Genomic DNA, 55,408 nt, shown 5'->3' with positions numbered 1-55,408 from the left:
GTCGCCCGGCGGCGACTCACTTTTCTTTGCTTCGCCAAAGAAAAGTAAGCAAAAGAAAGGCGACCCGCAGTCTGGGTCCCTACGCTTCGCTTCGGGCAACCTGCGGTGCTCGAGCCAAGCGGGGTCTGGCTAAACTCGCCTTCGGCTCAAACAACGCCAGCCCTGATCCGCTTGTCTCTGCGCTCCTCGGCCCAGCCAGGACGGGGCAATCGGGAGCGGGGACAGAAGACAGAAATACCAGCAAGGCAAATACAAACAAGGACACGCCTTGGCGTGTCCTTGTTTCTTCAAGTTTTCGGTTTTCTGTCTTCGGCTGTTGGGTATTCCTTCCCCACCCCTTGTGGATGCGCCGAGGAGCGGAGGTCCAGACGGATCAGGGATCGCGTTGTCTGAGCGAAGCGAGTTTAGCGAGACCCCGTCTGGACCGAGCACCGCAGGTTGCCCGTAGCGAAGCGGAGGGACGCAGCAACCAGGGTCGCCTTTTATTTTTCTTAATTTTATTTTTGCGAAGCAAAAGAAAAGTGAGTAGCCGCCGGGCTACCCCCGGCCAGCAGCCCTCAGCAGAGAAAACAGAACTCCCATGCTGACCCGCCTCAATTCCCTCCCTCGCGACGCCCGCGACACCCTATTCCTCCTGGCCGTCATAGCCTGGATCCTCCTACCGCAGGTCAACGAACTACCCCTCTGGTGCAGCGCCCTGGCAACCGCCGTGCTGCTCTGGCGCGGCCGGCTGGCCGTGCTGGCGCGGCCGCTGCCGGGCAAGTACTGGCTGCTGCTGCTGCTGACTCTCACCATCAGCGCGACATGGATCTCGCATCGCTCGCTGCTGGGCCGCGACGCGGGCGTGACCATGCTGGTGGTGCTGCTGACGCTCAAGACGCTGGAACTGCGCGCGCGGCGCGATGCCTTTGTGGTGTTTTTTCTCGGCTTCTTTTGCATGCTGAGCAATTTTTTCTACTCGCAGTCCCTGCTGACGGCCTTCAGCATGCTGGTGGGCCTGCTGGGCCTGCTGACCATGCTGGTCAACGCACACATGCCGGTCGGCAGGCCGCCGCTGGCTCAGGCCGCCAAAACCGCCGGCTGGATGGCCCTGCTGGGCACGCCCATCATGCTGGTGCTGTTCATGCTGTTCCCGCGGCTGGCGCCTTTGTGGGGCGTGCCCGGCGACGCCATGACGGGGCGCAGCGGCCTGAGCTCCAGCATGCAGGTGGGCACCATCGCAAAACTGGCGCTCGATGAAAGCGTGGCCCTGCGCATCAAGTTCGAGGGCGCGCCGCCGCGCAAGCAGGACATGTACTTTCGCGGCCCGGTGCTGTCCAGTTTCGACGGTATCGAGTGGCGGCCCGCGCGCCTGAACACGGCGGCGCGCTACGGCGTGACGGCCGACCTGGCGGTCTCGGGCGAACCGCTCAACTACGAAGTCACGCTGGAGCCCACCAACCGCCCCTGGCTATTCGTGATGGAAGCGGCGGTGCAAAACCCCGCGCTGCCGGCCGGCTACCAAAGCGCGATGCAGCCCGACCTCCAGTGGCTGGCCAACCGGCCTTTCACCGACCTCGTGCGTTACAAAGCCCAGAGCTACCCCGCCTTCCAGCACGGCCCGCTGCAATCCGTGCCGGGCCTGCAGGAGTTCAGGGACCTGCCATCCGGATTCAATCCCCGCACCCTGGCGCTGGCCAGCGAAATACGCGGCGACCCGCGCCTGCGAGGCGCGGACACCGCCCGGCTGGTGGAGGTGGTGCTGGAACGCCTGCGCACCGGCGGCTACACCTACACGCTGGAGCCTGGTGTTTACGGCCAGCACACGGCCGACGAATTCTGGTTCGACCGCAAGCAGGGCTTTTGCGAGCACATCGCCTCGGCCTTTGTCATCTTGATGCGCGCCATGGACGTCCCCGCACGCATCGTCACCGGTTACCAGGGCGGGGAGCTCAACAGCGTCGACGGTTTCTGGGTGGTGCGCCAGAGCAGCGCCCACGCCTGGGCCGAGGTCTGGCAGTCCGGCCGCGGCTGGATACGCGTGGACCCGACCTCGGTGGTCGCGCCCGCGCGCATCGGTGAGTTCGAACGGCTCGTGGTGCCGCAAGGCGCGGTCGCGCGGGCCCTGGGTTCCTTCAGCCCGACATTCATGACCCAGTTACGCCTGTTCTGGGAAGCGGCCAACAACAACTGGAACCAGTGGGTGCTCAACTACACCCAGGGCCGGCAGCTCGACCTGCTGAAAAACCTCGGCTTTGAGTCGCCCAGCTGGGAAGACCTGAGCTATGTCCTGATTGCCATCATCGTGGCAGCCGCGCTGCTGGGCGCCGGTTGGACCTTGTGGGACCGCGCCCAGCACGACCCCTGGGTGCGCCTGCTGGCCCGCGCGCGCAAGCGGCTGGACAAGGCCGGCATTCCCAGCACCCCTGCCACTTCACCGCGCCAGCTCGCACAGGAGGTGCTGGCCCGCTACGGCCAGCAGCCTGACAGCACCGCCCAGGCCTTGGCCGACTGGCTGCTGCGCCTGGAGCAGCAGCGCTACGCCGCCGCGCCGGCCGCTGCGGGCAAAACGGCGCAGCAGCTGCATGCGCTGAGGGAAGAGTTCAGCCGGCTGAGCTGGCCTGCTTAAAATCGGGCTTGCTCCACCCTCTATCTGATCGCCCCGCGCCATGCCCCTTCACCGCTCCGGACCTGCCCTTTTGCTGACGGCTGCCCTGGCCTGCTCCGCCTGGGCCGGAGACGCCCAGCCCGCCCGGAAAAAAGTCTCGGCCAACGCCGCGCAAACCCAAGGCCCCTTGTATTCGACGCGGCCCGAGGCCATGCAGTTCGCCGACGATATGGCCGCGCGCCGCGACCTGGACCCCGACTGGGTGCGCGATGCCATCGGCCAGTCGCGCTACAACGCCACCGTCGCGCGCCTGATGCAGCCGCCCACCAAGGCTTTTGTCAAGAACTGGCGCGTTTACCGCAGCCGTTTCATAGACCCGGTGCGCATTGAAGCCGGCCGTCGCTTCTGGCTGGAAAACCAGCAGACCCTGGAGCGCGCTGAAAAGGAATATGGCGTGCCCGCCGAGATCATCGTCGGCATCATCGGCGTGGAAACCATCTACGGCCGCGACACCGGCAGCTTTCGCGTGATGGACGCACTCACCACGCTGGCTTTCGATTTCCCGGCCAATCATCCGCGCGCCAGGGAGCGCAGCGAGTTCTTCAAGGGCGAGATCGAACAGTTCCTGACACTGCAGAGCCGGCGCGAAGCCAGCCCCTTTGACGCGCGCGGCAGCTTTGCCGGTGCCATGGGCATGCCGCAGTTCATGCCTTCGAGCTGGGTCAAGTACGCCGTCGATTTCGACGGCGACGGCAACATCGACCTCTGGAACAGCCCCGCCGACGTGATCGGCTCCGTCGCGAGCTACTTCAAGGCCTTCAACTGGCAACCCGGCATGCCCACGCACTACCCGGTCAGCTTCGACAAAAGCCGCCTCGACATGGACGCACTGATGGCGCCCGACATCCTGCCGACCTTCAGCGTCGCCAGCTTCACCGCCAAAGGCGCGGTGCTCGAAGGCCCTGCCCTGCAACACCCCGGCCCGCTCGCGCTGATCGAACTGCTCAACGGCCAGGACGCCCCGCAGTACGTCGCCGGCACCGAAAACTTCTACGCCATCACACGCTACAACTGGAGCAGCTATTACGCGATGGCGGTGATTGAGCTGGGGCGGGAAGTGGCGGCGCGGGTCAAATCAAGCACACCGTAATAGCCATTTAAATTCTGTCGCGGGATTGGCGGCTGTTTCCCTTTGAAGCCTGAAAGGCAAACATGAAGCAACTGACAACATGGGCGCTTGGACTGCTGATGACTGCGGCAGCGATGGCGCAGACGGCGCCCGCGCCGCAGACCCAGCCAACCGTACGCTGGTTTCCCATCTATGCCCGCTTCGCACCCGATGACAGCTGGGTGATCGTCAATCTTTGCAGCTACCACAACCCGCTGTATTGCCGCCTGCTGCGTTGGGAGCCGAATGGGCAAGCGCAGCCCCTGGAAGACGGCACGCCGACCACCGGGCATTGGAGCCTCATTGCCGGGCAGGACCCGGACAAGAGCTACATCTGGCCCAGCGTGTCCTGGAATGGCAAAAAGCTGGCTTATGTGCTTGCCAACTGCCCCGTCAAATCGCAGCCCGCCCCGCCAAGGGCTTCGGGCACCGTACCATCGGTTCCGCATCCATTGGAAAAGCTGGACTGCGCCTTCTACAACGGCCAGCCCGCCATGAGCGAATCCACGACCGACTTGAGTCAGGGACAACAGATTGCAGCCGTCTACAGCGCAACCAGGCCCGCCTGGCGACCCGACGATCAGGCTATCTTGTATTGGCGAACTGTCGCCAAAGTCACCTTGGCTAGCGGAAGAACCGGTGGTGTGCGTGATGTCTATGAATATGAGTTCAAGGCGCAATCAGAAACACCGAAGTTTGATCTGTTTGCCACACATATATCGTGGGGCCGTGAGACTACAGGGCCTTTTTATGCACCCGATGGGAAGACGTTTGCATTCTGTGGATACGGATTTAACTTTCCACCCGCGCTTGGACTGCAACACTTGTTCCAGTGTGTCCAGGTCAACCCTCAGAATGTTGTTGATTTCAAAGGCCTCAACCCTCTTTCCCACAACACTACGTTCCAATGGTTGATGGAAGATTGGCAGGGTACGCACTGGGTCACCAATGGAGATCAGGTACGTCTGGTCGATAAAAAAACGCTTCTTGTCACCGACGAACTTTTAAATACACGACTTCCAAACGGTCACATCGGCAATCTGACCCCCAATGACGTGAGCGTATCAAAAGAAAAAAATGCCGTTTTCGTCAATCGAACGCTTTTTAACTTGCAGCCAATTCGAAGAAGCGCTTATTGGATTGCAGATGAACGCGAGGCACCGCCGGCACCGCATCTGTCTTACTACGACGCGCAGACACGGGAAATCCGACCCGTCTTTTGGCCCAACGTCGATCAATTGAACTAAGGAATTTTTACCTCACCCTGGTTCGGCCTGGATGGACGGGTTAAGGCAAGTTCACCTTCGTTAAACGGGCCGCGCTACTCGGGCCTGATGTTTGCGCTCTTGACCAGTTTTCCCCAGCGATCCGCCTCCGACTTGATCAGGGCCGCGAACTGCTCGGGTGTACCGCCACCGAGCTCGTTGCCCTGGCCCAGCATTTGCTCCTTGATGGTCGGGTCGGCGAGCGCCTTGTTGACGGTTTCATTGAGCAACTTGATGAGGGCCGGGGGCGTACCGGCCGGTGCCACCAGCCCTTGCCAGTTCTGCACCTCGAAGCCCGGCACGCCGGCCTCGGCCATGGTGGGCACATCGGGAAACAGCGGCGAACGCGTCTTGCTGGTGATGGCCAGCGCGCGCAGCTTGCCGGCGCGGATCGAAGGTGCAGCCGAATACATCTGCTCGAACATCATGTCCACCTGGCCGCCCATCAGGTCGGTCGTGGCGGGCGCTCCACCCTTGTATGGGATGTGGGTGATGGACAGGCCGGCCAGCGACTTGAACATCTCGCCCGACAGGTGGTGCGAGCCGCCCAGGCCGCCGGAGGCAAACGACAGCTTGCCGGGGTTGGCCTTGGCGGCGGCGATGATGTCTTTCACGCTCTTGAACTGGGAACTCGCGGGCACCATCAGCACCAGCGGCCCCTTTTCGATCAGGCAGACCGGCACCAGCTCCTTGGCCGGGTCAAAGTTCATTTTCTTGAACATGGTGGGATTGACCGCCAGCGGAGCGAAATTTCCCATGCCGATGACGTAGCCGTCCGGCTTGGCATGGGCAACGGCCTCGGTACCGATGTTGCCACCTGCGCCTGGCTTGTTGTCCACGAGCACCGGCTGGTTCAGCGCCGTGGAGAGGAAACGGCCTATCTGGCGCGAGCGCTGGTCGGCATTGCCGCCTGCCGAGTATGGACAGATCAGCGTGATGGGCTTGCTGGGGTATTTGTCCTGGGCCCAGGCCAGCGAGGGCAGAGCGATGGCGACCGAAGTGGCTTGCAGGAGGTGGCGGCGTTTCATGGGGGATCCTTGTTATCAGTGGTGTTCCCCAACCTTAGTGCGCGTAGCTGTCAATCAGCTGCCAATGGGGACTGGTGGTTTCCCGTATAGGTGGTCATTTGGACCTTGGTACGCAAAACTCTGGTCAAGTGCCGCCTACCGGCAGGCGCAGCCAATAACACTCGCCGACGCCTGCAACCTCACGAACGACGAAGCCCCTTCTTTCGAGGACACGGCGCAGCTTGAGATTCGGCGTGGCGCAATGCACCGCGTGGACTCTCCACTCCACGAATGAGAGGCCTTCGCGCTTTGCAAAACGGCTCGCCAAGGCCGCCAGACTGGGTAAAGCGCCTTCGCCTCCACCATCAATGTGCGCCAGCTCCATCAAGAGCGCATTGCCGTCAATCTTGAATTTTCCAAGCATGTTGGCGCTGCCGGCCTTGAACACCAGCGGCTCGTCGCGCAGCACGATGGCCTGGAGTTCATCGGTCGGCAGGGCCAGCACCTCATCGACCGTGTACTCTTCGAGCAGAATTTGTGGCATGGCGTATTTCTATGGCTATGACGTCCGCGAAGGCCAGCGATAAGCCAGCACCGCCGCCAGCGGGTAGAAATGCTCACGCACCTCATCCAGCTGGTTGCCGCCCCACAAATACACATACTCCGCATCCACGCGAAGAAAGAAACCGACATGGCCTTTCCAGCCGCCGGGGTCTTCGCGCGACAGCACGGCGATGCAGCCGGGCACGGGTGCGGTGAGCGGTTCGCCCCACTCCAGCCATGAGCGCGCCAGCGCCGACCCGGTACCGGGAATACCGGCCTGGGCCAGCGACCAGTTGACGAACGACGAGCACCAGGAAGCCTTGTCGTCATAACCGGGGATATTGGTCAGCGCGTGGTATTCGGTGACCCGGGGATTGCTCTGGCCCAAGGGAAACGTGCGAACGCCGGCTTCAGCGAGGGCAATGGGCATCCAGGATGCTTGCTGCACGGGCGTGAAATACACCTGTCCGTGATCGAGGGAATCAGGCATTCCTATTGCTTCCCGGGTTCCTGAAAAAGCGTCCAGCTTCCATCTTTGAATAAATACAGCGCTGAAGAAACCCGCTGGCGTTCGCTGCTGGTATGCAGGTACGCGATTTTCGAGCGCAATATGTCGACCGAGCGCCAATCCGAAAGTGGTGCAAACACCAGGCCTCCCCGCTTGGGAACGCCGGCCACAATGCCTTCCGGATTTTTCTGGTTGAGTTCCGTCCAGAACGCCTTGTCGAGAAAGTAGCTGCTGTTGAGGTCGGACGAGCCGCTTTCAACCTGCATGACGTTACCGGCCAGGGGTATCGCTTTAGGAGCGCCATACACGCGGCGTATGTTGGCGATGGCAACGCGAAGCGCCTCTTCAGGTTTGCCCAGATTGAGCGCCTGCAGGTCTTTCGGCGTTGCATTGATCATTGTCGTGGGGCCGTCGAACACAAAACGGATGTGCATGTCACCCAGGTAGGCGTAGTGGGCCATTTCAAACTCCACCTCTTCTCCGCTCTTCAGCCGGGCCTTGCCCTTCCCTATGTATTCCAGCGTTTCCGATTTGCGCGCAGGCGCGCCCATGCTCTCACGAAGCACCAGCATCAGGTTTCCCGCGGACCGATCCACATCCGGAGCGGACTGGGCCGAGACCGCGATGGGGACGAAAGCCAGCAGGCAGATCAGGAAACGGCGGTTTGGCATTTTGACAATGGATGAATTCTAGATACCAACGGCTCGGGGTTTCCCTAAGGGCTCAGGCAGCATCCGCAAGCCGTGACGGGGAAAGTTCGAGGGCCAGGTATTTGGTGCCGGGAACGGGATTGAAGGTAACGGGCGCCGAAGCTTGAAAACCCAGGGATTCGTAGATGCGCTGTGCCGCAGCGAACTCAGGCAAGACATCGAGGCAGATGCGGGAGTAGCCCGCAGCCCGCGCTTCATCAAGGATGCGCTCGATGAGCCGCCGGCCAAGGTTTTCGCCTCTCGCCTCCGGCCGCACGTAGACACGCTTCATTTCACAGGTGCTTGCGTCAACGCGGCGAAGCGCGGCACACCCGACGACAGCCGGTCCTTTCCACGCGAGAAGCAGGCGGCCGTCGGGTGCCGCGTACTTTCCGGGCAAGGCAGCGAATTCCGCCTCGTAATTCTGGAAGGCAAGGCTCACGCTGGGGCTGGCGACGTACTCCCGAAGGATGGCAACGACATGCTGAAGGTCATCGGGGAAGATTGCGGGCTTGATATCGGTCATGGCGAAAGCGTACTGCATGTTTGAAAGACAAGCGCAACGGATGGGAAATGACGAAGCGCATCTTGCATGGCCGGCTCCAGGGGCACGGGCCAGGCTTGACCCGGACGTCAGCCGAATGGCGACGGACGCATCAGCGCTCCAAAGAGGAGCGTGATTGCGTCACGCCACATCACAGAAGCTCGGTGAGAGGCTGGGCGGCCCAAGACGGTATATCTTGGTAGAAGGCATGGAAACCTTCCGAAAAACTGCCGAAGTGAAGCCCATGGCTCTGCGCCAGAAGCGCCAGGCTGCGCGATGAGAAAAGGCTGATATGCCCATTGCGTGGCGAGGCGTACCACCAGGTGAGCGGCTGGCCGGCCTGGATATGCCCGTCAGACGTCAAGGTCGAGAACAGGAGCACACTCTCCGGTGACATCAGCTTCTTGAGGTTGGCCATCAACGCCCAGACGTCCGGAACATGCTCAAACACCTCAAAGGCGGTAATAAGGTCGAACTTGCCCAGCGTCTCAACCCTGAGGTCTCTGTCCACAAAGGGGTCATATGAAGTGGATGGCCAATCGATTTCGCGCAACAGCCTGGACAGCGTGCCATTGCCGCCGCCATAGTCGAGATGCCTGAGGGCGGGATGCAGATTGCCGAATCCGGCACGGAGCATGGTTGCGTTGGCTTTTGGTCGGCCTTCTATGTAACCGGGGTCGACAGCAACGTAATCATCGTTGTAGATTTTTTCCTCGAACTCCTGCAGGCTCCACGCGCAGATCTCCGGCGCGAAACAAAAAGCACAGCTCTGGCAAATTGCGTAGGTCACAGGCACGCCGGAAAGCCCCAGGGGATGGGAATTGCATGACTTGTTGAAATCAACGGGATCAAGCAGTGTGCAATTGGCACTGCAGACCGGGCAAACTGTTTTGTCTGTGTTCATGGATTTACACGTATCAAGGGAAAGGAAGACGACCTTCGCCTCTAACCGATTGGTGGCGTCGGGAAGCTATCAGTTTCCCACAACCGGTTGAATCGTGATCTCCACCGTCATGGACTCTTCGCCGCCGCCCTGGCGCACACCCTTGATGGGCGGGCAGGCGTTGTAGTCGGTTCCCATGGCCAGGCGCACGTGGCGCTGGTCGATCATGCAGCTGTGGGTCACGTCTATGCTGACCCAGCGGCGGGTGGCGACGTCCAGGCAGACGTCGCACCAGGCATGGCTGGCCAGGTCGGGTTCGTTGGCGGCGTAGAAGTAGCCGCTGACATAACGCGCCGGGTAGCCCAGGCTGCGGCAGATGGCGACCATCACGTGGGCCTGGTCCTGGCAGACGCCGGCCCCGGACTTGAAGGCTTCGAGCGCGGTGGTGGTCACGCTGGTGCTGTTCTTGCGGTAGCTCACCGCGTCGGCCACGCCTTGGCTCAGGGCCAGCAAGGCCGGCAGGCTGGCTGTTCCGTCCAGGCTTTGCGGGATAAAACGCCGGCCAAATTCAGCCAGTTCAAAGTGCGGTTCGGCCAGATGGGTGGCGCGCAAAAAGAAATACGGGTGCGGCAGAGTTTCCGGGTCGTTGAACTCGGCCACACCCAGGGTTTCGACGTCACCGGCCGCATTGACCAGACTCCAGCGCACGTTGTCGGCGTCCTTGCCGACAAAGGTGTAGGAGCTGATGGTGTTGCCGAAGGCGTCGCGCTGGGTGAACAGCTTTTCGGGCGCGCCCAGGCTCCAGTAGTCCACCGTTTGCGCCGGGCCGGACTGCGGCGTGAGCCACAGGGTTTGCAGCGCGTAGCGCAGCGGCTCGGTGTACCGGTAGTCGGTGATGTGCCTAACGTGAAGTTTCAATGCGTCGCCGGCACAAGAAATTCGCGGCTGATGTGCGCGCCTATCTCGTTGACGCGGTCCAAAAATTGGGTCAGAAAGGCGTGCAGGCCGGTGGCGAGGATTTCGTCGATGCGGGCGTACTGCAGGTCGGCGCGCAGCTTGCCGGCGCGGCGCTGGGTTTCGCTGGCGGTGTCGCTGGTCACCATGGCGAGGTTGCTCATGAGTTCGTTGAGGCAGGCCAGCAGCGAGCGCGGCATGTCGGGCCGCAAAATCAGCAGTTCGGCCACGCGCTCGGGCTTGATGACGTCGCGGTAGACCTTGCGGTAGACCTCGAAGCCGGAGACGCTGCGCAAAATCGCGCTCCAGTGGTAGAAGTCGTACTCCTGGTCTTTCTCGCCGTCGGTGCCGAGGAAGTCGTTCTGAACAGCGTGGAATTTCACGTCGACCAGGCGGGCGGTGTTGTCGGCGCGCTCCAGGAAGGTGCCCAGGCGCAGGAAGTGGAAGGCCTCGTCCTGCAGCATGGTGCCGGCCGTCACGCCGCGCGACAGGTGCGAGCGGAACTTGACCCATTCAAAGAACTGGCCGGGGTCGCGCTCGAAGTCGCCGTTGCGCAGCATGCGTATGACTTCAAGGTAAGTCTGGTTCTGGGTTTCCCAGACTTCGGTGGTCAAGGTACCGCGCACGGCGCGGGCGTTTTCGCGGGCGTTCTGCAGGCAGGAAACGATGCTTGAGGAATTTTGCTCGTCGCGCACCATGAAGTCCATGACTTCGCGCGGGTTGATGCTGTCGCCGTATTTGGCGGCATAAGAGGGCTTGAGCTCGCTGATGCTCAGCAGGCTCTGCCAGCCGCCCTGCACGACGGCGGCCGATTGCGGCAGCAGCGAGGTCTGGTAGTTGACGTCGAGCATCCGGGCGGTGTTCTCTGCGCGTTCGGTATATCGCGACATCCAGAAAAGGTGATCGGCAGTACGAGACAACATGATTACGCTCCTCCCACTTTGGACGATGACTGCGACTGCGATTGAGACTGGAACGCCACCGGCGATGACGGCCCCTCCAGAATCCAGGTGTCCTTGGTGCCGCCGCCCTGCGACGAATTGACCACCAGCGAGCCGTCTTTCAGCGCCACGCGCGTGAGGCCGCCGGGCACCATCTGCACTTCCTTGCCGCTCAGCACAAAAGGCCGCAGGTCGATGTGGCGCGGCGCGATGCCGCTTTCGACATAAGTCGGGCAGGTCGAAAGGCTTAGCGTGGGCTGGGCGATGTAGCCGGATGGGTTGGCCAGCAAGGCGGCGCGAAATTCCTCGATCTCGGCCTTGGTGGCGGCCGGGCCGACCAGCATGCCGTAGCCGCCGGCGCCGTGCACTTCCTTGACGACGAGGTCCTTGAGGTTGGCCAGCGTGTACTGCAAATCCTCGTTGTTGCGGCACATATAGGTGGGCACGTTCTTGAGGATGGGTTTTTCGCCGAGGTAGAACTCAATCATCTTGGGCACATAGGGGTAGATGGACTTGTCGTCGGCCACACCCGTGCCGATGGCGTTGCACAGCGAGACATTGCCGCTGCGGTAGACGTTGAGCAAGCCCGCGCAGCCCAGCGTGGAGTTGGGGCGGAAGGCCAGCGGGTCGAGGAAGTCGTCGTCGACGCGGCGGTAGATCACGTCGACGCGTTTGGGGCCGCGCGTGGTGCGCATGTAGACGAAGTTGTCCTTGACGAAGAGGTCCTGGCCCTCGACCAGTTCCACGCCCATCTGCTGCGCAAGGAAGGCGTGCTCGAAATAAGCCGAGTTGTACATGCCGGGCGTGAGCACCACCACCGTGGGTTCGGCCGTGGCCGGCGGCGCCATGCCGCGCAGGGTCTCGAGCAGCAGGTCGGGGTAATGGGCAACGGGCGCGACACGGTTCTGGCTGAAAAGCTCGGGGAACAGCCGCATCATCATCTTGCGGTCTTCCAGCATGTAGCTCACGCCGCTGGGCACGCGCAGGTTGTCCTCGAGCACGTAGTACTCACCCTCGCCCTGGGCATTGGGCGCGCGCACGATGTCGATGCCGCTGATGTGCGAATAGATGTTGCCGGGAACGTCGACACCCATCATCTCGGGGCGGAACTGCGCGTTCTGGAAGATCTGCTCGGACGGGATGACGCCGGCTTTGATGATTTCCTGGCCGTGGTAGACGTCATGGATGAAGCGGTTAAGCGCCGTGACGCGCTGGACCAGGCCTTTTTCCATGCTGGCCCACTCATGTGCGGGAATGATGCGCGGAATCAGGTCGAAGGGGATCAGGCGTTCGGTGCCCGCGCCGTCTTCATCTTTGGCGCCGTAGACGGCAAAGGTGATGCCGACGCGGCGGAAAATCATCTCGGCTTCGGCGCGGCGCGCCTGCATCACGTCGGCCGGCTGCTTGGCCAGCCAGCGCTGGTAGCCCTGGTAGTGTTCACGGACGCTGGATTCCGTGGCATTCATTTCATCAAACATCGGTCGGCTCATTGGCTTGATCTCCAGCAAGTTTTTGCTCAGGGCATTGTTTTGACGTAGCTTAGCAAGTTATGCGCCAAGGCGGCGCAGCTCCCAAGCATTTTTAACGTCCAGGCACATGATGCCAGTAGCGTTTGCCCTCCTCCCGCTGGCAACGCAAGGCATCCGGACGCTGGCTGTCCCACAGCGCCGCGCCGCAGGGTGCGGACTTCACAAGGTGTATGCCGCGTGCCTCGTAACGCGCCGCCACGGCCTCGGCCGGGTGGCCGAAGCGGTTGCGGTAGCCGGCCTGCGCCATGGCCCATTGCGGCCGCACGGCATCGAGGAAGGCCACAGTCGACGAGGTCTTGCTCCCGTGGTGAGGCACCAGCAGGAAGTCAGCCTTGAGGCTGGCCGGGACACTGGCGACGAGCGCGGCTTCCTGGGGCACCTCGATATCGCCCACCAGCAGGGCTGTCCGGCTGCCGTTGGAGATGCGCAGAACACAGCTCATGGCGTTGGGCTTGGCGGCCGCGCCGTAGGCCTCGGCGGCCGGGTGCAATACCTCGAACCGCACGCCATCCCATTCCCAGCGCTGGCCGGCCACACAGCGTTCAGCCTTGCGCAGGGCCTGCAACGGGTGGGTGTCTTCAATCGAACTGAGGAACCGGGCTCCCGGCTGCATCGCCAGCACGGCAGCCGCCCCGCCTATGTGGTCGATGTCGCGATGGCTGATCATGAGCACGTCCAGCCGTTCGCCGAGCGCGCGCAGCAGCGGCACCAGCACGCGGTGGCCGGCATCGCTTTCGCGCGAAAAGCGCGGGCCGGCGTCATAGAGCAGGCTGTGCCTGGCGGTACGCACCAGCACCGCATTGCCCTGCCCTATGTCGGCCGCCAGCAGTTCAAACTGCCCGGGCGCGACCCGCAGCGGCTGCCACAGCAGCACGGGCAGCAGCAGCGGAATGCCGAGCACACGCCAATGCCAGGGCAGGCGTGTGGCCAGCAAACCGCCGCCCGCCACACCCGCAGCGGCGCACCACAGCGGCGCCGCGGCCACACTGATCGAGGCCATGGGCCAGGCCGCCAGCCACTGCAGGAACAGCGCCAGCACGCTGACGCAGCCCGCCGTGGCAGCCCAGGCCGGCGCCCACAGCACGCCCAGCAGGGCCAGCGGCGTGATCAGCAAGGTCACGGCCGGAATGGCCACGGCATTGGCCAGCAGGCCGACCAGCGAGACCTGGTTGAACAGCAGCAGCGACAAAGGCGTGAGCGCGAGCGTCACCACCCATTGTTCGCGCACGGCGCGGGCCAGGCCGGCCAGCCAGCGCGGGCCGAACCGCCGCCATCCCGTCTGCGGCGTGCCCGAAGGGTCCGTCCTTTCGCCCCGCGCATGGCCTGCGCCCGCGTCCGTCGCAAACAGCACGCCGACAGCCACAAAAGAGAGCCAGAAGCCGGCCTGCATCAAGGCCCAGGGGTCCAGGGCGACCACCACGGCCATAGCCAGCAGCCAGGTCTGTGTCCACGGCCATTGCCGGCCGCCCTGGCGCAGCAGGATCACGGTGGCCAGCATCCAGATGGTTCGCTGCGCGGGCACGCCCCAGCCTGAAAACAACGCATAAAGAACCGCCAGCATGAGCCCGCCCAGTGCGCCGGCGCCGGCGGCCGGCAGTGCCAGGCACAGCCGGGACGTGAGGCGGGCGGAGCGCCGCCACAGGCCGCCGATCAGCAGCGAGGCGGCCCAGGCGAACATCGTGACGTGCAGGCCGGAAATGCTCATCAAATGCGCCACGCCCGTGGCACGAAAAACGTCCCAGTCGGCCCGCTCAATGGCGTTCTGGTCGCCGACCACCAGCGCGGCGATGATGCCGGCCCACTGGCGGTTCTCCACACGCGCGAAAATTTTCTCGCGCACCACCTGCCGGGCTTGCTCCACAGGGTACCGCCAGCTGCTGGAAAGTTTTTCGGGTGGCGCGTCATGCACGCCGGCACGCACATAGCCGGTGGCCTGTATGCCCTGCTCCCACAGCCACAGCTCGTAGTCGAAGCCGTGCGGGTTGCTGTTGCCGTGCGGCGCCTTGAGCCGCACCGTCATGCGCCAGCGTTCGCCGGCGCGCAGGGCCTGCGGCTGGCGCTGCAGGGTCAGCGCCGCTTCGAAGGGGTCCGCATCCTGGGCCAGGGGGCGAGGCTCGCGCCCGGCAAAGCCCGAATACCAGCCCAACAGGATTTGTGGCGGCAGGGTGAGCTTGCGGCCGTCCAGGCGGGCGGACTCAATACCAAGGCGAAATCGGAGGCCGTCCTCGCCGGGCTGCGGCATGGCCAACACGCTGCCCGTGACCTCAATGTCGCGGCCTTCCAGGGCCGGATCCAGCGCCGTGGACTGGAAAACGCAGGCCCGCCAGCCGGCCGAGCCCCATCCCAGCAACGCCGCCAGGGCAAACGCGGACATCACCCTGCCCCAGGGTGGCTTTATCGCGCGCCTGCCAAAACGCCACAAAAGCCCGGCCGCCGCGACAGCCAGCACGGAACACAGGACATAGCCTGGCTGCGGCCATAACGCGGATTGCTGCAATTGCAGGGCTACGCCCGAGATGAAACCGGCCAAAACAGGCCCCGGACTCACAGCGTATGGCCGTGGCACCGTGAATACAGCTGGCTCCAAAGCTGCCTCCCCTTCTTTTTTTGCTTTTTTAGGAAGCTGTTTAACGGGAGGCCCAGGCAAAGCGCCGACAGCAAGCCATGCAAACTCCGCATATGGCGCAGCTCTTGCTTTCAGAAATGCCGTCAAATCCGGGTAAGCTGTCTACGCGTCCTAATGTCCAGGCTGCATGATGTGGCGGCCTGTGATGGGTTTATTTTTCCGGCGGTGTGCCACGCCCTGTTATTTTTTTAAGCGAGGTTGCCTTGTCCATCCACGTTGCCCTGAGCCACATCACCCACTACAAATACGACCGGCTGGTGAAACTCGGCCCCCAGGTGGTCCGCCTGCGGCCCGCGCCGCACAGCCGCACGCAAGTGCTGTCTTATTCCCTCAAGGTCGAGCCCGCCGGGCATTTCATCAACTGGCAGCAGGACCCGTTTGCCAACTACCAAGCCCGCCTGGTGTTTCCCGAGCCGACACGCGAGTTCAAGGTCACGGTGGACCTGGTTGTCGAGATGGCGGTGTTCAACCCCTTTGATTTCTTCCTGGAACCGGCCGCCGAGGAGTTCCCCTTCACCTACAACGCGCTGCAGGCCCGCGAACTCGCCCCTTACCTGGCGACCCAGCCGGCGACACCGCTGCTCAAGCGCTACCTCGAAAAAATCGACCGCACACCCAAACGCACCATCGACTTCCTGGTGGGCCTGAACCAGGGCCTGCAGTCGGACATCAAGTACTCGATCCGCATGGAGCCGGGCGTGCAGACGCCCGAAGAGACCCTGCGCCTGGCCTGCGGCTCCTGCCGAGACACCGGCTGGCTGCTGGTGCAGCTGCTGCGCCACATGGGCCTGGCCGCGCGTTTTGTCTCGGGCTACCTGATCCAGCTCAAGGCCGACGTCAAATCCATCGACGGCCCCAGCGGCGCCGAAGCCGACTTCACCGACCTGCACGCCTGGTGCGAAGTCTTTCTGCCCGGCGCCGGCTGGGTGGGCCTGGACCCGACCTCGGGCCTGATGGCCGGCGAAGGCCACATCCCGCTGGCCTGCACACCCGAGCCGTCGAGCGCCGCGCCCGTCGAAGGCGGTGTCGACAAATCCGAAGTCGAGTTCGAGCACCACATGGCGGTGCAGCGCATCTACGAATCGCCGCGCGTGACCAAACCCTATACCGAGGAGCAGTGGCAGGAGGTGCTGGCGCTCGGCGAGAAGGTCGACCAGGACCTGGCGGCCGGGGACGTGCGCCTGACCATGGGCGGCGAGCCGACCTTTGTGGCCACCACCGACCGCGACGCGGCCGAGTGGAACATCGACGCGCTGGGCCCGACCAAGCGCGGCTATGCGACCGAACTCGTGCAGAAGCTGCGCGCCGAATACGGCGAAGGCGGCTTCCTGCATTTCGGCCAGGGCAAGTGGTACCCGGGCGAGCAGCTGCCCCGCTGGGCGCTGAGCATCTTCTGGCGCAAGGACGGCCAGCCGATCTGGCAGAACCCCGAACTGTTCGCCGACGAGCGCCAGCCTTGCAACTACACCAGCGCCGACGCGCAGCGTTTTGTGCAGACGCTGGCGGGCAAGCTGGGGCTGGCCACCACTTACATCACGCCGGGCTATGAGGACACCTGGTATTACCTCTGGCGCGAGCGCCGGCTGCCGGTCAATGTCGACCCCTTTGATTCGAAGCTGGACGACGCCATGGAGCGCGAGCGCCTGCGCCGCGTCTTCATGCAAGGCCTGGATTCCGTCGTAGGTTATGTGCTGCCGCTGCAGACCAAGGAGCAGCTCAAGCAGAGAAACGCCGGCGCTTCGCCTTCGCTGGCCGGCCCGAAATGGACCACCGGCCCCTGGTTCTTCCGCGAAGAACGCATGTATTTGATGCCGGGCGACTCGCCCATGGGTTACCGCCTGCCGCTGGATTCCGTGCCCTGGGTGTCCAAGACCGACTATCCCTACATGATCGAGGCCGACCCGTTCGCGCCGCGGCAAGACCTGCCGGCCGCTTCGGCCCTGGCCGCGCGCTACAACGGCAGCTTCAGCGCGGCCCGCGGCGCGACGCCGGTGGCGCCCTCCGCGGGCGGCAGTGCCAGTTCACTCGCGCAGTACATGGCGCGCTACATGGCCGGCAATACAGCACTGACGCAGGCCAGCCGCATCCTGCAGTTCCGCCCGCTGGGCAACAACGGCACGAACGGCGCCCAAGGCGCGGACGGCAAACCGGCCGGCACCTCGCCCGAGGCGGCCGCGCCCCAGGACGACCGCGCGCCCAAGCCTTTTGAATCAGCCGCCTGGCTGACACGCACCGCGCTGTGCGTCGAAGTACGCGACCCGCAGCGCGCCAACGGCCCCAAGGACAAACCCAAGGCCGACCCCGACAGCAAGGCCAACAAATCAGGCCGCGGCGAAACCGGCGCGATCTACGTCTTCATGCCGCCCATGGAGCGGCTCGAAGACTACCTGGACCTGCTGGCCGCCGTGGAAGCCACGGCGCAGTCGCTGGGCGTGAGCATCGTGCTCGAAGGCTACCCGCCGCCGCGCGACCCGCGCCTGAAAATGCTGCAGGTCACGCCGGATCCGGGCGTCATCGAGGTCAACATCCACCCGGCCTACAACTGGGGCGAGCTGGTGGAGCACACCGAGTTCCTCTACAAGATCGCGCACGAGACGCGCCTGTCGGCCGAAAAGTTCATGACCGACGGCCGGCACACCGGCACCGGCGGCGGCAACCATTTCGTGCTGGGCGGCGCCACGCCGGCCGACAGCCCCTTCCTGCGCAAACCCGAGGTGCTGGGCAGCCTGATCGCCTACTGGCACAACCATCCTTCGCTGAGCTATTTGTTCTCGGGCATGTTCATAGGCCCGACCAGCCAGGCCCCGCGTGTGGACGAAGCCCGCAACGACCAGCTCTACGAACTCGAGATCGCCTTGCGCGAGATCGAAAACAACCGCAAGAAATACGGCGCCGACATGCCGCCCTGGCTGGTGGACCGCACCTTGCGCAACATCCTGGTCGACGTCACCGGCAACACGCACCGCAGCGAGTTCTGCATCGACAAGATGTATTCGCCCGATTCCGCCACCGGACGCCTGGGCCTGCTGGAGCTGCGCGCCTTTGAGATGCCGCCGCATGCGCGCATGAGCATCGCCCAGCAGCTGCTGCTGCGCGCGCTGGTGGCGCGCTTCTGGAACAAGCCCTACCACGGCCGCGTCACGCGCTGGGGCACAGAGCTGCACGACCGCTTCCTGCTGCCCGGCTTTATCCGCATGGACTTTGAAGACGTGCTGACCGAGTTGCGCGAAGCCGGCTACCCCTTCGACATGGCCTGGTTCGAGCCGCATTTCGAGTTCCGCTTCCCGCTGATAGGCCAGGTCAAGTCCAACAGCATCGAGCTGACGCTGCGCAGCGCGCTCGAGCCCTGGCATGTGATGGGCGAGGAAGGCTCGGCCGGCGGCACCGTGCGCTACGTCGATTCGTCGCTGGAACGCGTCGAGGTGCACGTCACCGGCCTCAACGACAACCGCTACGTGGTCACCGTCAACGGCCGCGCGCTGCCGCTGCAAAGCACGGGCCGCGTCGGCGAATACGTGGCCGGCGTGCGCTACAAGGCCTGGAACCCGCCGTCGGCCCTGCACCCGTCCATCGGCGTGCATGCGCCGCTGACCTTCGACATCGTCGACACCTGGATGGAACGCTCGCTGGGCGGCTGCCAATACCACGTGGCCCACCCGGGCGGGCGCAGCTATGACACCTTGCCGGTCAATTCGTACGAGGCCGAAAGCCGCCGCCTCACGCGCTTTTTCCGCATGGGCCACACGCCGGGCAAGATGCGCGTGGCGCCGGCGCAGCCGAGCCGGGAGTTCCCGTTTACGCTGGACCTGCGTTGAGGGCGGCCGGGGGCCCTTCCCCGGCGCCTATCAGCCTGTCTTATGGCTGCAACAATTGCATGCGCAAGCGGCATAAATAGCCAATTTGGCCGGGAATCAGCCCTTCATTGAGGCTTTACGCCTCAGGGCCGCAGGCATACTTGCAGCACGTGGAAAATAACACCCAGTCACTTTTTGCCGCCCAGGCGCTCGAATCCCCCTGCGCCCTGGCCGCCGCGCTGGCGCCGCATGCGGCAGCCGGCCATTTCGACGAGTTGCGAGGCCGTGTCTCCGAAGGCCCCGCGCCCGTGGAAGCGGCCGCGCCGGCCCAGCCCGCCTTGCGCGCGGCCGGCAGCGCCCCCGAAGCCGCTCCCACCCAGCCTGAGGCTCCCGCTGCAGCCACTGACGACAGCCTGTCGCCCGACTGGGCGCGTTTTTTCAACTTCCTGGGCACCGACGGTTTTTACGACCTGAACCACCGCACCGCCAACCTGCGCCGCCAGATCCGCGACAACGGCGTGACCTACAACGTCTATGCCGACGCCAACGGCCCGCAGCGGCCCTGGGCGCTGGACCTCTTCCCCATGATGGTCTCGGCCGGCGACTGGGCGCAGATCGAGGCCGGCATCCAGCAGCGCGCCCGCCTGCTGGACCGTGTCATGGCCGACATCTACGGCCCGCAGGAACTGCTCTCCAAAGGCCTTTTGCCCAGTGCACTGGTGCATGCCCACCCGGGCTACCTGCGCGGCATGCAGGGCGTGCAGCCGGCTGGCGGCACCTACCTTCACATTGCCGCCTTCGACATCGCCCACGGCCCCGACGGCCACTGGTCGGTGGTCTCGCAGCGCACGCAAGCGCCTTCCGGCCTGGGCTACCTGCTGGAAAACCGCCTCACCATCTCGCTGCTGTTCCCCGAGGCCTTCCGCGAAATGCAGGTCGAGCGTCTGGGCGCTTCGTACAAGGCGCTGGTCGACGGTCTCAAGGCCATGAGCCCGGCCGACGGTAGCGAGGAAAGCCGCGTGGTGCTGCTGACCCCGGGGCCTTACAACGAAACCTATTTCGAGCACGCCTACCTCGCGCGCTTCCTGGGCCTGACGCTGGTCGAGGGCAGCGACCTGCTGGTGCGCGACGACAGGCTTTACCTGAAGACCCTGCGCGGCCTGGAGCCGGTGCACGGGCTGCTCAAGCGCCTGGACGACGAATTCCTCGACCCGCTGGAGCTGCGGTCCGATTCCACGCTGGGCGTGCCCGGCCTGCTGCAGGTGATACGCGCGGGCAACGTGCTGGTGGTCAACACGCCGGGCTCGGCTTTCCTTGAATCCAGCGCGCTGCTGGGCTTTCTGCCGGCGCTGTCGGAACACCTGCTCGGTGAAACCCTGGCCTTGCCCTCGCTGGCCACCTGGTGGTGCGGCGAGCAGGCCGTCATGCAGGACGTGCTGGGTCAGCTTAAGAACTGCGTGATCAAGCCGACCTACCCCGGCTCGGGCATGGAGTCGGTGATAGGCCATACGCTGTCGCGCCGCGCGCTCGACGAATGGGCCGGCCGCATCGTGCGCCGCGGCGAAGACTACACGGTGCAGGCCTACCTGCCGCTGCCGCAGACCCCCACCTGGCAGGGTGAGCGGATTTCCCCGCGCTCGGCCATGCTGCGCGTGTTCGCCGTGGCCGACGGCAAGGGCTCCTGGCAGGTGCTGCCGGGCGGCCTGGCGCGGCTGGCCGGCAAGAACGAGAACATGTCTTCCATGCAGCACGGCGGCAGCAGCGCCGACGTGTGGGTGCTGGGCGATACTTCCGCGGCCAGGGCCGGGCATGCCGCCCCGCGCGCCGAGCAGCCCGCGCCGGCCTGGGCCGCGGCGCCGCTGCGCCACCGCCCACCGGTTACCAGCCGTGCGGCCGAAAATCTTTTCTGGCTGGGCCGCTACACCGAGCGCGCCGAAAACTCCACGCGCCTGGCGCAGATCACGCTGCAATGCCTGGGCGGCGAAGACCAGACCTCGCAGCCGCTGCTGGCCTGGCTGACCAGCATGGCCGTCGGCAATGCGCTGGTGCTCGACAGCGTGCCGCCGGCCACGCAGGCGCGCCGGGTCTTTGAACGCGCCTTGATCGCCAACCTGGCCGACACCGAACAGGCCGCCAGCGTGGGCTACAACCTGCGCGCGCTCAAGAGCGCGGCTTCGGCCGTGCGCGAACGCCTGTCGCAGGAACAGTGGCACATGATCGTGCGCACCGAGGCTGATTTTTTCCAGCGTTGCTCGATTTTCAGCAGCGTGGGCCAGTCGCAGACACAAAGCCAGGGCGGGCAAAGCCAGCAGCAGACCAGCCAGTACCTGCTCGAATACTCCTCCGTCGAGGCGCTGCGCGCGCTCGAATCGGCCAGCGGTTTCCTCTCGGCCATGACGGGCGCGCAGACCGACCGCATGACGCGCGACGACGGCTGGCGCCTGCTCAGCATGGGCCGGCTCATCGAGCGGCTCAACACCCTGGCCGGTGCGCTGGTGCGCGGTTTTGAAACCGGCTCGGTGTTCGAGGAAGGCGGCTTCAACGCCATGGTGGCGCTGTTCGACAGCACCATCACCTTCCACGCGCAATACCAGCAGCGCCGCGACATCCCGGCCCTGCTCGACCTGCTGGTACTTGACCGCGACAACCCGCGCTCACTGGGCTGGGTGGTGCAGACCCTGCGCGGCCGCCTGGCCAAGCTGGCCGGCAGCGCGCCGGGCGACATGCCAGAGCTTGCGATGGAACTGCCCGATCCCGGCAGCTGGGCCCTGGCCGACCTGTGCGCGGACATGCAGACCGAAGGCGACGGCGAGGGCCAGTGCCATGACGGCCGCCTGGTCGAGCTGCTGCGGCAATGCTGCGATGCCGCGCTGGACCTGTCGGACACCCTGAGCCGCCGCTACTTCAGCCACGCGGCCTCCGGCAGCCAGAGCCTGGGCGCCTGAGCGCCGGGACAAGCGAGTCATTCCATGCTGCTGCACGTCGTCCACGAAACCCGTTACCGCTATGCGCCGGCGGTGGAAAACGCCCACCACGTGGTGCACCTCAAGCCCGCCAGCCGCAACGGCCAGAGCCTGCTGAGCTATGCCTTGCACGTCGATCCGGCGCCCGTGCAGTTACGCGAGACCGTGGACGTCTACGGCAACACGCGCAGCTATTTTTCGCTGCAGGCGGCGCATGAAAGCCTGACCGTGGTGGCCGACAGCGTGGTCTCCACCTCGGCCCTCAACCCGCTGCAGTCCGAGGCCTCGCTGGCCGGTGGCCAGGCGGCGTCGCCGCCCTGGGAGCAGGCGCGCGAGCAGTTCCGCTACCGCGCCGGCGCGGCCTACGACAGCGCCTCCGAATTCCTGTTCGCTTCGCCCTATGTGCCGCGCGACGAGGCCTTCGTCGAGTTCGCGCGCCCCAGCTTCCTGCCGGGCCGGCCGCTGCCCGAAGCGGCGCGCGACCTGATGGAGCGCATCCACCACACCATGGCCTATGAGAGCGAAAGCACCGAGGTCAACACGCCGGCGCTCGAGGCGCTCAAACAAGGCAAAGGCGTGTGCCAGGATTTCGCCCACATCATGGTGGCCTGCTGCCGCGCCATGGGCCTGCCGGCGCGCTATGTGAGCGGCTATCTGCTGACCAGCCCACCGCCCGGCCAGCCGCGCCTGGTTGGCAGCGACGCCTCCCACGCCTGGGCCTCGGTCTACTGCCCGGGCCTGGGCACCTGGCTGGATTTCGACCCCACCAACAACCGCGCGCCGGGCGAAGACTACGTCACGCTGGCCACAGGCCGCGATTTCCTCGACGTCTCGCCCATGCGCGGCGTGATACGCGGCGGGGCGCAGCACATCCTCGACGTCGCCGTGACGGTGGAGCCGCTGCCAGAGACCGAAGTCCAGTCCCTTACGACGGGGAACTGAGCGCGGCGTCACCCAGCAGAGAGCCCTCGGGCAGGCTGCCCACCAGCCGGCGCCGGCACAGGCCGACAAACTCCTGCGCCGCGCCCGACTGGGCCTGCAGCGGCTTGAAGGCCAGCAAGGCGCGAAACGATACATCGGCCGCGAGCGGCACGCTGCGCAGGCCCAGCGCCAGGTATTCACGCGCCACCAGCGGATTCGTCACGGCCAGCCCGGCGCCGGCGAGCACCAGCGCGCATTGCGTCGCGCTGTACGGCGTTTCAATCACAAAGCGCGCCTGCACGCCGGCCTGCGCGAGTGCCGCTTCCAGGCGCCGCTGCGCCGGGTCGGACGCCGACAGGCCCACCAGTGGCACCTCCTGCAGGTCCTGCGGATGCAGCAGCTGCTTGCGCGCCAGCGGATGGGCGGCCGGCATGATGCAGACGGCGGGCGCCTGGTAGAACAGCGAAGACACCAGGCCGCTGGTGTCGGCCTCGTCGCCGAGGAAGGCCAGGTCCACCGCCCCCTGGAACAAGGCTTCGCGCAGCACCTTGGAACTGTCGACCAGCAGCAGGCAGCGCGTGCGCGGGTAGCTGCGCTGGAATTCTGCCAAAGCCCAGGGCATGACGCTGGCGGCCATGGCGTGCAGCGAACCTATGCGCAGCACGGTGTCTTCGTGCGACTGCAGCGCCACGATTTTTCGCTGCACGGCTTCCAGGCCTTCGTAGACCCGCTCCACCTCTTCCATCAGCGCGTGGGCTTCGGGCGTGGGCGTGAGCTTGCCCTTGGGCCGGTCAAACAGCTTGAGGCCGGCGCGCGCCTCCAGCTGTTGCAGCAGCTGCGTGACGGCCGGCTGGCTCACGTGCAAAGCCGCGGCCGCGCGGTTGGCCGTGCCCAGGCGCATGACCATGCGGAACACTTCAATCTGGCGTGCGCTTGCTTCGGCCATGGCGACTCCCTATAAGTTTTACTTATTCTAAATCGCCATGAAGTGCTGCACGGAAGCGCCAAGCCTTCATACCATTGGCCGCATGAACTCCTTCGTTTCCGTATCCTCCACGGCATCTCCCGTAGTGACCCGAAATCCGCACCTCTCCGGGCTGCGCTGCATCCATTGCGCTCGCGACTACCCCTTGCAGGATCTGCCGGCCGGCTGCCCACACTGCGCAGCGGCAGGCACGCCGGCGAGCCTGGAGGCGGTCTATGCCGAACTGCCCAAAACCCTTAAAACTGCCAGCGCAGGTTATAAGTGGGGCGCTTGGCTGCCCTACACCCAGGGCGTTTCCCTGGGCGAAGGCGGCACGCCCTGCCTGGAGCTGCCGCGCCTGGCGCGCACTTTCGGCCTGCGGCAGCTGTCGGCCAAGCACGAGGGCATGAACCCCACGGGCTCGCACAAGGACCGCATGTCGGCCCAGGCCGTGAGCCGCGCGCTGGACGTGGGCGCGCAGACCGTGGTGCTGGCCTCCAGCGGCAACGCGGCGGTGTCGGCCGCGGCGTATTGCGCGGCCGCCGGCCTGGCCTGCGAAGTCGCCACCTACCACGACATGCCCGAGCCCTATGCGCGCGCGCTGCACCGCCTGGGCGCCAACCGCCTGAGCTTCGAGCGCGGCTTCGGCCGCTGGGAACATCTGCGCCGCCGCGTCGAGCAGGACGGCGCCTTCGCGCTGACGAACTACAGCGTGCCCGCCGTCGGCAGCCCAGCCTTCGGCGTCGAGGGCTACCGCGCTGTGGCGCTCGAATGTGCGGCCGATGGCTGTGTCCCCGACCACGTGCTGGTGCCCACGGCGCGCGGCGATTTGCTCTGGGGCCTTTACAGCGGGTTTCGCGACCTGCTGCAGGCCGGGCTGGTCGCGCGCATGCCGCGCCTCTGGGCGGTCGAGCCTTTCCCGCGCCTGGCCCGCGTGCTGGGCGGCGAATCGCCGCAGTCCGAATTCACCGGCCAGACCGCGCAGTTTTCCATCGCGGGCAGCACCGTCACCTTGCAGCAGGCGCTGGCCGTGCGGCATTCGAACGGCGGTGCGGTGGTGGTCGACGACGCCGGGGCCGTGGAAGGCAGCAGGCAGCTGGGCGCGCAAGGCCTGTGGGTGGAACTGTGCGCGGGTGCCTGCCTGGGCGCGCTGGCGCAGTTGCGCGCGCGCGGCGAAATCGCGCCTTCCGAGCACGCCCTGCTGCTGCTGACCGCCAAGGGTGACCGCGACACCTTGGACACCTTGCCTTGACCTCTCCGATTCCCCCAACTCCCCTGAACCGACACCCCAGACCGCAAAGGATTTCCCCATGAAGACCCGACTGCTCACCACCCTGCTTCTGGCTGGCGCCGCCTTGATCAGCGCAAGCGCCCACGCCGCCTACCCCGACAAGCCCCTGCGCCTCATCGTGCCCTGGGCGCCCGGCGGCAGCACGGACGCGATCGCGCGCGCCATCGCGCAGCGCATGGGCGAGACCATGGGCCAGACCGTGGTGGTGGACAACCGCTCCGGCGCCTCGGGCCGCATAGGCACCGAGGCCGCGGCCAAGGCTGCGCCCGACGGCTATACCTTCGCCATCGTCGAGTTGCCGCATGCGATCGCGCCGGCCGTGTTCAACAAGATGCCTTATGACCTGCTGCGCGACTTCACGCCGGTTTCCATGGTCGGCACCTCACCGCTGATGCTGTTCGCCGGCCCGCAATACAAGAACGGCGACATCAAGGGTTTCCTCAAAAACCACCGCAACAGCAAGGTGCCGCTGGCCCTGGCCCACAGCGGCAACGGCTCCATCAGCCATCTGTCGAGCGAGCTGTTCGCCACCGCCACCGGCGTCAGGGTCAATGCGATTCCCTACCGCGGCTCGGCGCCGGCGCTCACCGACGTCGCGGCCGGCCAGGTGGATGCGCATTTCGCCACGCTGGCCAGCGCCAGCTCGCTGTTGGGCGCGAACAGGATTTCGGCCCTGGTGGTGACCGGCAACACGCGCTTGGCCTCGCTGCCCGACGTTCCCACCGCGCGTGAGGCCGGCATGGAAGGCATGCAGTTCAACCAGTGGTGGGCCTTGGTGGCGCCAGCCACCACGCCCATCGAGATCGTCGAGCGACTGCGCAACGAAGCCGTCGCGGCGCTGGCCCACCCGTCGACGCGCGAGCGACTCACCACGCTGGGCATAGACCTCAAGGGTTCGAGCCGCGACGAGTTGCGCGCCTTCATGCGCAGCGAAGTGGACCGCTGGGGCGCCGTGGTGCGCAAGGCCGGCATCAAGCCCGAATAAGCCCCCGCCCTGCATCACTTCCTTTCATGCCGCTACAGGCCGGCCCGTTGGCGGGCCCGCCCTACAATTCCCTGCACCACCCCGCCTGCGGGAACCGCCTTCAACCAAAGGGAAACACCATGAGCGCCTACGACAAGCTGAAAGCACTGAACATCACCCTGCCCCCCGTGGCGATCCCCGTCGCGGCCTACCTGCCTTTTGTGCAGACCGGCAAGCTGGTGTTCCTGAGCGGCCACATCGCCAAAAAAGACGGCAAACCCTTGGTCGGCCAGCTCGGCAAAAACATGACGACCGAAGAAGGCAAGGCGGCCGCGCGTTCGGTCGCCATCGACCTGATGGGCACGCTGGAAGCCGCCGTCGGCCTGGGCAAGGTCAAGCGCATCGTCAAGCTCATGAGCCTCGTCAATTCGACCGGCGACTACACCGAGCAGCACCTGGTGACCAACGGCGCGAGTGAACTGTTCGCCGAAGTTTTCGGCGATGCCGGCAAGCATGCGCGCAGCGCGTTTGGCGTGGCACAGGTGCCCATGGGTGCTTGTGTGGAGATCGACCTGGTCGCTGAAGTGGAATGAGTCCCGGAACGCCACCTCTCTACCAGTTCCGCTACTTTTTCAGCTCCGGTTCGGGCATTTGCCTGTGGGGTTTGAACCCTGAAGCGATCGAGCGGTATGGCTACGCAGTCGATCTGAAAGATTTGAAGCTCGAAGAGAACCTGCTGCGACGAGGATGGCATTTGTTGGCGTGGTTTGATACAGCTCTTGACTGGAGTTATCCGGGGAACCCTTCTCCCTGGACGAAAGAAGAGTCGCAGCGATTCGACGACTATGCGCAACGCTTCCTGTCTGATGTTCGGCAGGCACTCGGTACAGGCTTCGAAATTCGCGATGAGTCGAAAACGGCTGCGCAGACACGCTGACCTCCTGACCGTAGAACTGGAATGGCCAAAGACCTTTTGGCTGACGACCTGACACAAGCTTGCCTAGAATGACCAGGTTCCGGCCATTTCGCCGGGGCAGCGTTCTCAGGGCGGGGTGAAATTCCCCACCGGCGGTGTTTGCAGGCAACTGCATCAGCCCGCGAGCGCCCGCGCCTCCTCACCGGGGGGCGCGGGGTCAGCAGATTCGGTTCAACTCCGAAGCCGACGGTCACAGTCCGGATGAAAGAGAGCGCGATGCAAACGGCTGTGCCGTGGGCGGCGTTTGCCGGTGTGGAGTTCTTCCGCCCCGGCGGCCGTATGCCTGCGCGCCGGCCGCAGGCTCGTGCGCCCTGATTCTGGTAATACCTACAGAGGCCATCCATGAGTCAGACAAACAGTTCAGTTGCTTCCCCTTCCGCCATCTATTCCGGTGGCGCTCCCAAGGCGCGTTTCGCCTTTATCCAGTCGTCCTGGCACGAAGACATCGTGGACCAGGGGCGCGGCGCCTTCCTGGCTGAAATGGCCAGGCAGGGCGTGGGCCCTGAATCCATAGACACGTTTGAAGTGCCGGGCGCCTTCGAGATCCCGCTACACGCCAAAAAACTCGCGCAGTCGGGCCGCTATGCGGGCGTGGTCTGCTGCGGGCTGGTGGTGGACGGCGGCATCTACCGCCACGAGTTCGTCGCCGATGCAGTGATCAGCGCACTGATGGGCATACAGCTGGAGACCGGCGTGCCGGTGTTTTCCGCGGTGCTGACGCCGCAGCATTTCCACGAACACGAGGAACATCGCCAATTCTTCACCGCGCACTTCCTGACCAAAGGCAAGGAAGTGGCGCAAGCCTGCCTGGAGACGGTGGCGGGCCTGAAGAAACTCGAGTCGCTGCTCGCGGCCTGAGCCCGGCGCCCGCCCCTTTCAAGGGAAGCGGGCGTCGCCCTTATTCGACGCGGGTGATACCGGTGGGCTTGAAGCCCAGGTCGGCGGCCTTGCCCTTGCGCGCGCGTGCCGCGCGGGCGTTGTTCAGCGTGCGGATCTCCAGCGTTTCCTCGCGCGCCTTTCCGCCGCGGCCTATGCCTTCGATCTTGACGCTGCGGGTGTAGGCCGCCGCGCCGGCCAGGGTGTCCTTGGCTTCGAGGTCTATCAGCATCAAGCCGCGTCCGCCGGCGGCCTGCATTTTCAGCTCGCCGATTTCAAAGGTCAGGATGCGGCCGCCGGTGGACGCGCAGGCCACGTGCGTGGCGGGCACCATCGGCGTCGTGCCGCTGTTGAAGGCGGCGTGTGAGGGCCTGCAGATGGTTTCGCCTTCGGCGCAGCTGATGAAGGCCTTGCCGGCCTTGAGGCGGGACGTCATGTTCTCGACCGTGGCGAGGAAGCCGTAGCCGCCGCTGGCGCTGAGCAGCAGCGCGGCATTGGACGGCCCGGCGAAGTAATGCACCAGCTGCGTACCGGATTCGAGGTCGATCATCGTGGTGAGCGGCTGGCCGTCGCCGCGCGCACCGGGCAGCACGGACACCGGCACCGAATAAATGCGGCCGCGCGAACCGAAGGCCAGCAGCGTGTCGATCGTGCGGCATTCAAAGGTGCCGTAGAGCCCGTCGCCGGACTTGAAGGCAAAGCCCGCCGGGTCATGGCCGTGGCCGCTGCGCGCGCGCACCCAGCCCCTGTCGCTGATGACCACGGTCACCGGCTCGTCCAGCACCTTGACTTCGAGCACGGCTTTTTTCTCGGCCTGGATCAGGGTGCGGCGCGCATCGGTGAACTGCTTGGCGTCGGCCTCGATTTCCTTGATCAGCAGGCGCTTGAGCGCCGCCGGGCTGCCGAGGATTTCCTCGAGTCGGCCCTGCTCTTCGCGCAGGTTCTTGAGGTCCTGCTCGATCTTGATGGCTTCGAGCCGCGCGAGCTGGCGCAGGCGGATTTCAAGAATGTCTTCGGCCTGGATTTCACTGAGCTTGAAGCGAGCAATCAGCGCAAGCTTGGGCTCGTCCGACTGGCGGATGATGGCGATCACCTCGTCGATGTTGAGCAGCACCAGCTGCCGTCCTTCGAGGATGTGGATGCGGGCCAGCACCTTGTCGAGCCGGTGCTGCGAACGCCTTTGCACGGTGGTCTGGCGGAATTCAATCCATTCCGTCAGCATCTGGCGCAGGTTTTTCTGCGTCGGCTTGCCGTCCAGCCCGACCATGGTCAGGTTGATGGGCGCCGAGCTTTCCAGGCTGGTGTTGGCCAACAGGGTGTTGATGAGTTCGGACTGGCTGATCTTGCTGGTCTTGGGCTCGAACACCAGGCGCACGGCGGCGTCCTTGCTGGACTCGTCGCGCACCACGTCGAGCACAGCCAGGATGGTCTGCTTGAGCTGCACCTGGTCCTGGCTCAGGGCTTTTTTGCCGGCCTTGATTTTCGGGTTGGTGATCTCTTCGATTTCTTCAAGCACACGCTGGGTGCTGACACCGGGCGGCAGTTCCTGCACCACCAGCTGCCACTGGCCGCGCGCCAGTTCTTCGATCTTCCAGCGCGCGCGCACCTTGAGCGAACCGCGGCCGGTGCTGTAGGCTGCCGCGATTTCGGCGTGGCTGGAGATGATCTGCCCGCCGCCCGGATAGTCGGGCCCGGCGATCAGCGTGAAGAGTTCTTCATCGCTGAGCTTGGGCGTCTTGATGAGGGCCACGCAGGCGTCGGCCACCTCGCGCAGGTTGTGGCTGGGGATTTCAGTCGCCAAGCCGACGGCAATGCCGCTGGCGCCGTTGAGCAGGGTGAAGGGCAGGCGCGCGGGCAGCTGGCGGGGTTCTTCAAAGGAGCCGTCGTAGTTGGGCACAAAGTCGACCGTGCCTTCGTCCAGCTCGTCGAGCAGCAGGGTCGTGATGCGCGCCAGCCGCGCCTCGGTGTAGCGCATGGCCGCCGCGCCGTCGCCGTCGCGCGAACCGAAATTGCCCTGGCCGTCGACCAGCGGGTAGCGCTGGCTGAAGTCCTGGGCCATGCGCACCATGGCGTCGTAAGCCGCCTGGTCGCCGTGCGGATGGTATTTGCCGAGCACGTCGCCGACCACGCGGGCGCTCTTGACCGGCTTGGCCCCGCTGGCGCCGTTGGCGCCGCCAAAACCCAGACCCATGCGCGACATGCTGAAGAGGATGCGGCGCTGCACCGGCTTCTGGCCGTCGCAGACGTCGGGCAAGGCCCGGCCCTTGACGACGCTGAGCGCGTATTCAAGGTAGGCCCGCTGCGCGTACGCGGCCAGCGAATCCTGGTCGGCGGGCTCGGGAATGGGGGCGACTGCGTCCGGTGTGAAAAGATCATCCATCGTGATTTGGCTTGGGCTAGGTCAGGTTATGCCGGGCCGGTGCGCACAGGCGCGGCCGGTACAGGATTATGGAAAGAAAAATGGAGGGAGCCGCTTTCAGGCTGCCGGGTTTGCCGGCGAAACTCCGGGTGCATGGGCGTCAGTTCCGCTCGGGTGGGACCTCTGGCGTGGCGGTGGACGCGACCGTGGTCGGCACCATGTTGCTGCGGCCCGTGGCACCGCCCATCATCTCCATGCGCACCCGGCCGCCGCTCGCGCTCATCATGCTGGGCGGCTTGAGGTGGTTATAGAGCTGCATCACGGTCTTGACGTAGTTTTTGGTCTCGGGATAGTTGGGGATTTTGTTGCCCGCGCGCTGTACGGCGCCTTCGCCGGCGTTGTAGGCGGCAATCGCCAGTTCGAGCTGACCCGGGAACATGGCAATCAGGTCGCTAAGGTAGCTGGAGCCGGCCCGGATGTTGGTCTTGGGGTCGGTGAGCTTTTTGTGGACCGTGGAATCCTTGCTGGCCCGCACGCCGTAACGCTCGGCCGTGGGCGGAATCAGCTGCATCAGCCCGACCGCGCCCTTGGGCGAGACGGCCTGGGTGTTGAAGCCCGATTCGGTGGCTATCAGCGCCTGCAGCAGCTCGTAGTCGATGCCGTGCGTGACGGAAGCTTCGCGCAGCAGGTGTTTGACGGCCTTGTAGTTGGGCGACACGTCGAAGTAGGCCAGCAGCTTGGGGGGCGCGGCGGCCACGCCGGTGGCGCGATTGGCGCCGCTGCCGACAGCCTTGCCGCTTCGGCCCACGTTGTCGCCGGCGCTGAAGCTTTCGCTGCCGCGGAAAAAGAGTTCATAGCGGTCGTCCAGCCGCACCGCCGAAAAATGCGCGATGCCGTCTTTGTCCACGTAGCCCCAGATGTCGGCGTGGGCAGGCGAGGTGAACAGCGCTGCCAGGCCCATGACCATCAGGGGCAGGCCCAGCGCGCGCAGGGGCCGCCGCAGAAAGGATAAAAAGGTCTCAGGCAGTTTCATCAAATATCAATTTCCACGGCATCGCCGTGCAACTCCATCAGTTCGCGGCGGGCCGCAGCTTCGCCCTTGCCCATCAGCTTGGTGATCAGGCTCTCGGTTTGCCCGAAATCCTGGTTGCCCAGTTGCACGGGCAACAAACGGCGGGTATCCGGATTGAGTGTGGTTTCCCACAGTTGTTCCGCACTCATTTCACCCAGGCCCTTGAAGCGGCTGATGCTCCAGGCGCCTTCGCGCACCCCGTCCTTGCGCAACTTATCCAATATGGCGGTCAACTCGCCTTCGTCAAGGGCATAGACCTTGGACGCCGGCTTTTTGCCCCGCGCGGGCGCATCGACCCGGAAAAGCGGCGGCCGCGCGACATACACATTACCGGATGCTATCAATTTGGGGAAATGGCGGAAAAACAGCGTGAGCAGCAGCACCTGGATGTGGGAGCCGTCCACGTCGGCATCGCTCAGGATACAGACCTTGCCGTAGCGCAGGCCGCTCAGGTCGGGGGTGTCGTTCGGGCCGTGCGGATCGACACCTATGGCGACCGCGATGTCGTGGATTTCGGTGTTGGCAAACAGGCGGTCGCGCTCGACCTCCCAGGTATTGAGCACCTTGCCGCGCAGCGGCAGGATGGCCTGGCTTTCCTTGTCGCGGCCCATTTTGGCGCTGCCGCCGGCCGAGTCGCCCTCGACCAGGAAGACTTCGTTGTGGGCCAGGTCGCGGCTTTCGCAGTCGGTCAGCTTGCCGGGCAGCACGGCCACGCCTGAGCCCTTGCGTTTTTCGACCTTCTGGCCGGCCTTCTGGCGGGTTTGCGCGGCCTTGATGGCGAGTTCGGCCAGCTTGCGGCCGTAGTCGACGTGCTGGTTGAGCCACAACTCCAACGTCGGGCGCACAAAGCTGGACACCAGCCGCACGGCGTCGCGGGAGTTGAGGCGCTCCTTGATCTGGCCCTGGAACTGCGGGTCCAGCACCTTGGCGCTCAGCACATAGCTGGCGCGGGCGAAAACGTCCTCGGGCAGCAGCTTGACACCCTTGGGCAGCAGCGAATGCAGGTCGATAAAGCTCTTGACGGCGTTGAAGAGGCCGTCGCGCAGGCCGCTTTCGTGGGTGCCGCCGGCGCTGGTGGGGATCAGGTTGACATAGCTCTCGCGCACCGGCTGGCCGTCTTCGGTGAAGGCCACGCACCACTGGGCGCCCTCGCCTTCGGCAAAGCTGTCGTGCTGGGAATCGGCAAAACCTTCACCTTCGAACATCGGGATGACGGGGTCACCGTTCAGCGTCTGCATCAGGTAGTCGCGCAGGCCGCCTTTATAAGACCAGGTCTGGGTGTCCTTGGTCTTCTCGTTGGTCAGCGTGACGGTGACGCCGGGCATGAGCACGGCCTTGCTGCGCAGCAGGTGCGTGAGTTCGGCCATGGGCAGCGCGGCCGACTCGAAGTATTTGGCGTCGGGCCAGGCGCGCACGGTAGTGCCGGTCTTGCGGTCGCCTTCGCCGTTTTTGCGCAGGTGCAGCTTTTCGATGACGTCGCCGCCCGAAAACACCAGGCGGGCCACCATGCCTTCGCGGTAGGACGTGACTTCCAGCCGTTTGGACAGCGCGTTCGTCACGCTGACGCCCACACCGTGCAGGCCGCCCGAGAAACTGTAGGCGCCACCCTTGCCCTTGTCGAACTTGCCGCCGGCGTGCAGCCGGGTGTAAACGATCTCGATGACCGGCACCTGTTCTTCCGGGTGCAGGCCGAAGGGGATGCCGCGGCCGTCGTCGTCGACGCTGACAGAGCCGTCGGTATGCAGCGTGACCTTGATCTTCTTGCCGTGGCCGGCCAGGGCCTCGTCGGCGGAGTTGTCCAGCACTTCCTGGATGACGTGCAAGGGGTTGTCGGTGCGGGTGTACATGCCCGGGCGCTGCTTGACGGGCTCCAGGCCCTTGAGCACGCGGATCGAGCCTTCGGAATATTCGGTGGGTAGTTTGTCGGCCATGGCAGATGAAAGAATTGCCGCAATTGTAGTCCGGGCCGGGAAAGTCACTGTACAAACATACAGTCCACCCGATTCGGGGCGCGGGAACGAAGCGCGGGCGCGGCAGCGTTTCGCCATTTTCGTTACAGTCGGCGGATAGCTTTCCTGCCGCCCCAGGCCTTTCCTTTTTCGCCGCTCACGGCGACCGTTCATGACCACCGATACCAAAAAACTTTCCATGCTGCAGGTCCTGATCTGCGGCGCCACCATCGTCACGCTGTCCATGGGCATTCGCCACGGCTTCGGGCTGTGGCTGCAGCCCATCACCCAGGCCCAGGGCTGGACGCGCGAAACCTTTGCCTTCGCGCTGGCGGTGCAAAACCTGTCCTGGGGCGTGTTCGGCATCTTCGCCGGCATGGCGGCCGACCGCTTCGGCGCTTCCCGCGTGATCGTGGGCGGCGCCCTGCTGTACGGGCTGGGCCTGGTGGGCATGGCGCTGTCGCCCACGGGCTTTCTGTTCACCATGACGGCCGGGGTGCTGATAGGCGCCGCGCAGGCCGGCACCACCTATGCCGTCATTTACGGCGTGATAGGCCGCAACATTTCGGCGGAAAAACGTTCCTGGGCCATGGGCGTGGCCGCGGCGGCGGGCTCTTTCGGCCAGTTCCTGATGGTGCCGGTCGAAGGCCTGCTGATCAGCGGCCTGGGCTGGAAAGAGGCCCTGCTGGTCCTCAGCGGCGCCGTGCTGCTGATCGCGCCGCTGGCGCTGGGCCTGCGTGAAGGCGGGTTTGCCGGTGGCCAGCCCGCCAAACGTGAGCAGACCATCGCCCAGGCGCTGCGCGAAGCCTTCAAGTACCCGAGCTTCCAGCTGCTGATGGCGGGCTACTTCGTCTGCGGCTTCCAGGTGGTGTTCATCGGCGTGCACATGCCCAGCTACCTCAAGGACAAGGGCCTGTCGCCCCAGGTGGCCAGCTATGCGCTGGCGCTGATCGGGCTGTTCAATGTCTTCGGCACCTATATCGCCGGCTCGCTGGGCCAGAAAATCGCCAAGCGGAAAATCCTGGCGACGATTTACCTCTCGCGCGCGGTGGTGATCGCCGTGTTCATCGCGGCGCCCCTGAGCCCGCTGAGCGTCTACATCTTCGCCAGCCTGATGGGCTTGCTGTGGCTGTCGACCATCCCGCCGACCAACGCCGTGGTGGCGCAGATTTTCGGCATCCAGCACCTGTCGATGCTGGGCGGCTTCATCTTCTTCAGCCACCAGATCGGTTCCTTCCTGGGCGTCTGGCTGGGCGGCTATTTATATGACCGCACCGGCAGCTACGACATCGTCTGGTACATCGCCATCGCGCTCGGTGTGTTTGCCGCCCTGGTGAACCTGCCGGTGCGCGAGGCGCCGATCACGCGCGCCGGCGTGCCGCAAGGGGCCTGAGATGGCCAAAAAAGCCGGCTTGTGGGCGCTCGCGGTCATCGCGTCGCTGGGGGTATTTGCCCTCTACACACGGCCGGAATTTCTTCTCACACTCGCAAATCAGATCTGGGCCTGCTTTTAGGAGCCGCTCAAAAACCCTCCAGGCGTTGTTGCAGCCGCCTTGCCGTGCTGGAGCACTGTCTGCGGCGTCGCGCCTAGCCAGGACCGCTTCGCTGGGTTTTGTGAGCAGCTCCGGGCAAGAAGGATTCGGAATTTAAGGGCGATGGGGCGCAATCCAGGAAGACGGGGACAACACCATGAAAACCATCATCATCACCGGCGCATCGGACGGCATTGGCGCCGAAATGGCGCGGCAACTGGCCAAAACGCATGGCACCGGGGTCGCGCTGGTGCTGGCGGCGCGCAATGATGCGCTGCTTGATGAGATCGCGCAGCAATGCGCCGCGCACGGCGCGCAGACCCTGGTCGTCAAGACCGACGTATCCATCGAAGCCCAATGCCGCCATCTGGTGGACGCCACCGTGGGTCGCTTCGGGCACATCGACGCCCTGGTCAACAACGCCGGCATGTCGGCGCAGGCGCTGTTCGAGGACGTCAAGGCCCAGGACCTGGGCTGGTATGAGCAGCTGATGCGCATCAACCTCTGGGGCAGCGTCTGGTGCACCCACGCCGCCCTGCCCCACCTGAAGCTGCGCCACGGCAGCATCGTGGCCGTTTCCAGCCTGGCCGGGCTGATCGGAGTGCCGGGCCGCACGGCCTACAGCGCCACCAAATTCGCCATGGTGGGATTTTTTGAGGCGCTGCGCGCCGAAATGAAGGGCGCCGGGGTCAGCGTGACCACCGCCTACCCGGGCGTGGTCGCCACCCATATCCGCCACCGCGGCTTCAATGCGGCGGGCGTGGCCGCTGGCTCCAGCGGGCTCAAGGAAGACGACGCGATGAGCGTGGAAGAATGCGCCCGGCTGATCCTGCAAGGCATGGAGCGCCGCGACCGCGAGGTCGTCATGACGGCCAAGGGCAAGCTGGGCCGCTGGCTCAAGCTGATCGCGCCGGGCCGGGTTGAGTCCATGGCGCTGGCCGCGCTCAAAGACGACGTCAAGCCCCTCTAATATGAGCAGTACTCCGCACGGAACGGAATTGCCCTCCGCCTGGGTGCAGCGCTGGTCGCACCTGGTCCCCCAGCGCGGCGTGGTGCTGGACGTCGCCTGCGGCTATGGCCGCCACGCCCGCTGGTTTCACCGGCGAAACCACCCTGTGGTCCTGGTGGACCGCTCCCAGGAAGCGATGGACGCCATCGCCGCCGCCATCCCCGCATCCGCCCGCGAGGCGGTGGTGGCCGACATTGAAGCCGGCCCCTGGCCTTTCGCGGGCCGGCAATTCGACGCGGTCGTCGTGACCAACTACCTGTGGCGCCCCCTGCTGCCCACGCTGCTGGCCGCCCTGGCGCCCGGCGGGGTGCTGATTTACGAAACTTTTACGCAAGGCAATGAGACGGTGGGCAAGCCCTCCCGGCCGGATTTTTTGCTGCGCACCGGCGAATTGCTGGAAACCTGCCGGGCGCTGCGGGTGGTGGCCTTCGAGGAGGGTTTCCATGAGAGCCCGCCGCGGTTTGTCCAGCGCATTGCCGCGGTCCGCGAAGCGCCCGCAACTGCGGGTTTGCCCGCCCCGCCGCGCTATGGACTGCCCTAGGCTCTGGGTAGAATGCAGGATTGGCCGTTTTGGGCCGGCCTGGCGGTATTCCGGCCAGTCCCCTTCCCAAGCTCCCGGCCGCGAACGTTTACAAACAAAGCATGAAACCCATTACTGGCAGCATCGTTGCACTGGCAACACCCTTGCATGATGACGGCAGCGTAGATTACCCAACCTTGCGCAAACTGGTGGACTGGCACATCGCCGAAGGCACGGACTGCATAGGCGTGGTCGGCACCACCGGCGAATCCCCGACCGTCAACGTCGAAGAGCACTGCGAAATCATCCGCGTCTCGGTGGAACAAGCCAAAAAGCGCGTGCCCATCATGGCCGGTTGCGGCGCCAACTCCACCGCCGAGGCGATCGAACTCGCCCGCTTCGCCAAGCAGGTGGGCGCCGACTGCCAGTTGCAGGTCGTCCCCTATTACAACAAACCCACGCAGGAAGGCCAGTACCGGCACTTCAAGGCGATCGCCGAAGCCGTCGGCGACCTGCCCACCGTGCTGTACAACGTGCCCGGCCGCAGCGTGGCCGATATGGCGCATGCCACCGTGTTGCGCCTGGCCCAGGTGCCCGGCATCGTCGGCATCAAGGAAGCCACCGGCAATATCGAGCGCGCGCAATGGCTGATCAAGGAAGTGCCCAAGGGCTTTGCGGTGTATTCGGGCGACGACCCGACCGCCGTGGCACTCATGCTCTGCGGCGGCCAGGGCAACGTCAGCGTGACGGCCAACGTGGCGCCCCGGCTCATGCATGAGCTGTGCGTGGCTGCCGTGGCGGGCGACACCCGCCGCGCAATGGAACTGCAGCTCAAGCTGCTGCCGCTGCACAGAAACCTGTTTATCGAAGCCAACCCGATTCCCGTCAAATGGGCCATGGCCCGGATGGGTCTTTGCGGCGGCACCTTGCGGCTGCCGATGACGCCGCTGGAGACATCGAACGAAGCGGCCGTGGAAAGCGCCCTGCGCGCCTGCGGCCTGGTTTGATTTGCCTGATCTGATTTTTAAGGGAACCCAAGTGAAGATATCGCCAACACGTCCTGCATTTTCAAAAGCCCGGAGCGCCGCAGCTGTATCCGCGCTGCTGGCTCTCGGCCTGCTCGCCGGCTGCTCCTCCCTCAGGGATGTGATGGACGGCGAACGCGTCGATTACAAATCCAGCGGCGCCAAGGGCCCTTCTCTGGACATCCCCCCCGACCTGACCCAGCTCAGCCGCGACACCCGCTATGTGGTACCCGGCACGGCGGTCTCCGCCAACAGCTACCAGGTGGGCCAGCCCACGCAGGCTGTGCAGACGGCCACCGCCACTGTCGGCGACGTGCGCATCGAGCGCGCGGGCAGCCAACGCTGGCTGGTCGTGAACCGGCCCGCCGACAAACTGTGGGGGCCTGTGCGCGATTTCTGGCTTGAAAGCGGTTTCCTGCTCGCGCAGGACCAGGAAAACCTCGGCATCATGGAAACCGACTTCGCGGAAAACCGCGCCAAGCTGCCGCAGGACTTCATCCGCAGCGCGCTTGGCAAGGTCTTCGACGGCCTGTATTCCACCGGCGAACGCGACAAGTTCCGCACGCGCCTGGAGCGCCGCCCCGACGGCGGCACCGAGATTTATGTGAGCCATCGCGGCATGATTGAAGTGATCACCGGTGGAAAGACCGGCAACGCCGCCTCGGGTGACAGCACGGTCTGGCAGCCCCGTCCCGCCGACCCGGAACTCGAAGCTGAATTCCTGCGCCGCATGATGGTCAAGCTGGGCGTGACGCAAGAGCAGTCCAAGGCCCTGGTGGCCGCGGGCGCCGCCAAGCAGACTTCGCGCATCGCCACGGTGAACAACGTGCCCGTCGTGCAAATCGACGAAGGCTTTGAGCGCGCCTGGCGCCGGGTCGGCCTGGCGCTGGACCGCACGGGCTTCACGGTCGAAGATCGCGACCGCAGCCAGGGCACCTACTTCGTGCGCTACGTCGAGCCCGTCGCCAACAAGACCGAACCCGGCTTCTTCAGCAAGCTGTTCAGCGGCTCGCCGGCCGCCACGCCGCCCCTGAAATACCGCATCGCCGTCAAGAGCCAGGGCGAAAGCACCACGGTGTCCGTCCTCAATGCTCAGGGCGCCGCAGAATCATCGGCCAACGCCCAGCGCATCGTGCAGGTGATTGCCGACGACCTGAAGTAATCCGGGCCTGCCGCCCGACCGCCCAAGCCGCGAATTGCCACGCCCATGTTGAGGTTCAAAAGCCTGGGCAGCGGCAGTTCGGGCAATGCCGCCATCGTCGAAGCAATGGGAATCGCGCCTTCGCGGGTTCTCGTCGACTGCGGGCTGGGCCTCAAGCATTTGCTCTACCGGCTTGGCGAGGCCGAACTGCAGCCTGAGGACATACATGCCGTGTTCGTCACGCATGAACACGGCGACCACATCGGCTGCGCCCGCTCGCTCGCCCTGCGCTACCGCATCCCGGTCTGGATGAGCCACGGCACATATACCGCCATCGGGGCGCCGGATTTTGACGGCCTGCTGCACATCGCGCGCGACGGCAAAACCATCGAAGTGGGAGGCCTGCAACTGACGCCGTTCACGGTGCCCCACGATGCCAGGGAGCCCTTGCAGCTCACCTGCACCGACGGCTCGGCCAAGCTGGGCATCCTGACCGACCTGGGCCACGCCACGGCGCATGTCATGTCGCACCTCATGGCATGCGACGCCCTGATGCTGGAGTGCAACCATGACACCGAAATGCTGGCGCAATCGTCGTATCCGCCTTTTTTAAAGCGGCGCGTGGGCGGCCAGTACGGCCACCTCTCCAATGCCGCGGCGGTGGAGATTGCCCGCGGCCTCATTCATGGGCGATTCAGGCACCTGGTGGCCGCACACCTGAGCGCGCAGAACAACCGGCCGGCGCTGGTGCAGGCGCTAATGGCCGAAGCGCTGTCTTGCGGCGCGGATGACATCGTGGTCGCAAAACCCGACACCGGGACACCCTGGCTTTCGCTTTGAGTTTGTCGCGAGACGCCCGAAGGAAAAAGCAGCGGCCATAAAAAAAGCCGCCTTGCGGCGGCTTTCTTCAACTCGCTGAAAAAATTACTTTGCAGCGCTGGCAGGTGCGGTAGCAGCGGCGGCGGCAGAAGTAGCGGCAGCGGCAGCAGCGTCAGCAGCGGGTGCGGATGCAGCGGCAGCTGGAGCAGATGCGTCAGCAGCAGGTGCTGGAGCAGCAGCTGGTGCGGGTGCGGCTGGAGCAGCAGCTTCTTCTTTCTTGCCGCAAGCAGCCAGAGCAACAGCGGCGACGATAGCTGCCAAAACGAGTGACTTGTTCATTTTTACGATCCTTGGTGATATTTAAGAAAACAATTTCCGGAAATTGCCAAAAGAAAACCCAAACCGGAATTCAAGTAATTTTTGACCGGGGAAAGGACTCGAGCTCTTTCTACCCAGCTTTAAATTATATGCTGGATATTACAAGTCCGAAAACCCTTAGTCGACGAAGCACGACCGTATGGCGCCTGCGGCCTGCTGATTTTTGCGCCTAAAGCCCCAGGGTCGTGGCCGGAAAAGCCGGTGAGCTTTTCAGCAGGCGCTCGTGGATGCGCTCCCTGAGTGCCACCCGGCGGGCCGGCTCAGACCCGGCCATACCGGTGCAGCGCTGCAGGTCCAGGCGCTCAAAAACCCAGCCCGGGCCCAGCAGTGCGCTGGGCATGTCGTCGGCCGGGGCGGACGTAATGGCGCGGCAATCCACGATGTGCGCCCAGGTCCGCCGCCAGGTGACGAAGCGCGCGTGGCGGCGAAGCACTTCGTCGTAACTCCCGGCCAGCATCGTGAAGGTGCGGCCGGTTTTGGACCAGTCGTTCAGGGCCTGCGCCACCGCGCGCTCGCCCAGGGGCCAGTCCTCGAAATCCGGGTCACATACGATGATTTCACGCCAGCCCTGCTGCGCCGCCACGGCAAAAGCCTGGCGAATCATGTCCGTGAAATCCGTGCGCCCGCTGAAGCGGCCTTCCGGCAAGGCCGGCGGCGGGGTGAATGAGGTTTCGGTGTCCATGGAGCATCTCCTTCCTTGGGGGCAAACAGATGGTGATGGGTCGGCTCAGAAATCCGCGGATGGCTCCTGCCGTAGCCAGCCGGCATCGTGCCAGTCGCCTAGCAGCGCCAGCGCGGAGGCACCGGCCTTGCGCAGATCTTGCGGCGCCAGGCCGCGGCCGTCGGCCAGCCGCCGCATCAGGTTTGCGTCGGCGCCTTTGGCGCGGTAGCTCTCCCCGTTGATGAACACGTGGTCGGTGTCATACATCATCCGGGTGCGCGCATCCAGCCTGACCGCCGTGCGGCCGGCCTTCGCGGCGTCGGCATCCCATTCATCCGCGGCCTCGTCAAACCACACGGAGGGTTTGGGCTCGGTCATGTATTCGCCCAGGACACAGGCCAGCGCCAGAGGATCTTTCAGCGCGTCCTGCACGGCCTGGCTCGCGAAGGCGGCCAGGTCCGCGGGCAAGGCCGCCGGGGTGGCCGTGGCTTCCTGGCCGGGATCGCGGTACATGTCGGGCACCTTGGGGGCGCGTCCTGCCGGGACATCCGTGTCGTCGTCATCCTCGTTGAATTCAGCCAGACGCTGCAGCAGCTCCGCCGCCAGTTCGCCACGCCCCGGCGACCTGAAGCCTATCGAATAGGTCATGCAGTCGGCCGCCTTGCCGTCGCCAGAGTCCGCCGCCTCTGCGATACCGTCATGCGCATAACGCGGGGGCAGGTAGAGCATGTCACCGGCTTCCAGCACGAACTCCTGTTCGGGCTCGAAGTTCCGCAGGATCTTCAGCGGCACGCCCTCCTGCAGGCTCAGGTCTTTTTGCCGTCCTATCTTCCAGCGCCGCCGCCCGCTGGCCTGCAACAAGAAGACGTCATAACTGTCAAAGTGCGGTCCGACGCCGCCGCCCGGCGTGGCGAAGGAGACCATCAGGTCATCAAGCCGTGCATCGGGAACAAAGCGGAATTTTTGAAGCAATTCGTGCGCCCCGGCGTCATGCAGGTCCACCCCTTGCACCAACAGGGTCCAGGCCTTCTGGCTCAGCGGCGGCAGGCTGCGCGGCGCAAGAGGTCCCTGCTTCATCCGCCAGCCCTTGGCCTGCTGGACGATCAGCCGCGACTCCACCTGCTCGCTCGCGGCCAGCTTGAACAAGGCCGTGCGGCTCAGCAGAGGCTGGAATCCGGGCAGGGCCTGGCGCACGAGAAGCGGCTTTTTTTGCCAGTGCCGGCGCATGAATTGCGCCGGGCTCAGGCCGGCAAGGAGCGCTAGAGATTGGTTTACATCCATGGGACAATTGTCGGATGAAAATCACCCCGCAATGCGTCGTAGCCCTGACATGGACGCTGAAAGACACCCTGGGCGATGTGCTGGACGAACTGGATGAGCCCATTGAGTTCCTGCTGGGCGGCGATGACCTCCTCGCCAAGATCGAGGAAGCACTTCAAGGCCACGAAGCAGGCGACAAACTGGAACTGCACCTGGAACCCGAAAACGCCTTTGGCGACTATGACGAAGAACTGGTGTTCCTTGAGCCCCGCAAGATCTTCCCGGCCGAACTGGAAGAAGGCATGACCTTCGACGGCGCGGCCCTTCCGCAGGGCGTCAGCGGGACGGCGCCGCAGCAGCATATCTACACAGTCACCGAAATCTACCCCGACCATGTGGTGCTTGACGGCAACCATCCGCTGGCGGGCATCGCCATCCGGCTGGCCGTCAAGGTCGAGTCCGTGCGCGAAGCCAGCGAAGAGGAAATCGGCCAGGGTTCGCTGGGCACCGGCTTTTTCAAGCTCGAGCCGCTCACGCCCGGCAGCGGCACCTTGCATTAAGGCAAAAGCGCAAGGGCGGCACGAAGCCGCCCTTTACGCATTCCCCTGCTACGGCTTACATCCGGTACAGCAGGCCGTTCTCAATCCTCACACGGTCGCCGACACGCAGGTCGCCGGTCGACGGCACGTCATAGGCGCGGCCGGTGCCGTTGTCGAGCTGCACGGAGACGCGGTAGGTTTCACGCACCGTGGTGTTGCGGTTTCTTTCGATCGCATTGCCAGCCACGGCGCCACCCACGGCGCCGGCGACCGTCGCCACATCCTTGCCGGTGCCGCCGCCGATCTGGTGGCCCACCACTGCGCCAGCCACACCACCGAGGATGGCGCCTATGCCTGAGCTCCTGGCTTGTTCCGGGGTACGAAACACTTCGACGTTGCTGACCCGCCCGTATTCGATATAGCGGTTCTGCTGGTTGGCGGGATAGGTTCCGGCCGGGTAGGTTCCGGCGGGATAGGTCTGGTTAGGGTAGCTGGCGGTGTTCGGATAGGCCGGCGGGTAGTTCGCGTCCGACGTCGGCGGAGGGTTCATGGGTGCGCAAGCCGCCAGGGCGGCCAGTGCCAGCACCACGGAAGCGGATGAAATAAAGCGGGATGTGTTTCGCATGAGTCTCTCCTTTTAGTAAGTTCATGAGATTCCGGCATCAACATGCACATGCACGGGGACTCTCATGACCCATTAAGGACGGGACCCAGGCCATCCCGGGTGGGGATTGGGCCTGTGGCGGCGTGGGAGGCTTGTTGCAGGGGTTGTAGGAAAACCCCCACCACCCATTTCCCGCACAGTGGCGCGCAGCGCGCCGGGCTCAGGCCTTGCCGGTGGAGCCGTAGCCGCCCTCCCCGCGCTCGCTGGCGGGGAATTCGGAGACCACGTTGAACTGGGCTTGCACCACGGGCACGATCGTCAATTGCGCGATGCGCTCCATGGGTTCAATGGTGAAAGGCACGTCACTGCGGTTCCAGGCGCTGACCATCAACTGCCCCTGGTAATCGCTGTCGATCAGGCCCACCAGGTTGCCGAGCACGATGCCGTGTTTGTGGCCCAGGCCGGAGCGCGGCAGGATCAGCGCGGCATAGCCCGGGTTGTGCAGGTAGATGGCGATGCCCGTGGGCACCAGCTGCCAGGCGTTGGCGGCCAGGGTGAGAGGCGCGTCCAGGCAGGCGCGCAGGTCCAGGCCGGCGCTGCCGGGTGTGGCGTAGGCGGGAAGATTGTCTTGAAGGCGTGGGTCGAGGATCTTGACGTCGATGTGCATGAACTATTTTTTCTTCGGTGGTTGATTTTTCTGGGCTTCTTCGGCGGCTTGCCGCGCCAGTTCGCGCAGTCGCTGGACCAGCGCGCCGGATGACTGGCGGTTGGCCTGGAAGACCGCCCACGCGCCGTACACCAGCAGCGCGGGCAGAAACAGGAAACCGGCGCCGGGCAGTACTTCATCCAGCACCTGGGTGGCGATCCACAGGACGACCACCCATTTGACATGGGTCACAAAGGCGGCGCCGGTGGCAAGGGCAGAGGCGGGTTTGACGGGAGGCGTAACGGCGCTTGCCGGAGAGGGTGCGCGAAGCGAAGCCTTTTCGGGGGGCTTGAGCAGGTCTTCACGGGCGCCGGCCGACGCATTCGCATGCGTCAGGCGCTCCACGTAGCTGGCGAAATCGCCGTCCGGCGGCGTGTTCGAGGGAAGGTTCACGGTGCGGCCGCCTTTCCGTGGGAAGGAGGCGCCGCCATCCTGGTCGCGATCTCCCTGACCAGTTGCCGCGCCAGCGAGAGCTTGGAGGCCCGGGGCAGCGCCGTGCTGCCCTGCGCATCCACCAGTAGCAGCGCGTTATGGTCCTGGCCGAAGGTGTCGGGGCCGATGTTGCCGACCAGCAGCGGCACTTTTTTGCGCAGGCGCTTGGCCTCGGCGTTTTCCGCGAGGTCCTGGCTTTCCGCCGCGAAACCCACGCAGAAAAGCCGGCCGGCCTGCGCCGCGGCCGACTGGGCAACGGTGGCCAGGATGTCGGGGTTCTCGGTGAACGCCAGCTGCGGCGCCTGTCCGGAGCCGTCTTTCTTGATTTTCTGGGCCGAAGGCGCGGCGGGCCGCCAGTCGGCCACCGCCGCCGTGGCGACAAACACACTGGCGGCCTGGGCACGCGCAGAGACCGCCTCCAGCATCTGTTGCGCGGACCGCACGTCGATGCGGGTCACGCCGCGCGGCGTGGGCTGGCTCACCGGGCCGGCGACCAGCGTCACCTCGGCGCCCGCCTCGCGCGCCGCGCGCGCGATGGCAAAGCCCATCTTGCCGCTGGACAGGTTGGTGATGCCGCGCACCGGGTCTATGGCTTCATAGGTAGGGCCGGCAGTGACCAGCACACGCTGGCCGGCCAGCACCTTGGGCGCGAAAAAAGCGACCAGGTCCTCCAGGATCTGCTCGGGCTCCAGCATGCGCCCATCGCCAGTCTCCCCGCAGGCCTGGAAACCGCTGCCCACACCCAGCACCGTGGCGCCATCGGCGTCCAGTTGCACAAAATTGCGCTGTGTGGCCGGGTGCGCGTACATCTCGCGGTTCATGGCCGGCGCCACCAGCAGCGGCACCTTGTCGATGGGTCGGGCCAGGCACATCAGGCTGAGCAGGTCGTCGGCGCGCCCGTGCAGCAGCTTGGCCATGAAATCAGCGCTCATCGGCGCAACCAGGATGGCATCGGACTCGCGCGACAGGTTGATGTGCGCCATGTTGTTGTCTTCGCGGCTGTCCCACTGGCTGGTGTAGACCGGCCGGCCGCTCAGGGCCTGCAGCGTGACGGCCGTGATGAACTGTTCGGCCGCCTCGGTCATGACCACCTGCACCGTGGCGCCGGCCTTGATCAGCGCCCGGCACAGCTCGGCCGCCTTGTAACAGGCGATGCCGCCCGACAGGCCCAGCACGATGTGTTTGCCGGCCAGGTCCAGGGCTTCTTCTGCCTGCATACCGTTCTCCGCAGCTTGATTTGTCATGTTCCGCAATGTATCAGCTAGACAAGCCCCCACACGCTTAACGGCCGGCCATGCACGGCCCGTCAGCCGCCATGCAAGTCCGGAATGGCTTTGGCCAAAATTCAGTAGCCCCTGCAAAGGGTATCCCGCCGGGCAACCCGTATAATCTCCGTTTACCACCTCTACGAACTTGCGGTTCGTACCTGACATGACCAAATTTGTCTTCGTCACCGGCGGTGTGGTGTCTTCCCTGGGCAAGGGAATCGCCTCAGCCTCCTTAGCTGCGATCCTGGAATCGCGAGGCCTCAAAGTCACTTTAATCAAGCTGGATCCCTACCTCAACGTGGATCCGGGCACGATGTCGCCCTTCCAGCACGGCGAGGTTTTTGTGACCGACGACGGTGCCGAAACCGACCTGGACCTCGGCCACTATGAGCGTTTCATCGAAACGCGCATGCGCAAGGCCAACAACTTCACCACCGGCCAGATCTACAAAAGCGTGCTCGAAAAAGAGCGCCGCGGCGACTACCTCGGCAAGACCGTGCAGGTCATCCCGCACGTCACCAATGAAATCCAGGAATTCGTCAAGCGCGGCGCCGGTTATGAGACCCCAGACGCGGTCGACGTCGCCATCGTCGAAATCGGCGGTACCGTCGGCGACATCGAGTCCCTGCCCTTCCTGGAAGCCGTGCGCCAGATGAGCCTGCGCCTGGGCGCCAACAACACCGCCTTCGTGCACCTGAGCTACGTCCCCTGGATCGCCGCCGCCGGCGAGCTCAAGACCAAGCCGACGCAACACACCGCCAAGCAGCTGCGCGAGATCGGCATCCAGGCCGACGTGCTGCTGTGCCGTGCCGACCGCCGCATTCCCAACGAAGAGCGCGAAAAAATCTCGCTGTTCTCCAACGTCCCCGAATGGGGCGTGATCTCCATGTGGGATGTCGACACGATTTACAAGGTCCCGCGCATGCTGCACGAGCAGGGCCTGGACGGCCTGATCTGCGACAAGCTGCGCCTCAATACGCCGCCGGCCAACCTCCGGCGCTGGGACGACCTGGTCTACGAGACCGAACATCCGCAGACCGAAGTCCACATCGCCATGGTCGGCAAGTACGTCGACCTCTCCGACAGCTACAAATCGCTCAATGAAGCCCTGCGCCACGCCGGCATGAAAAACCACGCCAAGGTGGTCATCGAGTACGTCGACTCCGAAACTATCTCGCCCGACAACGTCTCGCGCCTGGCGCGTTTTGACGGCATCCTGGTGCCCGGCGGCTTCGGCGTGCGCGGCGTCGAAGGCAAGATCTGCGCGGCCCGCTTCGCGCGCGAAAACAAGATGCCCTATCTCGGCATCTGCCTGGGCATGCAGGTCGCCACCATCGAGTTCGCGCGCCACGTCGCGGGCCTGAAGGACGCCAACAGCACCGAGTTCGACGCCGCCACCCCGCACCCGGTGATCGCGCTCATCACCGAATGGAAAGACGCCGACGGCACCATCAAGACGCGCGACGCCAAGTCCGACCTGGGCGGCACCATGCGCCTGGGCGCGCAAAGCTCCGACGTCGCCACCGGCACGCTGGCGCACAAGATTTACGGCGACGTGGTGACCGAACGCCACCGCCATCGCTATGAAGCCAACGTCAACTACCTCGACGCCCTGCGCGCCTCGGGCCTGGTCATCTCCGCGCTGACCCAGCGCGAGCAGCTCACCGAGATCGTCGAGCTGCCCCAGGACGTCCACCCCTGGTTTGTCGGCGTGCAGTTCCATCCCGAGTTCAAGTCCACGCCCTGGGACGGCCACCCGCTGTTCAACGCCTACATCGCCGCGGTGCTCCAGCTCCGCGCCACGGCGGGCCAGGACGGCAAGCCCGCTGCCAAGCCCCTGAAGGCGGTTGCCTGACCATGAAGCTCTGCGGATTCGACATTGGCCTTGACCAACCCTTTTTCCTGATCGCCGGCCCCTGCGTCGTCGAGTCCGAGCAGTTGCAGATGGACACCGCCGGCGCCCTCAAGGAAATCACCGCCTCGCTGGGCATTCCCTTTATTTTCAAATCGAGCTACGACAAGGCCAACCGTTCCAGCGGCACCAGCTTTCGCGGTCCCGGCATGGCCAAGGGCCTGGAAATCCTGGCCAAGGTCAAGCGTGAGCTGGGCCTGCCCATCCTGACCGACGTGCATTCCGAAGCCGACATCGCCACGGTCGCTTCCGTCGTCGACGTGCTGCAGACCCCGGCCTTCCTGTGCCGCCAGACCGACTTCATCCATGCGGTGGCGCAATCGGGCAAACCGGTCAACATCAAGAAGGGCCAGTTCCTGGCCCCCGGCGACATGAAGAACGTCATCGACAAGGCCCGCGCCGCCGCGCGCGAAAAAGGCCTCGATGAAGATAGCTTCATGGCCTGCGAACGCGGCGCGAGCTTCGGCTACAACAACCTGGTGTCCGACATGCGCAGCCTGGCCATCATGCGCGAGACCAAAGCCCCCGTGGTGTTCGACGCAACCCACTCGGTGCAGTTGCCCGGCGGCAACGGCACCAGCAGCGGCGGCCAGCGCGAGATGGTGCCGGTGTTGGCGCGCGCCGCGGTGGCGGTCGGCGTGGCGGGCCTCTTCATGGAAACGCATCCCGACCCGGCCAAGGCCATGAGCGACGGCCCGAATGCCGTGCCGCTCAAGCATATGAAGGCGCTGCTCGAAACACTGCTGGCGCTGGACCGCGTGACCAAGAAAAACGGCTATCTCGAGAACAATTTTTCCGCCTGACCACGAATCCAGCGCCCGGGGGAGCTCCGGGCCCTTCGGCAAAACACAGTCCCGCGCCGGCAAGGCATGTGGCAACCTTGAAACAACATCGGAACCCGACACATGCCCAGCGCCTACATCATCGCCAACGTCACAGTTACGAACCCCGAACAATACGAACAGTACAAAAAACTGTCTAGCATCGCCATGCAGGCGCACGGCGCCGAGGTGTGCGTGCGCGGCGGCAAGATCGAGGTGCTGGAAGGCGACTGGGCTCCCAGCCGCATCGTGATACTCAAGTTCCCCAGCATGGAGCAGGCACGCGCTTTCAACGAGTCCACCGAATACGAAGCGGCACGCCAGTCGCGCCAGGGTATCGCCGTGATGCGCATGGTGCTGGTCGAAGGCGTCTAAGCTTTTTAGTTTTTCTATTTCTGGTTTTCTATTTGGTTTTTCTATCTTTTATTTTCTGATTTTTGAAAGAGCCTAAATGAGCGCAATTGTTGATATCGTCGGCCGCGAAATTCTCGACAGCCGTGGCAACCCTACCGTCGAATGCGACGTGCTGCTGGAGTCCGGCGTCATGGGCCGCGCGGCGGTCCCTTCGGGCGCCTCCACCGGTTCGCGCGAAGCGATTGAACTGCGCGACGGCGACAAGTCGCGCTACCTCGGCAAGGGCGTGCTCAAGGCCGTCGAGCACATCAACACCGAAATCTCCGAGGCCGTGCTGGGCCTGGACGCCAGCGAACAGGCCTTCCTGGACCGCACCCTGATCGACCTGGACGGCACCGACAACAAGTCGCGCCTGGGCGCCAACGCCACGCTGGCCGTCAGCATGGCCGTGGCCCGCGCCGCGGCCGAGGAAGCCGGCCTGCCCCTGTACCGCTACTTCGGCGGCAGCGGCGCCATGCAGATGCCCGTGCCCATGATGAACGTGGTCAACGGCGGCGCGCACGCCAACAACAACCTGGACCTGCAGGAACTGATGATCATCCCCGTGGGCGCACCGAGCTTTCGCGAAGCCGTGCGTTACGGTGCCGAAGTCTTCCATGCGCTCAAGAAAATCCTGCACGACAAGGGCATGAGCGTGGCCGTCGGCGACGAAGGTGGCTTTGCCCCCAACGTGACCAACCACGAAGCCGCCATCCAGATGATCCTGGAAGCCATCGATGCGGCCGGTTATGTCGCCGGCGAGCAGATCGCCCTGGGCCTTGATTGCGCGGCATCCGAGTTCTACAAGGACGGCAAATACGTCCTGGGCGCCGAAGGCCTGAGCCTGGACGCCACCGAATGGACCAACATCCTGGCCACCTGGGTCGACAAATACCCCATCATCAGCATTGAAGACGGCATGGCCGAAGGCGACTGGGACGGCTGGAAGATCCTGACCGAACGGCTCGGCAAAAAAGTGCAACTGGTCGGCGACGACCTGTTCGTCACCAACACCAAGATCCTCAAGGAAGGCATCGACAAGCAGATCGCCAACTCCATCCTGATCAAGATCAACCAGATCGGCACCCTGACGGAGACCTTCGCCGCCATCGAAATGGCCAAGCGCGCCGGCTACACCGCCGTGATCTCGCACCGCTCCGGCGAAACCGAGGATTCCACCATCGCCGACATCGCCGTGGGCACCAATGCCGGCCAGATCAAGACCGGATCGCTCTCGCGCTCGGACCGCATGGCCAAGTACAACCAGCTGCTGCGCATCGAAGAAGACCTGGGTGACATCGCGTCCTACCCAGGACGCGCGGCGTTCTATAACTTGCGCTGAACGCGCGGCCGCACGTGGGAAAAAGACTTGTCCCTGCCGTCCTGATTGCGCTGCTGGTGATCTTCCATGCGCAACTCTGGATAGGCCGGGGCAGCATTCCCAGCGTGCGCGAGATGCAGCACCGGCTGAACGAGCAGCTCGCCAAAAACGTCCAGGCCCAGGCCGCCAACGACCAGCTCACGGCGGAAGTCAGGGACCTCAAGGAAGGCCTGGAGATGGTCGAGGAAAAAGCCCGTAGCGAGCTGGGCATGGTCAAGCCCAATGAAATCTTCGTACAGGTCACGAAGTAGGCTTTGCAAGTCTGCGGGCCTGGCTGGCTGCTTGATTGATTGATCGATCGTGCTGAAAATCGCCGTCACCGGCGCTCCCTCCACCGGAAAACACCAGTTGGCATCCGCATTGGCCAGCGCCCTCAAGGACGCGGGCCGGGATGCGCTTGTGGCCGTGACGAACTCGTCTGCCTCGCCAAGCGACGCTGCGAGCCTGACGCTGCTGTGCGGGCTGGAGTCCGCCACACAAGCCCATCAGCAGGCGGCAGACCAGTCCATACGCGCGGCCCTGGCAGCCGGCGGCATGGCCTACTGTGTCCTGTATGGAAGCGCCCCGCAGCGTCTTGTCCAGGCGCTGGGCGCTGTTGAACGCCTGCTGCCGGGCTTGCCGCTGCAAAAGCCGGCGCCTGTTCGCAGGGAGGGCAACAAAGCCTGGGTATGGGTCTGCGAAAAATGCAGCGACCCCGTCTGCGAACACCGCCTGCTCAGCGACCTGCTGGCGCAGCGCGCCGTTTCCGCCGCGCCCTGACCCTTATTGGACCGTGGAGGTCGGCGGCTGCTGGTTGGTCTGGCTGGTGAACAGCTGCGCCGCGTCCACCGGGTCGAATTCGTACTGCGCGCCGCAGAACTCGCAGCCGACCGCCACCTTGCCGCGCTCGGAAATAATGCTTTCGATCTCGCCTGTGCCCAGGCTGCGCAGCATGCCGCCCACGCGCTCGCGCGAACAGCTGCAGGCAAAACTCGGCGTCACCGGCTCAAAGCGCGTGACCTGCTCTTCCCAGAACAGGCGCCGCAGGATGGTGTCGGCGTCCAGGCCCAGCAGCTCTTCGCGCTTGAGCGTGCCGGCCAGCATGGCGATGCGTTTGTAGTCTTCATTCACGCCGATCTGGTCTTCATTGGCGTCGCGGTCTATCTGGCCCTCAAGATTGCCCTGGCCCTTGACCGGCAGGCGCTGGATCAGCAGGCCCGCGGCCACCTTGCCGTCGGCCGCGAGGATCAGCTTGGTGTCCAGCTGCTCGCTCTGCAGCATGTAGTGCTCCAGCACCTCCGCGAGATTTTCAATCTTCTCGCGCTGGTCGCCGTAGAGCGGGACCACGCCCTGGTAGGCCTGCTGGCCCGGCAGCTTGTCCTTGGGGTCCAGCGTGATCGCGCAGCGCCCCTGGTTGCTCACATTGACCAGCTGGCTCAGCGTGCTGCCCGGGTCGACCGTGCCGGTCACCGTGGCCGTGGCGCGCAGGCTCAGGTCGGGCTGCACTTCGGCCACCGCCAGCTTGACCGGGCCGTCGCCGAAGATCTGCAAAATCAGCGAGCCGTTGAACTTGATGTTGCTCTGCATCAGGGCGCCGGCAGCTGTCATTTCCCCCAGCAGCTGCATGACCTCGGCCGGATAGCCTCCGCCCGCCTGCCTGCGTTTGAGGATTTCCTGCCAGGAGCCGGTCAGGCGCACCAGCATGCCGCGCACTGGGAGGCCATCAAAGATGAATTTATGGAGTTCAGACATTAAATTAGGCCCCCACGCTTTTCGCTTCGCGTAATGCGCTGCCCCCCGAGGGGGCGCTGCGCCTGCGGCCCGGCAAAGCCGGTTCCGCGGCCCTTGCTGGAATAAGAGCGTCGACGTTGGCGCTCTGTGCGTATTTAGTGGTTTTGGTCATTCAGGCGATTTTCTTGAGCCCGGTCTTGTAACGCCGGGCATTGTCTACATAGTGCTTCGCGCTCATTTTTAAACCCTCGATCTGCTCCGGAGACAGCTGCCTGACAGCCTTGGCCGGGCTTCCGAAGATCATGGAACCGTCCGGGAACTCCTTGCCCTCGGTGACCAGCGAGCCGGCGCCGACCAGGCAGTTCTTGCCGATCTTCGCGCCGTTGAGCACCACCGCCTGGATGCCGATCAGCGAGCCGTCGCCTATGGTGCAGCCGTGCAGCATGACCTGGTGGCCGACCGTGACGTTCTCGCCTATCGTGAGCGGCAGGCCCATGTCGGCGTGCAGCACGCTGTTGTCCTGGATGTTGGAGCCCCGACCCACGGAAATGGTCTCGGTATCGCCCCGTATCACCACCCCGAACCAGACGCTGCTGTCTTCGGCGAGGTGCACATTGCCCATGACCTGGGCGTTGTCGGCCACCCAGGCGGATTCGTGAACGGTGGGGGTCAGCTTGTCCAGTTGGTAGAGGGCCATGGTTTTGCACTTTTATTGAGGGGGAACACGGTCGGGAGTCAAGGCCAGCCCGGGGCTGCCCGTCTACCCCGATTGTAAGGAGGCCCCCCAGGCGTATCGCCGACAATTCCCCCATGACCCCAGAGCCGCCTCCCGCCGAACTGCGCCAGCTGGCGCTGCGGGCGCTGCTGGAAACCGATCCCGCGCAAAAAGTCCGCCTGGCCGAAGAAGCCATGGCCCAGGCGGACACGCTGGAGGTAGCGGCCGAAATGGCGCTCCAGGCCCCAGCCGGCTTGCCCGGCTGCCCTGAACGGCCCGAGCTGCGCTCCCACCTGGACGTGCCCAAGCGCTCGCCCTTCACGCGCGAGGGCCTGGCCGCCCTGCTCCACGCCGTGACACATATCGAGTTCAACGCGATCAACCTGGCCCTGGACGCGGTCTGGCGCTTTCCCGGCATGCCGCGCGCCTATTACCTGGACTGGTTCAAGGTCGCCGCCGAGGAGGCCCGGCACTTCAGCCTGCTGCGCGCCCACCTGCAGGCCATGGGCTACGACTACGGCGACTTCCCGGCCCACACCGGCCTCTGGGACATGACCCGCAAGACCGAAGGCGACCTGCTGGCGCGCATGGCCCTGGTGCCGCGCACCCTGGAAGCCCGCGGCCTGGACGCCACCCCGCCCATGCAGGCCAAGCTGCGCAAGGTCGGCACGCCCGAGGCGCTGCGGGCCGTGGATATCCTGGACGTGATCCTGCGCGACGAGATCGGCCACGTCGCCATCGGCAACCACTGGTACCGCGAGTTGTGCGCCCAGCGCGGGCTGGAACCGATCGCCACTTATGCGCTGCTGGCCCGGCAGTACGAAGCGCCCCGGCTCAAGGGGCCGCTGAACCTGGATGCCCGCCGGCGGGCGGGATTTGACGAGCAGGAACTCGCGCTCCTGGGACTTGCCTAGGCAAAAAAACGCGGCAAATTCCTACACAGGGACGGCGGCAGGGATTTTCGAACGGCGCTAGACTCCAAAACTCTCTTGAAAAGGAGTTTGCGCAATGATCCGGCACCTGGTTCCAGACATCCCCTCGCAAATGCCGCGCTTGCCCGCGGACGTGGCCCTCCAGCTGCCGCAAGGCCAGCGCCTGGGGTCGGCCAACGCTCCCGTCAAGCTGGCTTTTTCCCATTGGTCCAGTATTGCCCGCCTCAAGGCCGGCCAGATAGGCGCGCTGGCCGAAGATTACGTCGAAGGCAAGCTGCAGCTTGAAGGCGCCATGCGCGACGTGATGCGCGCGGTGACCAAGCTGCTGCCCGGCAACCCGGTGGAAAGCGACACCGGCTGGTGGTCCCACCTGCTGCGCCATGCCAAGTCCCTGGCGGCCCACACCCATGCCCGCGACGCGGCGCAAATCCAGTTCCACTACGACGTCTCGGACGCCTTCTACGCGCTATGGCTGGACCCGCGACGCGTCTATTCCTGCGCCTATTACCGCGATGAAGCCATGACCCTGGCCCAGGCGCAGGAGGCCAAGCTCGACCACATCTGCCGCAAGCTCATGCTCAAGCCCGGCGAGCGCTTCCTGGACATAGGCGCCGGCTGGGGCGGCTTGCTGATGTGGGCCGCCGAGCACTACGGCGTCGATGCGACCGGCATCACCCTGTCGAAAAACCAGCATGCTCACGTGCAGCGGCTGATCGAGGAAAAAGGCCTGGGCGGCCGCGTGCGCATGGAGCTGCGCGACTACCGCGACATGCCGGAAGACCAGCCTTTCGACAAGATCTCCTCGGTGGGCATGTTCGAGCACGTGGGCCACGCGCGGATGACGGGCTACTTCCAGAAGATCCTGCGCCTGCTGGCCCCCGGCGGCCTGGTCATGAACCACGGCATCACGGCCGGCGGCCTGGAAAACCGCCAGCTCGGCGCCGGCATGGGTGATTTCATCGAAAAATACATCTTCCCCGGCGGGGAGCTCATGCACGTCAGCGCCGTGCTGGAGCACATGTCGCGCGCCGGCCTGGAAATGGTGGACACCGAAAACCTCAGGCCGCACTACGCACGCACGCTGTGGAACTGGTCTGACGCGCTGGAAGCCAGGCTGGACGAGGCACGCCAGGTACTGGCCCAGGACGGCGGCACCGACCGCGCCGAAAAAACCCTGAGGGCCTACCGGCTCTACCTGGCCGGCAGCGCCATGAGCTTCGAGCAGGGCTGGATCTCGCTGCACCAGATGCTGGCCGCCAAGCCTTCCGGCGAGGTGCACGACACCGCCTTGGCCGGCGCGCAGTCCAGTTATCCTTTTAATCGAAACTATATGTACGGCAACGCCGCCTGAAGGCGCCCTGGCCGGCGGTCACTCGGCCTTGATGTTCGCGGCTTTCACGATGCGGGCGTTGGCGGCCGACTCGGCGGCAATCTGCCGGGCAAAGTCCGCCGCGCTGCCGCCGGTCGGGACATTGTCGGCATCCAGCAGCTTTTTGCGCAGGTCGGGCGTGCGCAAAGCCTGGTTGATTTCGGTGTTGAGCCGCTGCAGCAGCTCCGCCGGTATTTTGGCCGGCGCGAACACCCCGAACAGCGACGTGAGGTTGGCCTGCGCCAGGCCCAGCTCGGCAAAGGTCGGCACCTGCGGCAAGGTCTCCACGCGCGCCGGCGCCCCCACCGCCAGCGGACGCAGCTTGCCGGACTGGATGTGCTGCATCACCGTGCCGCTGAGGTTGGTCGAAACCAGCTCCACCTGACCGCCCAGCGCGTCGGTGAGCTGCTGGCCGCCGCCCTTGTAGGGCACGTGGGTGAACTCGACATTCGCCCCATGGCGGACCTGCTCCAGCATCAAATGCCCCACCGTGGCCAGCCCCGACGTGGACCAGCGCAGGCTGCCCGGTTTCGCCTTGGCCGCGGCCAGCAGGTCCTTGAAGTCTTTTCCAGCGAAGGCGGGCGTGGCCAGCAACACCACGGGCGAATACATCACGCTGGCCACCGGGGCGATGTCCCGTGCCGGGTCATAGGCCTGTTTGCCCAGGTGCGGGTTCAAGGCCAGCGGGCTGATGGATGAAAAACCCAGGGTGTAGCCGTCGGGCGCGGCCTTGGCCACCGCATCCATGCCTATGCTGCCGCCCGCGCCGGCGCGGTTTTCCACCACGACCGGCACGCCCAGTTGCTGCGCCAGCTTTTCGGCCAGCGCTCGTGCGATACCGTCGCTGATGCCACCCGGCGGATAGGCCACCACGATGCGCAGCGGGCGAACCGGCCATGGGGCTGGCT

Annotated in this window: 50 protein-coding genes and 1 riboswitch; of the genes, 26 read left to right on the top strand and 24 right to left on the bottom strand. The window is 64.9% G+C overall.

Annotation, left to right across the window (positions count from 1 at the left end; all coding sequences use genetic code 11):
• The first annotated feature begins 580 nt into the window (after window positions 1–580).
• The 3 genes from AC1D1Y_RS16750 to AC1D1Y_RS16740 all read left to right on the top strand — a co-directional run bounded on the left by AC1D1Y_RS16750 (window position 581) and on the right by AC1D1Y_RS16740 (window position 5,002).
• The gene (locus AC1D1Y_RS16750; RefSeq protein WP_477683307.1) at window positions 581–2,608 is read left to right on the top strand and encodes a transglutaminase TgpA family protein; all 2,028 of its coding nucleotides are present in this window, start codon (window positions 581–583) and stop codon (window positions 2,606–2,608) included.
• A 40-nt stretch (window positions 2,609–2,648) separates the two neighbouring features.
• Complete coding sequence (mltB, locus tag AC1D1Y_RS16745) at window positions 2,649–3,737, top strand: lytic murein transglycosylase B (RefSeq protein WP_477683306.1); 1,089 nt, start codon at window positions 2,649–2,651, stop codon at window positions 3,735–3,737.
• 62 nt (window positions 3,738–3,799) lie between these two features.
• Window positions 3,800–5,002, top strand: a complete 1,203-nt coding sequence (locus tag AC1D1Y_RS16740; RefSeq protein ID WP_477683305.1) for a hypothetical protein — start codon at window positions 3,800–3,802, stop codon at window positions 5,000–5,002.
• A 74-nt stretch (window positions 5,003–5,076) separates the two neighbouring features.
• On the opposite strand, the gene AC1D1Y_RS16735 is transcribed toward AC1D1Y_RS16740, so the two are convergent.
• The 10 genes from AC1D1Y_RS16735 to AC1D1Y_RS16690 form a co-directional block, all read right to left on the bottom strand.
• Window positions 5,077–6,048 (bottom strand): Bug family tripartite tricarboxylate transporter substrate binding protein, encoded by a 972-nt coding sequence (locus AC1D1Y_RS16735; protein WP_477683304.1) that lies wholly within the window; start codon window positions 6,046–6,048, stop codon window positions 5,077–5,079.
• A gap of 124 nt (window positions 6,049–6,172) precedes the next feature.
• Window positions 6,173–6,571, bottom strand: coding sequence for a hypothetical protein (locus AC1D1Y_RS16730; RefSeq protein WP_477683303.1), 399 nt, complete (start codon window positions 6,569–6,571; stop codon window positions 6,173–6,175).
• Between the two features lie 15 nt (window positions 6,572–6,586).
• On the bottom strand, window positions 6,587–7,060 hold the full coding sequence (locus AC1D1Y_RS16725) for a TIGR02594 family protein (RefSeq protein ID WP_477683302.1): 474 nt from the start codon (window positions 7,058–7,060) through the stop codon (window positions 6,587–6,589).
• Between the two features lie 2 nt (window positions 7,061–7,062).
• Window positions 7,063–7,749: a DUF1444 domain-containing protein gene (locus tag AC1D1Y_RS16720; protein ID WP_477683301.1), complete on the bottom strand. Its 687-nt coding sequence runs from the start codon at window positions 7,747–7,749 to the stop codon at window positions 7,063–7,065.
• A gap of 52 nt (window positions 7,750–7,801) precedes the next feature.
• The gene (locus tag AC1D1Y_RS16715) at window positions 7,802–8,293 is read right to left on the bottom strand and encodes a GNAT family N-acetyltransferase (RefSeq protein WP_477683300.1); all 492 of its coding nucleotides are present in this window, start codon (window positions 8,291–8,293) and stop codon (window positions 7,802–7,804) included.
• Window positions 8,294–8,462: 169 nt separating this feature from the next.
• Window positions 8,463–9,215: a class I SAM-dependent methyltransferase gene (locus AC1D1Y_RS16710; protein WP_477683299.1), complete on the bottom strand. Its 753-nt coding sequence runs from the start codon at window positions 9,213–9,215 to the stop codon at window positions 8,463–8,465.
• Window positions 9,216–9,284: 69 nt separating this feature from the next.
• A complete protein-coding gene (locus tag AC1D1Y_RS16705; RefSeq protein WP_477683298.1) occupies window positions 9,285–10,112 on the bottom strand; it encodes a transglutaminase family protein in 828 nt (275 codons plus the stop codon).
• On the bottom strand, window positions 10,109–11,071 hold the full coding sequence (locus tag AC1D1Y_RS16700) for an alpha-E domain-containing protein (protein ID WP_436155163.1): 963 nt from the start codon (window positions 11,069–11,071) through the stop codon (window positions 10,109–10,111). The genes AC1D1Y_RS16705 and AC1D1Y_RS16700 overlap by 4 nt, the downstream gene beginning before the upstream one ends.
• A 2-nt stretch (window positions 11,072–11,073) precedes the next feature.
• Window positions 11,074–12,579, bottom strand: coding sequence for a circularly permuted type 2 ATP-grasp protein (locus AC1D1Y_RS16695; RefSeq protein ID WP_477683297.1), 1,506 nt, complete (start codon window positions 12,577–12,579; stop codon window positions 11,074–11,076).
• 91 nt (window positions 12,580–12,670) lie between these two features.
• A complete protein-coding gene (locus AC1D1Y_RS16690) occupies window positions 12,671–15,166 on the bottom strand; it encodes a DNA internalization-related competence protein ComEC/Rec2 (RefSeq protein ID WP_477683296.1) in 2,496 nt (831 codons plus the stop codon).
• Between the two features lie 281 nt (window positions 15,167–15,447).
• Here AC1D1Y_RS16690 and AC1D1Y_RS16685 point away from each other — a divergent pair, with 281 nt between their 5' ends.
• The 3 genes from AC1D1Y_RS16685 (at window position 15,448) to AC1D1Y_RS16675 (ending at window position 22,943) form a co-directional block, all read left to right on the top strand.
• Complete coding sequence (locus AC1D1Y_RS16685; protein ID WP_477683295.1) at window positions 15,448–19,059, top strand: transglutaminase family protein; 3,612 nt, start codon at window positions 15,448–15,450, stop codon at window positions 19,057–19,059.
• A gap of 149 nt (window positions 19,060–19,208) precedes the next feature.
• Window positions 19,209–21,983 carry a circularly permuted type 2 ATP-grasp protein gene (locus AC1D1Y_RS16680; protein WP_477683294.1) on the top strand — a complete coding sequence of 925 codons (2,775 nt, stop codon included), beginning with the start codon at window positions 19,209–19,211 and terminating at the stop codon, window positions 21,981–21,983.
• A gap of 24 nt (window positions 21,984–22,007) precedes the next feature.
• A complete protein-coding gene (locus AC1D1Y_RS16675) occupies window positions 22,008–22,943 on the top strand; it encodes a transglutaminase family protein (protein WP_477683293.1) in 936 nt (311 codons plus the stop codon).
• Here the strand turns inward: AC1D1Y_RS16675 and AC1D1Y_RS16670 are convergent.
• Window positions 22,927–23,868 carry a LysR substrate-binding domain-containing protein gene (locus AC1D1Y_RS16670; RefSeq protein WP_436155194.1) on the bottom strand — a complete coding sequence of 314 codons (942 nt, stop codon included), beginning with the start codon at window positions 23,866–23,868 and terminating at the stop codon, window positions 22,927–22,929. The genes AC1D1Y_RS16675 and AC1D1Y_RS16670 overlap by 17 nt on opposite strands.
• A gap of 82 nt (window positions 23,869–23,950) precedes the next feature.
• Between AC1D1Y_RS16670 and AC1D1Y_RS16665 the strand changes: the two genes are divergently transcribed.
• From AC1D1Y_RS16665 to AC1D1Y_RS16645, 5 genes are all read left to right on the top strand, one after another.
• Window positions 23,951–25,138 carry a pyridoxal-phosphate dependent enzyme gene (locus tag AC1D1Y_RS16665; protein ID WP_477683292.1) on the top strand — a complete coding sequence of 396 codons (1,188 nt, stop codon included), beginning with the start codon at window positions 23,951–23,953 and terminating at the stop codon, window positions 25,136–25,138.
• A 58-nt stretch (window positions 25,139–25,196) separates the two neighbouring features.
• Window positions 25,197–26,162, top strand: coding sequence for a tripartite tricarboxylate transporter substrate binding protein (locus AC1D1Y_RS16660; protein ID WP_477683291.1), 966 nt, complete (start codon window positions 25,197–25,199; stop codon window positions 26,160–26,162).
• A 119-nt stretch (window positions 26,163–26,281) separates the two neighbouring features.
• The gene (locus AC1D1Y_RS16655) at window positions 26,282–26,734 is read left to right on the top strand and encodes a RidA family protein (protein WP_477683290.1); all 453 of its coding nucleotides are present in this window, start codon (window positions 26,282–26,284) and stop codon (window positions 26,732–26,734) included.
• Entirely contained in the window at window positions 26,731–27,078 is a 348-nt protein-coding gene (locus AC1D1Y_RS16650) for a hypothetical protein (protein ID WP_477683289.1), read from the top strand. The genes AC1D1Y_RS16655 and AC1D1Y_RS16650 overlap by 4 nt, the downstream gene beginning before the upstream one ends.
• 97 nt (window positions 27,079–27,175) lie before the next feature.
• A riboswitch (FMN riboswitch) is annotated at window positions 27,176–27,334 on the top strand.
• Between the two features lie 125 nt (window positions 27,335–27,459).
• On the top strand, window positions 27,460–27,975 hold the full coding sequence (locus tag AC1D1Y_RS16645) for a 6,7-dimethyl-8-ribityllumazine synthase (protein WP_477683288.1): 516 nt from the start codon (window positions 27,460–27,462) through the stop codon (window positions 27,973–27,975).
• Window positions 27,976–28,015: 40 nt separating this feature from the next.
• Here the strand turns inward: AC1D1Y_RS16645 and parC are convergent, their stop codons facing one another.
• The 3 genes from parC to AC1D1Y_RS16630 form a co-directional block, all read right to left on the bottom strand.
• Window positions 28,016–30,373 (bottom strand): DNA topoisomerase IV subunit A, encoded by a 2,358-nt coding sequence (gene parC / locus AC1D1Y_RS16640; RefSeq protein WP_477683287.1) that lies wholly within the window; start codon window positions 30,371–30,373, stop codon window positions 28,016–28,018.
• A gap of 139 nt (window positions 30,374–30,512) precedes the next feature.
• Window positions 30,513–31,385 carry a lytic transglycosylase domain-containing protein gene (locus tag AC1D1Y_RS16635; RefSeq protein ID WP_477683286.1) on the bottom strand — a complete coding sequence of 291 codons (873 nt, stop codon included), beginning with the start codon at window positions 31,383–31,385 and terminating at the stop codon, window positions 30,513–30,515.
• Complete coding sequence (locus AC1D1Y_RS16630) at window positions 31,385–33,355, bottom strand: DNA topoisomerase IV subunit B (RefSeq protein ID WP_477683285.1); 1,971 nt, start codon at window positions 33,353–33,355, stop codon at window positions 31,385–31,387. The genes AC1D1Y_RS16635 and AC1D1Y_RS16630 overlap by 1 nt, the downstream gene beginning before the upstream one ends.
• 190 nt (window positions 33,356–33,545) lie before the next feature.
• On the opposite strand from AC1D1Y_RS16630, the gene AC1D1Y_RS16625 reads away from it, so the two are divergent.
• The 6 genes from AC1D1Y_RS16625 to AC1D1Y_RS16600 all read left to right on the top strand — a co-directional run bounded on the left by AC1D1Y_RS16625 (window position 33,546) and on the right by AC1D1Y_RS16600 (window position 39,440).
• Window positions 33,546–34,766: an MFS transporter gene (locus AC1D1Y_RS16625; protein WP_477683284.1), complete on the top strand. Its 1,221-nt coding sequence runs from the start codon at window positions 33,546–33,548 to the stop codon at window positions 34,764–34,766.
• A 296-nt stretch (window positions 34,767–35,062) separates the two neighbouring features.
• Entirely contained in the window at window positions 35,063–35,875 is an 813-nt protein-coding gene (locus AC1D1Y_RS16620; protein WP_477683283.1) for an SDR family oxidoreductase, read from the top strand.
• 1 nt (window position 35,876) lies between these two features.
• The gene (locus tag AC1D1Y_RS16615) at window positions 35,877–36,455 is read left to right on the top strand and encodes a class I SAM-dependent methyltransferase (RefSeq protein ID WP_477683282.1); all 579 of its coding nucleotides are present in this window, start codon (window positions 35,877–35,879) and stop codon (window positions 36,453–36,455) included.
• Between the two features lie 101 nt (window positions 36,456–36,556).
• Window positions 36,557–37,441 carry a 4-hydroxy-tetrahydrodipicolinate synthase gene (gene dapA, locus AC1D1Y_RS16610; protein ID WP_477654205.1) on the top strand — a complete coding sequence of 295 codons (885 nt, stop codon included), beginning with the start codon at window positions 36,557–36,559 and terminating at the stop codon, window positions 37,439–37,441.
• Window positions 37,442–37,472: 31 nt separating this feature from the next.
• The gene (bamC, locus tag AC1D1Y_RS16605; RefSeq protein ID WP_477683281.1) at window positions 37,473–38,621 is read left to right on the top strand and encodes an outer membrane protein assembly factor BamC; all 1,149 of its coding nucleotides are present in this window, start codon (window positions 37,473–37,475) and stop codon (window positions 38,619–38,621) included.
• Between the two features lie 45 nt (window positions 38,622–38,666).
• Window positions 38,667–39,440 carry an MBL fold metallo-hydrolase gene (locus tag AC1D1Y_RS16600; RefSeq protein ID WP_477683280.1) on the top strand — a complete coding sequence of 258 codons (774 nt, stop codon included), beginning with the start codon at window positions 38,667–38,669 and terminating at the stop codon, window positions 39,438–39,440.
• 84 nt (window positions 39,441–39,524) lie between these two features.
• Here AC1D1Y_RS16600 and AC1D1Y_RS16595 read toward each other — a convergent pair whose 3' ends face one another.
• The 3 genes from AC1D1Y_RS16595 to AC1D1Y_RS16585 form a co-directional block, all read right to left on the bottom strand.
• Window positions 39,525–39,758, bottom strand: a complete 234-nt coding sequence (locus tag AC1D1Y_RS16595) for a hypothetical protein (RefSeq protein WP_477654208.1) — start codon at window positions 39,756–39,758, stop codon at window positions 39,525–39,527.
• 208 nt (window positions 39,759–39,966) lie between these two features.
• Window positions 39,967–40,479, bottom strand: a complete 513-nt coding sequence (locus AC1D1Y_RS16590) for a hypothetical protein (protein ID WP_477683279.1) — start codon at window positions 40,477–40,479, stop codon at window positions 39,967–39,969.
• A 45-nt stretch (window positions 40,480–40,524) separates the two neighbouring features.
• On the bottom strand, window positions 40,525–41,739 hold the full coding sequence (locus AC1D1Y_RS16585; RefSeq protein WP_477683278.1) for a cupin domain-containing protein: 1,215 nt from the start codon (window positions 41,737–41,739) through the stop codon (window positions 40,525–40,527).
• Between the two features lie 14 nt (window positions 41,740–41,753).
• Between AC1D1Y_RS16585 and AC1D1Y_RS16580 the strand changes: the two genes are divergently transcribed.
• Window positions 41,754–42,278, top strand: coding sequence for an FKBP-type peptidyl-prolyl cis-trans isomerase (locus AC1D1Y_RS16580; RefSeq protein WP_477683277.1), 525 nt, complete (start codon window positions 41,754–41,756; stop codon window positions 42,276–42,278).
• Window positions 42,279–42,333: 55 nt separating this feature from the next.
• Here AC1D1Y_RS16580 and AC1D1Y_RS16575 read toward each other — a convergent pair whose 3' ends face one another.
• The 4 genes from AC1D1Y_RS16575 to coaBC all read right to left on the bottom strand — a co-directional run bounded on the left by AC1D1Y_RS16575 (window position 42,334) and on the right by coaBC (window position 45,216).
• Window positions 42,334–42,882, bottom strand: a complete 549-nt coding sequence (locus AC1D1Y_RS16575) for an outer membrane lipoprotein (RefSeq protein WP_477683276.1) — start codon at window positions 42,880–42,882, stop codon at window positions 42,334–42,336.
• A 199-nt stretch (window positions 42,883–43,081) separates the two neighbouring features.
• Entirely contained in the window at window positions 43,082–43,528 is a 447-nt protein-coding gene (dut, locus tag AC1D1Y_RS16570) for a dUTP diphosphatase (protein WP_477683275.1), read from the bottom strand.
• Window positions 43,529–43,531: 3 nt separating this feature from the next.
• Window positions 43,532–43,960, bottom strand: a complete 429-nt coding sequence (locus AC1D1Y_RS16565; RefSeq protein ID WP_477683274.1) for a hypothetical protein — start codon at window positions 43,958–43,960, stop codon at window positions 43,532–43,534.
• Complete coding sequence (gene coaBC / locus AC1D1Y_RS16560) at window positions 43,957–45,216, bottom strand: bifunctional phosphopantothenoylcysteine decarboxylase/phosphopantothenate--cysteine ligase CoaBC (RefSeq protein WP_477683273.1); 1,260 nt, start codon at window positions 45,214–45,216, stop codon at window positions 43,957–43,959. The genes AC1D1Y_RS16565 and coaBC overlap by 4 nt, the downstream gene beginning before the upstream one ends.
• Window positions 45,217–45,430: 214 nt before the next feature.
• Between coaBC and AC1D1Y_RS16555 the strand changes: the two genes are divergently transcribed.
• The 6 genes from AC1D1Y_RS16555 (at window position 45,431) to AC1D1Y_RS16530 (ending at window position 50,533) form a co-directional block, all read left to right on the top strand.
• The gene (locus AC1D1Y_RS16555) at window positions 45,431–47,122 is read left to right on the top strand and encodes a CTP synthase (protein ID WP_477683272.1); all 1,692 of its coding nucleotides are present in this window, start codon (window positions 45,431–45,433) and stop codon (window positions 47,120–47,122) included.
• Between the two features lie 2 nt (window positions 47,123–47,124).
• Window positions 47,125–47,982, top strand: a complete 858-nt coding sequence (gene kdsA, locus AC1D1Y_RS16550) for a 3-deoxy-8-phosphooctulonate synthase (RefSeq protein WP_477654216.1) — start codon at window positions 47,125–47,127, stop codon at window positions 47,980–47,982.
• Between the two features lie 102 nt (window positions 47,983–48,084).
• Entirely contained in the window at window positions 48,085–48,375 is a 291-nt protein-coding gene (locus tag AC1D1Y_RS16545) for a DUF1330 domain-containing protein (protein ID WP_477654217.1), read from the top strand.
• Between the two features lie 76 nt (window positions 48,376–48,451).
• On the top strand, window positions 48,452–49,735 hold the full coding sequence (gene eno / locus AC1D1Y_RS16540; protein ID WP_092126658.1) for a phosphopyruvate hydratase: 1,284 nt from the start codon (window positions 48,452–48,454) through the stop codon (window positions 49,733–49,735).
• A 14-nt stretch (window positions 49,736–49,749) separates the two neighbouring features.
• On the top strand, window positions 49,750–50,025 hold the full coding sequence (locus AC1D1Y_RS16535) for a septum formation initiator family protein (protein ID WP_477654219.1): 276 nt from the start codon (window positions 49,750–49,752) through the stop codon (window positions 50,023–50,025).
• 49 nt (window positions 50,026–50,074) lie between these two features.
• On the top strand, window positions 50,075–50,533 hold the full coding sequence (locus AC1D1Y_RS16530) for a hypothetical protein (protein WP_477683271.1): 459 nt from the start codon (window positions 50,075–50,077) through the stop codon (window positions 50,531–50,533).
• A gap of 3 nt (window positions 50,534–50,536) precedes the next feature.
• Here AC1D1Y_RS16530 and hslO read toward each other — a convergent pair whose 3' ends face one another.
• Both hslO and AC1D1Y_RS16520 read right to left on the bottom strand, forming a co-directional pair.
• Complete coding sequence (gene hslO / locus AC1D1Y_RS16525) at window positions 50,537–51,505, bottom strand: Hsp33 family molecular chaperone HslO (protein ID WP_477683270.1); 969 nt, start codon at window positions 51,503–51,505, stop codon at window positions 50,537–50,539.
• A 151-nt stretch (window positions 51,506–51,656) separates the two neighbouring features.
• Window positions 51,657–52,181, bottom strand: coding sequence for a gamma carbonic anhydrase family protein (locus tag AC1D1Y_RS16520; protein ID WP_477683269.1), 525 nt, complete (start codon window positions 52,179–52,181; stop codon window positions 51,657–51,659).
• Between the two features lie 113 nt (window positions 52,182–52,294).
• On the opposite strand from AC1D1Y_RS16520, the gene AC1D1Y_RS16515 reads away from it, so the two are divergent.
• Both AC1D1Y_RS16515 and AC1D1Y_RS16510 read left to right on the top strand, forming a co-directional pair.
• Window positions 52,295–53,113 (top strand): ferritin-like domain-containing protein, encoded by an 819-nt coding sequence (locus AC1D1Y_RS16515; RefSeq protein WP_477683268.1) that lies wholly within the window; start codon window positions 52,295–52,297, stop codon window positions 53,111–53,113.
• A 94-nt stretch (window positions 53,114–53,207) separates the two neighbouring features.
• A complete protein-coding gene (locus AC1D1Y_RS16510; protein ID WP_477683267.1) occupies window positions 53,208–54,482 on the top strand; it encodes a class I SAM-dependent methyltransferase in 1,275 nt (424 codons plus the stop codon).
• An 18-nt stretch (window positions 54,483–54,500) separates the two neighbouring features.
• On the opposite strand, the gene AC1D1Y_RS16505 is transcribed toward AC1D1Y_RS16510, so the two are convergent.
• Window positions 54,501–55,408 (bottom strand): Bug family tripartite tricarboxylate transporter substrate binding protein (locus AC1D1Y_RS16505; RefSeq protein WP_477683266.1); only part of this gene is annotated, 908 nt, incomplete at its 5' end.

It is taken from the genome of Polaromonas sp. P1_G1 (assembly GCF_056405595.1).
Note: the sequence above shows the minus strand (reverse complement) of the source record. Positions and strands in the feature narration are given on the sequence as shown.

Bases quoted from the DNA above. Each gene is read 5' to 3' on its own strand.
- parC (WP_477683287.1), bottom strand. From the start codon at position 30,373: ATGGATGATCTTTTCACACCGGACGCAGTCGCCCCCATTCCCGAGCCC.
- AC1D1Y_RS16665 (WP_477683292.1), top strand. From the start codon at position 23,951: ATGAACTCCTTCGTTTCCGTATCCTCCACGGCATCTCCCGTAGTGACC.
- mltB (WP_477683306.1), top strand. From the start codon at position 2,649: ATGCCCCTTCACCGCTCCGGACCTGCCCTTTTGCTGACGGCTGCCCTG.
- coaBC (WP_477683273.1), bottom strand. From the start codon at position 45,216: ATGCAGGCAGAAGAAGCCCTGGACCTGGCCGGCAAACACATCGTGCTG.
- AC1D1Y_RS16625 (WP_477683284.1), top strand. From the start codon at position 33,546: ATGACCACCGATACCAAAAAACTTTCCATGCTGCAGGTCCTGATCTGC.
- AC1D1Y_RS16620 (WP_477683283.1), top strand. From the start codon at position 35,063: ATGAAAACCATCATCATCACCGGCGCATCGGACGGCATTGGCGCCGAA.
- AC1D1Y_RS16555 (WP_477683272.1), top strand. From the start codon at position 45,431: ATGACCAAATTTGTCTTCGTCACCGGCGGTGTGGTGTCTTCCCTGGGC.
- AC1D1Y_RS16545 (WP_477654217.1), top strand. From the start codon at position 48,085: ATGCCCAGCGCCTACATCATCGCCAACGTCACAGTTACGAACCCCGAA.
- AC1D1Y_RS16740 (WP_477683305.1), top strand. From the start codon at position 3,800: ATGAAGCAACTGACAACATGGGCGCTTGGACTGCTGATGACTGCGGCA.
- hslO (WP_477683270.1), bottom strand. From the start codon at position 51,505: ATGTCTGAACTCCATAAATTCATCTTTGATGGCCTCCCAGTGCGCGGC.
- AC1D1Y_RS16670 (WP_436155194.1), bottom strand. From the start codon at position 23,868: ATGGCCGAAGCAAGCGCACGCCAGATTGAAGTGTTCCGCATGGTCATG.
- AC1D1Y_RS16585 (WP_477683278.1), bottom strand. From the start codon at position 41,739: ATGGATGTAAACCAATCTCTAGCGCTCCTTGCCGGCCTGAGCCCGGCG.
- AC1D1Y_RS16715 (WP_477683300.1), bottom strand. From the start codon at position 8,293: ATGACCGATATCAAGCCCGCAATCTTCCCCGATGACCTTCAGCATGTC.
- AC1D1Y_RS16590 (WP_477683279.1), bottom strand. From the start codon at position 40,479: ATGGACACCGAAACCTCATTCACCCCGCCGCCGGCCTTGCCGGAAGGC.
- AC1D1Y_RS16700 (WP_436155163.1), bottom strand. From the start codon at position 11,071: ATGTTGTCTCGTACTGCCGATCACCTTTTCTGGATGTCGCGATATACC.
- dut (WP_477683275.1), bottom strand. From the start codon at position 43,528: ATGCACATCGACGTCAAGATCCTCGACCCACGCCTTCAAGACAATCTT.
- AC1D1Y_RS16615 (WP_477683282.1), top strand. From the start codon at position 35,877: ATGAGCAGTACTCCGCACGGAACGGAATTGCCCTCCGCCTGGGTGCAG.
- AC1D1Y_RS16630 (WP_477683285.1), bottom strand. From the start codon at position 33,355: ATGGCCGACAAACTACCCACCGAATATTCCGAAGGCTCGATCCGCGTG.
- AC1D1Y_RS16510 (WP_477683267.1), top strand. From the start codon at position 53,208: ATGATCCGGCACCTGGTTCCAGACATCCCCTCGCAAATGCCGCGCTTG.
- AC1D1Y_RS16720 (WP_477683301.1), bottom strand. From the start codon at position 7,749: ATGCCAAACCGCCGTTTCCTGATCTGCCTGCTGGCTTTCGTCCCCATC.
- AC1D1Y_RS16710 (WP_477683299.1), bottom strand. From the start codon at position 9,215: ATGAACACAGACAAAACAGTTTGCCCGGTCTGCAGTGCCAATTGCACA.
- AC1D1Y_RS16595 (WP_477654208.1), bottom strand. From the start codon at position 39,758: ATGAACAAGTCACTCGTTTTGGCAGCTATCGTCGCCGCTGTTGCTCTG.
- AC1D1Y_RS16675 (WP_477683293.1), top strand. From the start codon at position 22,008: ATGCTGCTGCACGTCGTCCACGAAACCCGTTACCGCTATGCGCCGGCG.
- AC1D1Y_RS16695 (WP_477683297.1), bottom strand. From the start codon at position 12,579: ATGAGCCGACCGATGTTTGATGAAATGAATGCCACGGAATCCAGCGTC.
- AC1D1Y_RS16725 (WP_477683302.1), bottom strand. From the start codon at position 7,060: ATGCCTGATTCCCTCGATCACGGACAGGTGTATTTCACGCCCGTGCAG.
- AC1D1Y_RS16635 (WP_477683286.1), bottom strand. From the start codon at position 31,385: ATGAAACTGCCTGAGACCTTTTTATCCTTTCTGCGGCGGCCCCTGCGC.
- kdsA (WP_477654216.1), top strand. From the start codon at position 47,125: ATGAAGCTCTGCGGATTCGACATTGGCCTTGACCAACCCTTTTTCCTG.
- AC1D1Y_RS16515 (WP_477683268.1), top strand. From the start codon at position 52,295: ATGACCCCAGAGCCGCCTCCCGCCGAACTGCGCCAGCTGGCGCTGCGG.
- AC1D1Y_RS16520 (WP_477683269.1), bottom strand. From the start codon at position 52,181: ATGGCCCTCTACCAACTGGACAAGCTGACCCCCACCGTTCACGAATCC.
- AC1D1Y_RS16645 (WP_477683288.1), top strand. From the start codon at position 27,460: ATGAGTCAGACAAACAGTTCAGTTGCTTCCCCTTCCGCCATCTATTCC.
- AC1D1Y_RS16580 (WP_477683277.1), top strand. From the start codon at position 41,754: ATGAAAATCACCCCGCAATGCGTCGTAGCCCTGACATGGACGCTGAAA.
- AC1D1Y_RS16735 (WP_477683304.1), bottom strand. From the start codon at position 6,048: ATGAAACGCCGCCACCTCCTGCAAGCCACTTCGGTCGCCATCGCTCTG.
- AC1D1Y_RS16575 (WP_477683276.1), bottom strand. From the start codon at position 42,882: ATGCGAAACACATCCCGCTTTATTTCATCCGCTTCCGTGGTGCTGGCA.
- AC1D1Y_RS16750 (WP_477683307.1), top strand. From the start codon at position 581: ATGCTGACCCGCCTCAATTCCCTCCCTCGCGACGCCCGCGACACCCTA.
- eno (WP_092126658.1), top strand. From the start codon at position 48,452: ATGAGCGCAATTGTTGATATCGTCGGCCGCGAAATTCTCGACAGCCGT.
- dapA (WP_477654205.1), top strand. From the start codon at position 36,557: ATGAAACCCATTACTGGCAGCATCGTTGCACTGGCAACACCCTTGCAT.
- AC1D1Y_RS16730 (WP_477683303.1), bottom strand. From the start codon at position 6,571: ATGCCACAAATTCTGCTCGAAGAGTACACGGTCGATGAGGTGCTGGCC.
- AC1D1Y_RS16655 (WP_477683290.1), top strand. From the start codon at position 26,282: ATGAGCGCCTACGACAAGCTGAAAGCACTGAACATCACCCTGCCCCCC.
- AC1D1Y_RS16660 (WP_477683291.1), top strand. From the start codon at position 25,197: ATGAAGACCCGACTGCTCACCACCCTGCTTCTGGCTGGCGCCGCCTTG.
- AC1D1Y_RS16650 (WP_477683289.1), top strand. From the start codon at position 26,731: ATGAGTCCCGGAACGCCACCTCTCTACCAGTTCCGCTACTTTTTCAGC.
- AC1D1Y_RS16600 (WP_477683280.1), top strand. From the start codon at position 38,667: ATGTTGAGGTTCAAAAGCCTGGGCAGCGGCAGTTCGGGCAATGCCGCC.